Here is a 56,010-nt window from a genome sequence, read left to right on the forward strand (position 1 = left end):
AGCGCGATCGTCGTCGTCGAGGTCGAGCCCGTACACGTCCTCGACGAGCGCGCGCTTCTGCGGGACGACGTACTCCAGCTTCTCGCGGAGCACGTCGGGGTCGAGCAGGTCGGCGATCCGGACCCCGCGCCGGCCCGCCTTGTCCTCGTAGGTCGGGCCGATGCCGCGGCCGGTCGTACCGACCGCGTCGCCGGCGTCGTCGTCGGCCTTGACCTCCTCCTCGATGCCGTCAAGCACGCGGTGGTACGGCATGATGACGTGCGCGCGGCGGGCGACGCGGACGTCCGGGTCGAGCCCCCGCTCGCGCAGGTCGTCGATCTCCGTGAACAGCGTCTCGGGGTTGACGACGCAGCCGTTTCCTAAGATTCCGACGGTCCCGCGGACCGCGCCGCTCGGAACCAGAGAGAGCTTGTACTCCGCGCCGCCTTCGACGACGGTGTGGCCGGCGTTGTCGCCGCCCTGATAACGGACTACGACGTCCGCGTCCCCTCCCCATCGGTCGACGAGCGCGCCCTTGCCCTCGTCGCCGAGCTGGGAGCCGACGATGGTGAGTGTCATACGACCTGCCGGTTCCCGGCCGGGGGTAAAACCGATTACGGTCTGCGGTCGCGAGACCACCACGAACATGGATCACAAAATAATCACACGGATCCGAATACGCTCGTTCGTGTATTCTCACGCCGCAGCGCCCCGCCGGCGTCTCCGCCGTCTCCCGCGCCGGATCGGGATCGCATCGCCGTCCCGCGATCGAACACGTTAACTACTCCCACGTCGAAGGCCGAGATCGACGCGTCCGCTTAGGGCGGACGCGCGCATTCCCCGCCGCCGACAGCAACTTTTAAACGGGGGCATGACGAGTTAACATGTGCCATGATAGACCGATTAGAGAAAGAGGTAGACATGCTGGAGCGGCACCTCCAGGTCCTGCGGATGGTCATCGAGAACGAGCCGATCGGCATCGTGAAGATGTCGAACGAGACGGGTTACCCGCACCACAAGGTCCGGTACTCGCTGCGCGTCCTCGAGGAAGAAAACCTCATCGAGCCGTCCAGTCAGGGAGCGATCACCACGGAGCGGACCCACGAGTTCGTCGACGAACTCGACGAGAAGCTCGACGAGACCGTCGAGAAGCTCGGTTCCATGCGGATCGACGACGCAGCGGAACTCGAGAACTGACCGGAATTCCGATTTCGCCCGCCGACGTACGAGCCGCGTTTCCTCGGAGCCGCAATCGGTCGATTCGAAGCGCCTAACGACGCCTACAGGTCGGGGACCGTCATGTGGAACCCGCCGTCGCGCGCCTCGACGAGACACAGGTGGAACCCCTGCTTGCGGGAGAGCTTCACGAAGCTCGCCCGCTTCGACCGGCTGAACAGGCCGCCGCCGACCGCGTCGCTCGCGGTCTCCAAGGCCCCCGGCTCGAAGAAGCTCTCCGTCACGGCGAACGCCCCGGCGAACGTCTCGTTCGACTCCGCGATGTCGCGCCCGTTCCCGACGAGCGACTCTAACGTTCCCTCGGGCGTCGGGTCCCGGCTGTCGTTCAGGTCGGCGACGAACAGCGGGTGGCCCATCCGGTCGCGCAACACGAGGTCGAACGTCCGCTGCTCTCTGGTCTCCTCGCCGCCCTCGCGGAGCTCGATCGACACCGTGCCGCCGATCTCGGCGCGGTCGACCTCGGGGAGCGCGTCGTAGAGGTCGCGGAGCGTTCCCTCGTTGCCGGTCCCGCGGACCTCGAACGGGAGGTCCTCGACGAGCCAGCGGGTGAAGCCGTACTCGATGGTGTCCGCGAGGAACTCCTCGAACGGCCGCCCGTCCACGGCGAGCCCGTCGGTCTCGAAGCTCGTGTGGTGTTCGACCCGGAGGTTCTCGCGGAGCGTCTCGCGGTCGACGCTCCCGTCGTGGGCGTCGGCCAGCGTCGCGCCCTCCTTCGAGTCGTACCTGATGAACAGGTTCGTGCCGTTGCGCGCCTCGCCCGGCGTGAGCGTGCGCTCGGCGTCCGGGAGCCGATCCTTCACGTCCGAGAGCTCGCGGCGGAGGCGGTCGCGCTCCTCCCTGAGCTCCTCGGTCTCCGTTTCCAGCCGATCGACCTCGGCGGCGAGCTCGTCGCGCTCCGTCTCGATCTCGTCGCGTTCGGCCGCCAGCCGGTCGCGCTCCTCGGCGAGCGACTGCCGCTCCGTCTCCGTCTCCTCTAAGGCCGCCTCCAGCTTCCGAACCCGCTCGGAGTCCGCGCCGCCCGTCGCGCCGCGGCTGTCGCGCTTCGAGACCGCAGACGGGGTCGACGCCGACCCCCGTGTAGAGCGCGGCGACGGGGACCCGCCGTCGGGGTCCGACTCGCCCCGCTCCGCCCGGCCGCGTTCGTCGACCGACCGGGAGCGCTGCGACGACGCGGCGCGGCGCTCGTCCGGCGCTCGGGGCTTGCCGCCGGCCTCGGAGGGGTCGAGCGCGGGGATCGACTTCTGCTCGCGCCACTCGGCCTCCTCCGAGAAAACGTCCTCGGAGTCGGGCGCGTCGCCCGCCTCGGCTCCGTTGCCTCCGGTGGGCGACGCCCGTCCCCGGTCTCCGTCTCCGGGGCCGTCGCCCTCCGCGGCGTCGGCGGCATCGGGTGCGTCGGCGTCTCCGATCCGGACCGCGTCGGGGCTCCGCTCCCCGTCGTCCGCGGCGGGACCCGTCTCGGAGCCCGTCGCGTCGGCGGACGTGCCGTCGTCGCCCTCGACGGGTGTCCCGGGCGCGTCGTCGACCGACGGATTGCGGTCGTCTCCGACAGCCTCCGGCTCGTCGGCCGGCTCCCCGTCGGCGTCGCCCGCGGTGTCCGGATCCGTCGAGGTGGTCGGGTCGATCGCGGCGTCGGAGCCGGCCGAGGCGGTCGGATCGGCCGAGTCGGCGGGCTCGGCGGCGGCGACTTCGCCGCCCTCGTCGGTGGTCTCGCCCGGGCCGGCGATGCCCGAGTCGCCCGCCGAACCTTCCGCGCCGTCTGGGAGCGGGCGCACGTCCAAGTCGACCTCGTACACGGTGTAGATGCCGACCTCGTCGGCGGCGAGGTCGAACGCCTCCTCGCCGGTCTCCAGCCGCCTCGCGTTGCCGACGTACGCCGCCGCCATCGACTCGCCGCCGGTGTAGGCGACGTAGTAGTCGCCGGAGAGGACGTTCTCCGACAGTTCGACGTAGCCGGTGAATCCCCCCTGCGAGAGCTTGCGGTCGGCCTCGGTCAGCGGCGTGTCGTTGGTGTAGTACTTCGCCCGCGGCTCGCCGCCCAGTTCCTGCATCGCGAAGAGCACGGGGAGCGCCTCGTCCGGGGCCCGGTAGACGGTCCCCGAGGCGTCGGCGAAGGCGTCGAGCGTGCCGTCGACGACGCCGACGACCTTCCCGTCGGCGAAGAACAGCCAACCGGTCCCGTCGGTCGCTGCGCCGGAGAACCCGTCGCTGACGATCCGCCCGAGCCCCGCGAACCCGTCGGAAAACGAGCGGTCGTCCCACTCGCCGATCGCTTCCCGTCGCTGTGCGTCCATCGTTGTGAGTACGTCGCCAGCACCGACCCAAATACCTTCCGGAGCGTGAGACGGCCGTCTGACGCGGGATTTTCGGATCGGACCGCACTGCGGCGGTCGGCGGCGGTCGCCTGATCGCCCCGGCTTCCCGGCCCGGATCGCTCAGTCGTCGCCGACGGCGGCGATCGCCTCTCGGCCGAGGTCGACGACGTCGTCGGGGAGGTCGCTCGCCGCGAGTTCCGCCGGGGCGTACCACCGCCAGCGCTCCGGGTCGACCTCGTCGTCGCCCTCGGGGGCGATCTCTCGGGAGTCGACGCGGGCGTAGTAGAGGTGGTCGACGTGCTGGTGGCCCACGGAGCCGTCCTCGTGAACGTTGATGTCGTGGAGCATGAGGTGGGCCGGCTCCGGGAGCCCGCGGGTGTTCGGGCCCGTGATATCCGACTCCGTCGCGACCAGTTCGGGCTCTAGCCCCGTCTCCTCGCGGACCTCGCGGCGCGCGGCCTCGTGCGGCAGCTCGTCGCGGTCGACGTGGCCGCCGGGCGGCAGCTTGATTCCGAGCCGCTCGTGGTCGTGTAGGGCGGTCGCCCCGTCGTTGACGATGTAGGTCGTCGCCGTGAAGTGGCGAGTCGTCTCCATGGTTTCGGGTGGCGACCCGCCGCCTTCGCGGTTACGGCTCGGGCGAAGCGCCGGGGCCTTCGAACGCGTCAAGAGAACGAGACGGCGGAGCGCTCAGTTCAGCGCGACCGAGTCCTCGGCCTCGAGGAGCTCGTGGTACCGGTTCCGGATGGTGACCTCGCTGATGTTCGCGACCTCGCTGACCTCGCTCTGGGTCACCTTCTCGTTGACGAGCAGCGAGGCGGCGTACACCGCGGCGGCGGCGAGTCCGACCGGCGACTTGCCCGAGTGGATGCCCTGTTCCTTCGCGGTGTCGAGCAGGCTGCGGGCGCGGCGCTCGGCCTCGTCCGAGAGGCCGAGGTCCGAGGCGAACCGCGGGACGTAGCTCTCGGGGTCGGCGGGCTGGATCTCCAGCTTCAGCTCGCGGACGACGTAGCGGTACGTCCGGGCGATCTCGTCCTTCTCCACCCGGGAGACGGCCGCGATCTCGTCGAGGCTGCGCGGCGTCCCCGCCTGCCGGGCGGCGGCGTACAGCGACGACGTGGAGACGCCCTCGATGGAGCGGCCGGGGAGCAGGTCCTCGTCGAGCGCCCGGCGGTAGATGACGCTCGCGGTCTCGCGGACGTTGTCCGGGAGGCCGAGGGCGCTGGCCATGCGGTCGATCTCGCCGAGCGCCTGTTTCAGGTTGCGCTCTTTCGAGTCGCGGGTGCGGAAGCGCTCGTTCCACGTCCGCAGCCGCTGCATCTTCTCGCGCTGGCGGCTGGACAGCGACTTACCGTAGGCGTCTTTGTCCTGCCAGCCGATGTTCGTCGACAGCCCCTTGTCGTGCATCATGTTCGTCGTCGGGGCCCCGACGCGCGACTNCCGTAGGCGTCTTTGTCCTGCCAGCCGATGTTCGTCGACAGCCCCTTGTCGTGCATCATGTTCGTCGTCGGGGCCCCGACGCGCGACTTGTTGTCCTTCTCCTTGGAGTCGAACGCGCGCCACTCCGGCCCGCGGTCGATCTCGTCCTCCTCGACGACGAGCCCGCAGTCGACGCAGACGGTCTCGCCGTGCTCGGTGTCGGTCGCTAACTGTCCGCCGCACTCGGGACACCGAAGCTCCTCCTCTTCGGTCTCCGACTCGGTCTCGCTCTCGTCGACGTGCTCTGTCGTGTACGTTCGAAGGTTCTCGCTCATTGGTTTGGTACGTGGAGGGAACAACGGAACCGAGGGACGATTCTCGGTGTTTTCCTCACCCTCAGGTAAGTGACCCAAATACTTAAAAGTTCGCGTGTCTGGTGTCTCGGGAACACGCCCGAAAACGGCGTGTAAAACCCTTTAGGATTCGGATTTAGCGACCGAGCGGACGGAAGAAAACGCGACGGAGGTCGGACGCCTCGCGAGCGGGGGTGTAGTATATAGGCGTTTCGCGAGCGTCGCCGCGGTGCCCCGCCGGTCCGCCGCGGTCTCCTCCCGCCCCTGAAGTTCCGCGAGGACAACCGCTTTGAGCGTCGCCCGAGCAGTGTGGCGCATGAACCGAACGCGGCTCGACGAGACGCTCGCCGACTTGGACGCCGACGGCTACCTGCTCGACGCCTCGCAGGAGGACGCCAACCAGCTGTACCTCTCCGGGTTCACCGGTCCCGACCCCTTCCTCACGCTGTACGCCGACGGCGAGGTCCACGTCCTCGTCAGCGGGCTGGAGTACGGCCGCGCGAAGTCGGAGGCGACAGCCGACACCGTCGAGCGCCACGCCGACTACGACTACGAGTACGGCGGCCGCGAGGCCCGCGACGACATGTACGCCGCGTTCGTCCGCGACAAGGGCGTCGAGTCCGTCTCGATGCCGCCCCGCGGGCCGGTCGGCACCGCGGACGCCCTCCGGGAGCGCGGCGTCGAGGTCTCGGTCGACACCGACGACCGCCTCCAGGCGGTCCGCGCGGTCAAGACCGACGAGGAGGTCGACGCGATCCGCGAGGCCCAGGCGGCGAACGAGGCGGCGATGCGGGCCGCCGAGGACCTGATCGCCGGGGCCGACGTGGCGGGCGAGGGCGACGACGCGGAGGCGGGCGTCCTGCTCCGCGACGGCGACCCCCTCACCAGCGAGCGCGTGACCGAGGAAATCGAGGTGACCCTCCTCCGCCACGGCTGCGCGCTCGACGAGACGATCGTCGCCGGCGGCGAACAGGCCGCGGACCCGCACGACCGCGGCTCTGGTCCGCTCCGGGCGAACGAGGCGATCATCGTCGACATCTTCCCGCGCTCGAAGGCGACGAAGTACAACGCCGACATGACGCGGACGTTCTCCGTCGGCGAACCGGACGAGACGCTCCGCGAGTGGTACGACCTCACCGAGCGCGCGCTGGAGGCCGCGCTCGACGCGGTCGAGCCCGGCGCGACCGGCGCGGACGTCCACGCCGCCGCCTGCGAGGTGTACGAGGAGGCCGGCGAGCCGACGTTCCGCACCGACCCCGAGACGGAGACCGGGTTCATCCACTCGACCGGACACGGCATCGGCCTCGACGTCCACGAGTCGCCGCGGCTCGCGAGCGGCGGGGAGGAGCTGGAACCGGGCCACGTGATCACGGTCGAGCCCGGCCTCTACGACCCCGCGGTCGGCGGCGTCCGGATCGAGGACCTCGTCGTCGTCACCGAGGGCGGGTACGAGAACCTCACCGACTACCCGCGGAAGCTGGTCGTCGACTGATTTCGAGGCTCAGATCGTCCGTGTACCGGCGTCGACCGTGTCGCGTGCGTCGGACGCGGGGTCCCGGCCGCGCTCGTCGCGGAGGCGGAGGAACGCCTCGGCGAGAACGCCGAGGATCGCGATACTGAACGGCATCGAGACGGCGATGACGGCGAGCGTCGGCACGGCGGACCCGGGGCCGAACGCGATCGCGAGCCCCGTCGACAGGACACCTATGGCGGCGGTGAACGGGACGACGACGACGAGGAGCAGCCCGAACAGGCGGAGCCAGTTGCCGCGGGTGAGCCGCCAGCTGTCGCGCATCGCGGCGACGAAGTTCTCGTCCTCGACGGCGACGAAGACGGTCATAAAGAGGAGGGAGACGTAGACGACGATCCCCGGGATCACGAGCAGGAGCGTGCCGAGCGTGAGCAACACGCTGAAGACGAGACCGCCGACGGCGAGGTTCGCGACCACCCAGACTATCCGCCGGGTGAAGAACTCGCGCGGGATCCGGTCGCTCTCGCCCGCGACGAAGGTCCGGACCGCGGCGATCGAGAGGACCGGCAGGAGCAGGAACGTCGCGACCGTGAGGGCGACGAGGACCGGGAACGGCGCGTCGAGCGCGGGAGCGAGTTCGCCGGCGACCTCGGGCGGGAGCGCCGCGGCGGCGGCGCTGTTGAACGCGACCTGCCACGCCGCCCCCAAGCCGACGGAGGCGAGGATCAAGAGCAGGCCGTTCCGATTCGCGACGCGGCGGAGGCCGTTCGCTATCGTCGCACCGATCTGGAGGGACATACAGGTCGGCGTTCTCGCGCCCGTCAAGTAAACCTACTGAAACAACTGACGACGGTCCGAGAGCGGTACCGGAGCCGGGGCACCGACCGAGATCGGAACTCGCTTTCCGGGCCGCCGGCAACGTCGACCGTGAACTGGCGGTACGAACACACGGCGCTCGCGCTCTGTACGCTCGCGTTCACCGGGACGATGGTGGCGCGGCTGGTCGTCAGCCCGCTCGTCCCGCAGATCACGGCGCAGTTCGGCGTGACCAACGGCACCGTCGGGCTGGCGCTCAGCGGGATGTGGCTCACGTACGCGCTGGCGCAGTTCCCCTCCGGCGTCCTCGGCGACCGCTACGGCGAGCGCCGCGTGATCCTCACCGCTGTCGGTGCCACCGCGGTCGCGTCGGTGCTCCTCGCGGCGTCGCCGTCGATGCTCGCGTTCGCGCTGTTCGCGGCCATGCTCGGCGTGGGGGCGGGGCTCCACTACTCGGTCGCGACGACGTTCCTGACGCGGCAGTTCGCCGACACCGGCCGCGCCGTCGGCGTCCACGTCGCCGGGGGGCCGCTCGCGGGCTTGGCGGCACCGCCGGCCGCCGCGCTCGTCGGAGCGCGCTACGGCTGGCGCGCCGGCGTCCTCCTCGGGGCGGCCGTCGCGGTCCCCGTGTTCGCGCTGTTCGCGTGGCGGGTCCGCCCGACGGAACCGCTCCGCCCGGACCAGCCGATGGGCGAGCGGTTCGCGCTCGGCCCGCTCGTCGAACTGCTCTCGCGGCCGGGGATTCTCTACACGACGGCACTGGCGACGATGGGCGCGTTCGCGTGGCAGGCGACCGCCTCCTTTCTCCCCACCTTCCTGGAGGTGGGGACCGGGCTGTCGACCGCGCTGTCTGCGCTTTTGTTCTCGGTGTACTTCCTCGTCCACGGCGGCACCCAGCCGGTGACCGGATCCGTCTCCGACCGGATCGGCCGCGACGCCACGGCGATGGTGACGATGGCCGCGGGCGTCGTCGGCTACGGGACCCTCGTCGCGGCCGCGACGCTCGATTTAGGGCTGCCCGTCACCGTCGCCGGCGTCGGCTTCGTCGGCCTCGCGATGTCGTGGGGCGCGCCGGTCCAGTCGCGGTTCATGGACCTGCTCTCCGACGAGGAGCGCGGGGCCGGGTTCGGGCTCGTCCGGACCGCCTACATGGTCACGGGCGCGTCCGGCAGCGTCGTCGTCGGGAGCGTCTCCGACGCGGCCGGGTGGCCGGTCGCGTTCGCGCTGCTCGCCGCCGTGATGGCGCTCGGGCTGGCGACGCTGTCGGCGAACCGGCTGCTCGGACTGGGGTACTGAGTCGGACGGTCGGGAGAACGAGGTCGGCGCGCGAGCCTCAGAGCCGGTCGTCTTCGAGGCTACCGGGGTCTTCGGCGGTGTCGAACATGTTGTTCTCGGCACCGTCGAGCATCTCGTCGCGGCGCTCGTCGTCCACGACGCTCACGTTGTACGCCTCGATGCCGGACGCGATGAGGTCTTCGGCGGCCTGCTCCTCCGAGACGAACTCCTGTTCCGCCAGCTGCTGGAACTCGGCGTACACGTCGTCCGAGAGGTTCAGTTCGAACGTTGGCATACCTCCCGTTCCGACCGGACGCTTTTAAATTGTTCCCTCGTCGCGGCCGCGCTCGATCTGATACCGGATCAGGTGGACGCCGACGTCGCGGTCGGCGGCGATACGGAGTTCCTCGCCCGGCTCCGCCCCGTCGAGCGCGCCGCGGATTCGGTCTCGGTGCTCGTCGTCCGGCCGGTCCCGGAGGTCGATTTCGGTGGTCATCTCTCGGATCGAGGACGCTCTCTCACGAGGATGGTTTCTCGCTCGAACGTGTCCGCCTCGTCGACCGCCGTCCCGCGGACCGACCGCCTACAGGTCGCGCCAGGCACCGAGGAACCGCTGGACCGCGGTGAGGTGCCCGACGACCGCGAACAGCGCGAGCAGGAGGCCGACGACGTTGAGCCCGGCGACGATCGGCTCCGAGTACGCGGCGGCGACGACGCCGCCGACCCCGATGAGCGCGAGTCGGTCCGCGCGGCCGAGGAGGCCGCCGTACTCGCGGCCGATGCCGACCGCCTGGATCTGCGTCCCGAGGTACGAGGTGAGGAGGACGCCCGTGACGGCGGCGAAGCCGAGCGCGTACGCCCCGATCCCGGCCGTGAGGCCTCCGATGACCGCCACGTCGGCGTAGCGGTCGAGGACGTGGTCGAGGAAGTCGCCGCCGTCCGAGGCGATCCCCTGATGACGCGCGAGCGCCCCGTCGACGAGGTCCAGCCAGCCGTTGAGGAGGACGCACAGCGCGCCGGCCGCGTAGAAGGCGGCCGACCCGACGGCGAACGCGGCGGCGGCCGCGACCGCGACGAGGAAGGCGATCACGCTCACCTGATCCGGCGAGAGGTCGAGCCTGTCGGCCGCCGACACCCACGGCCCGAGCAGGCGGTCCGCCACGGAGCGGTACTGGTCGAGGGTCATCTACCGTCTCGACGCTCGCGGCCGGCTCATATATAATCGATGAAGTCCACGGTGCCGGCGCTCGGCTCGCGCTCGCCCTCGACCGCCGCGCGGATCGCGTCGGCGACCGCCTCGGGGTCGCGGTCGGTCGCGTCGACCTCGTAGACGTGCTCCGCGCCGTGTTCGGCGACCGCCTCCGAGAGGATCACGTCGAGCGCCTCGCTCTCCGCGTTCTCCGCGGCGGTCTCCGGCGATTCGCCGCGGGCTTCGAGCCGGGACTCGATCGCCTCGGGGCGACAGCGCAACACGACGACGCGGTCGACGTCGAACCGGTGCGCGAGGTGCGAGTCGAGGACGCCGGCCCAGTCGCCGAGCGCCTCGCGGACCGCGTCGAGGTCGGCGACGAGCGTGTCGCGGTCGGCGTCGCGCTCGGTCCACAGGTCGTCGTCTCCCTTGATCCGCTCGTTGAGGTGGATCACGTCGTACTCGCCTTCGAGCAGCGCCGTCGCCGTGGTCTTCCCCGTTCCCGGCGTCCCCGTGACGGCGACGCGGTCGGCGCGGTCGCCACCGCCGTCGGCCGCGGCCTCGGCGTCGTCCGCGCCGTCTGCCCCGCCGCTCACGCCCGGACACCGAGTTCGAGGTCCGCGAGCGTCTCGTTGAGCAGCGCGACCGCCTCGCGCGTCTCCTCGCGGGTGCCGGTCGAGATCCGGACGTGTTCCGGGAGCCCGAACGAGGTGCAGTCCCGGATGATCACGCCGCGCTCCTGTGCCGCCTCGGCGACGCGCTCGCCGTCGCCGACCGCGGCGAGGACGAAGTTCCCGGCGGAGTCGACCGTCGGCGCGTCGAGTTCGTCGGCGATGTACCCGCGGGCCCAGCGGGAGGTCTCGACCGTCTTCTCGACGTGTCCGTCGTCGTCGAGCGCGGCGAGCGCCGCCCGGCAGGCGAGCTCGTTCGCCGCGAACGGGGTGTTGACGCGGGCGTACGCCTCGCCCCACGACTCGGGGACGACGCTGTACCCGATCCGGAGCCCGGCGAGCCCGTACGCCTTCGAGAAGGTGCGGAGGACCGCCACGTCGTCGCGCTCGTCGACGAGCGGGATCGCGCTGTCGACGTCGGCGAACTCGCCGTACGCCTCGTCGACGACGACGAGGGTCTCCGGCGCGGTCGCGTCCGCGACCGCCTCGACCTCGTCGAGCGGCATCGTCGAGCCGGAGGGGTTGTGCGGCGAGGTGACGTAGACGATCCGCTCGCCGCCGTAGGCGGACAGCACCGTCTCCGCGTCCTGCGCGAACCCGTCGGCCGGGGAGAGGTCGTACTCCGTCACCCCGCCGTGGTGGTACCGTGAGGACATCGCGTAGTAGGCGAAGCCGGGGCTCGGCACCAGCACCTCGTCGCCCGGTTCGAGGGCCGCGCGCGAGAGGTAGTCGATCGAGCCGTCGGCCCCCGGCGACACCCACACCTGCTCGTCGTCGACGTCCCATAGCTCCGCGATCTTCGCGGTGAGGTCCGTGTGCGAGGACTTCGGGTACTGGTTCACCCGGTCGGCGTGCTCGCGGATCGCCTCGACGGCCGCCGGACTCGGGCCGTGCGGGTTCTCGTTCGAGGAGAGTTTGATGAGGTCGTCGGGGTCGATCCCGCGCTCGCGGGCGACCTCCTCGACGCCCCGCCCGGGCACGTACGGCGAGTGATCGGAGAGATCACGTGGTTCCATGTACGGAACTCGGGGAGCGTCGGGCTTAAGCGTGGTCTTGCCGACCGCGGTTCACCCGTCCGGACCGCCTCTCGTCAACCGCCGCTCCGCCTCGTCGACGACCGCGGGCCGTCCCGCGAGTTCGACGGTGACGGCGTCGCCCTCGTAGTCGACGCCCTCGACGACGCCCCGGTCGTACGCCCACGAGAGCGCGGCCTGCGCGTCGCCGCCGTTCGGGGCCGCGACGGTCGCCGTCGCGGTCGGGAGCGCGTCCGCGACCGCCGCCGCGAGCTCGTCGAGGCCGACGTCGTCGCGGGCGCTGACCGGGACCGGCGGGCGGAGCGACGCGACCACCGGCGACTCGTCGGGGTCGAGGTCCGCGACGGCGGCCTCGTACGCCTCGGTCGCCGCCGCGAGGCCGTCCGCCTCGGTACCGGCTTCCCCCGCTTCGTCCGCCTTCGACAGCACGGGGACCAGCGGACCGTCGGTCGCCTCGATCGCCGACAGCGACGCCCGGAGCTTCCGGCGGAGGTCGGCCGGGTCGTCGCTCGCGTCGACGACGAGCAGCGCGCAGTCGGCGCGCCGGATCGCCTCGATGGTCGTCCGGAAGGAGCGCACGGCCCCGTGGGGCAGGCCGTCGAGGAACCCCACCGTGTCGGTAAGCAGCGTGCGCCGACCGCCGAGCGTCGCCCGGCGCGTCGCCGTCGAGAGCGTCTCGAACGGGCTGCCGTCCACGGAGAGCGTGACTGCGAGGTCGGCCGGCCCGCCGCCCGGCTCCGAGTCCGTCACCTCGTCCGCGAGCCGGCGCGCGAGCGTCGACTTCCCGGCGTTGGCGTAGCCCGCGAGCGCGACGAGGTCGAACCCGGCGTCCCGGCGCTCGGCCCGCCGCGCCGCCCGGTCGTCGGCGATCTCGTCGAGGGCGCGCTCGGCCGACTCGATCCGCTTTTCGACGTCGCGGACGCGGCTGTCCCCCTCCGGCCGGAGGCGCACGTCCTCCCCGCTGTCGCGGGCGATCGCCTCCCGGAGCCGGGGGAGCTCGTAGCGGAGCCGCGCCAGCTCCAGCTGTCGGTCGGCGGCGCGCGAGTCGGCGGCGTCGGCGAACAGCTCCAACACGAGCCGCGGGCGGTCGATCACCGCGGTCCCGGTCGGCAGCAGGTCGCCGAGCGAGAACGTCTGTCCCGGCGACAGCGACCCGTCGTAGATCACGGCCTCGGCGTCCGCGTTGGCGACCAGCCGCATCAGGTCCTCGGCCTTCCCGCGGCCGAGGTCGTAGGTCGGGTCCTCGCGCCGTTGCTGGGTGACCTCGCCGATCGCCGCGTAGCCGGCCGCGGCGGCCAGTTCGCGGATCTCGGTCGTGTCGGGCGGGCCGTCGGCGGTCCGCGCGGCGACGACGGCGGGCGTCGCGTCGGCGGACGGCGCGCCGAAATCGGTCGGTGTGCCGGGGTCAGTCGACCCGTCGGAGTCGGTCGGTGCGTCGCGTTCGTTCGTCGTGTCGTCGTCTCGTGACATGTGGTCGGGCGCTCGCGTCGGCCCGGGGAGGGGAGCGTCTCGCTCCGTGTGCGGTCGGGGGCGATACTCGCGGACGGGCGACGAACGAACCGGTCTCCACACCGCCGAGTCCGACGGCCGCCACATAAGCGTTCACCGGAAACGAGGTGTGGTAGCGAGCGACGAGGCGGAGGGCGGTCGGATGGGACGGACGAGCGATCGGCCGAAACCGACCGTTTCAGGGCACCCGAACGTCGTGTTCGAGGGTGCCGACGCCCTCGATCTCCACCTCGACGGTGTCGCCGTCGGCGAGGGCACCGACGCCCTCGGGGGTGCCCGTCGCGATGACGTCGCCGGGTTCGAGCGTGAGGTACGTCGTGATCTCCTCGATCAGCGTCGGCACGTCGAAGATCATGTGTTCGCGGTCGCTGGACTGCTTCGTCTCCCCGTTGACGCGGAGTTCGACGCTCGCGTCGGCGGGCACCTCGTCCGGCGTCGCGAGGACGGGACCCAGCGGGGCCGCGCCGTCGAACGCCTTCCCGCGGACCCAGTTCTGTTCCTTGTTCTGGTCCTCGCGGTTCGACACGTCGTTCATACAGGTGAAGCCGGCGACCACGTCCATCGCGTCCGCGGCGTCGACCGACTTACACTGCTCGCCGATCACGACCGCGAACTCCGCCTCCCAGTCGATCCGGTCTTTTCCGGCCGGAACGGTCACGGTGTCGCCGTGGCTCGCCACCGCGTTCGGCGGCTTCAGGAAGAGCAGCGGGCGGTCGGGCACGTCGTTGCCCAGCTCCTCGGCGTGGTCGGCGTAGTTGCGTCCGATACAGACGATCTTCGAGGGGTCGGTCGGCGCGAGCACGTCGATGTCGGGGTCCGAGAGCGCGTACTCGTCGCCGCCGAAGGCGACCGTGTCGGTCGCCGGGTCGTACTCGCCGTCGCGGATCGATCCGGCCGGGTCGCGGAACCGTGCGCGGTACATACGGGAGCGATCGGCCGGCCGCCCGAAAAGCGTTCCCGGAGGGGCAAGGGACGGGCGCGACCCGCCGGCCCCGCCGGCTCACTCGGTCGAGTCGGTCGCCTCGCGGACCGACGCGTCCGCCGTCTCCTCCGTCGACCCCCCGGGCGGGGTGTCGCCGTCGATCGTCTCGTCGCCGGTCGCGTCGGTTTCGAGCCCCCCGTCGTCCGCGAGGTCGTCGAGCGACAGGTCGCCGAGGCCGTCGCCGCCGAACACCTCCGACCGCGCGCAGTCGGCGCAGTAGTGGTTGCGGCGGACCGAGTGGGTGCGGACCGGAACGCCGGCGACGACCGTCTCGTCGCGCCGCCGCCGCACGAGGCCGCGCTCGAACGCCTCGCCGCAGACGACGCAGGTGTCGTCGGGGGTCTCGGGCGGGCGGAGGATCCGGTGGTCCACCGTCCTCTGCCGGCCGAAATTCGTGACCCCGTGACGGCGGTCCAGCCGGCGGCGGACGGGCGGGGCGACGCCCAGCCCGAGTCCGGCGAACGCGAGCGCGATCAGCGCGACGGTCGGCGAGCCGGTCGCCGTTCCGAAGAACGCGATGAAGCCGCCGATCAGCAGGAGCAACATCGTCATGAGGTACGCGGTGACCGTCTCCACCCGCTCCGCCGACTCGTCGTTGGAGGGGACGCGGACGGGCGTCTCGTCGCCGCGAACGAGTCGACGGCGCTCGGCGAGCTTGGAGTAGTGCCACCAGCCGTACAGGAGGTTTCCGATGCCGCTGGTGAAGGCGAAGAGGAGGAGGTGGAGACCGACCGAGCCGATCCCCCTGTCGACGAGGACGACGCGGTCGCCGTCGTCCCGCTCGATCTCCCACCCGGCGTCGAGGTGGTTTTGAACCCGACGGCGGAACGCCTGTGAGCTCTCTCCAGGGACCGACGCCGAGGCGGCCGGCCGGGAGGGATCGGTCCCGCTCGACCGGGCGGAACCGGTTCCGCTCGACCGCTCGGAGCCGGTGTGCGACCGACCGGACCCGACGGCCGTCGCGCCGCCGCCCGGCCGCGACGCGCCGCAGTTCGAGCAGAACCGGTCGCCGTCGTCGAACGCCTCGCCGCACTCCGGGCAGTAGGCGGGGTCGCCCGGGTCGCCGAGGTCGGCACCGCAGTCGGGACAGAAGCTCGCCCCGGCGGGCACCGGGTCCCCGCAGGCCGGGCACGCGGCGGCCGGACCGTTCGGGTCGCTGGTCTCGGAGGGCATTCGCCACGTAGTTCGCGCTCGCCGGGGTTAATTGCTTTCGCCGACCGGGGACGCGGATCCGCGGTGTCGAGTTTTATTAGCGCTCGCCGAGACGTACCGAACGTACCATGGAACTCACCTGGCACGGCCACTCCACGTGGCACGTCGTCGTCGGGGACACGGAGCTGCTCATCGACCCGTTCTTCGACAACCCGAAGACCGACGTCGCCCCCGAGGAGCTCGACCCCGACTACCTGCTCTTGACCCACGGCCACTCCGACCACATCGCCGACGCCGGGGCGTTCCCGGACGCGACCGTGGTCGCCACGCCGGAACTGACCGGCTACGTTCAGGAGAACTTCGGCCACGAGCACACGCTCCCGGCCGGCGGGATGAACATCGGCGGCACCGCCGAGTGCGGCGACGCGTGGGTGACGATGGTCCGCGCGGACCACACGAACGGGATCGAAAACGACCCCGACTACTCCGCCGGGATGCCGGCCGGGTTCGTGGTCGGGGACAAGAAGCCGACTCAGGAGTCGGACGCCGACTGCACCACGTTCTACCACGCCGGCGACACGGGCCTGATGTCCGAGATGGTCGACGTGATCGCGCCGTACCTCGAACCGGACGCCGCCGCCCTGCCCGCCGGAGACCACTTCACGATGGGGCCCGCGGGGGCCGGCATCGCCGCCGACTGGGTGGGAGCCGACGTGGTCTTCCCGATGCACTACGACTCGTTCGGCCCGATCGAGATCGAGACCCGCGAGTTCGTCAACGAGGTCAAGGCCGCGGGAGCCGCCGCCGAACCCGTCGTCCTCGACGGCGACGAGACGTACGCGCTGGAGTAGCGCGACCCGCGACCGGAACCGAGGCGACGGCCAGCCGGATCCGCACCGGCGCTGACTTTTTCCACGAAACTCGGTCGACGAGCGGCCGGTCCGCGGGTCCGATCCGGTTCGACGTCCAGCGCCGAGGAGCCCGGCCCGGTGTGTCAGAATACTATTCGACTCCGAATAAATATTATATCGAGTCGAGTAGTTTTTGTACGTCTGATGTAGCAGGAATATATTGTATAGATTTAAATTAATAATAAATCAGAAGGCTTCTAAATGAAAGATGGTTAGCGCCGAATTGGCACACCATGTCAACCGCTGATATGCGGGCTGTGATCCGCGGAGAGGGCGGACGGTTCGTGTACGTCGTCTCCGCGCTCGCGGCGCTTAACGGCCTCCTGTTCGGGTTCGACACGGGGATCATCTCCGGAGCCATCCTCTTCATCGACACCACCTTCGAGCTGAGTCCCTTGGTGGAGGGGATCGTCGTCAGCGGCGCGATGGTCGGGGCGGCCGCCGGCGCGGCCGTCGGCGGGCAGGTGTCCGACCGGATCGGCCGCAAGCGGTTCATCCTGCTCTCGGCCGGGGTGTTCTTCCTCGGCTCGTTCCTCATGGCGGTCGCGCCGACCGTCGAGGTGCTCGTCGCGGGGCGGATGATAGACGGGATCGCCATCGGGTTCGCCTCGATCGTCGGCCCGCTGTACATCTCCGAGATCGCGCCGCCCTCGGTCCGCGGGGGCCTCACGTCGCTGAACCAGCTGATGGTCACCGTGGGGATCCTCTCGTCGTACTTCGTCAACTACGCCTTCTCCGGGTCCGGCTCGTGGCGGCTCATGCTCGGGGCGGGGATGGTCCCCGCCGTCGTGCTCGCCGTCGGGATGGTCCGGATGCCCGAGAGCCCGCGGTGGCTCTACGAGCAGGGCCGGACCGACGAGGCGCGGGCCGTCCTCCGTCGCACTCGCGACGGCGACATCGAGTCCGAGCTGTCGGAGATCGAATCGACCGTCGAGGCGCAGTCCGGGAACGGGGTCCGCGACCTGCTCAGCCCGTGGATGCGCCCGGCGCTGATCGTCGGGCTCGGGCTCGCCGTCTTCCAGCAGATCACCGGGATCAACGCCGTGATGTACTACGCGCCGACGATCCTGGAGTCGACCGCGTTCGGCAGTTCGCAGTCGATCCTCGCGTCGGTCGCCATCGGGACCGTCAACGTCGCCATGACGGTCGTCGCGATCCTCCTCGTCGACCGCGTGGGCCGTCGTCCGCTCCTGCTCGTCGGGACCGGCGGGATGATCGGGTCGCTGACCGTCGCGGGCCTCGTCTTCCAGTTCGCCGACCCGACCGGGGGGATGGGCTGGCTGGCGACGCTCACGCTCGTCTCGTTCGTCGCGTTCTTCGCCATCGGGCTGGGACCGGTGTTCTGGCTCCTCATCTCCGAGATCTACCCGCTCGCCGTCCGCGGGAGCGCGATGGGGGTGGTGACGGTCGCCAACTGGCTCGCGAACCTCGCCGTGGCGCTGTCGTTCCCCGTGCTGCTCGACGGGATCGGCACGCCGCTGACGTTCTGGCTGTTCGGGGCCTGTAGCGTCGTCGCGCTGGTTTTCACCTACCGCACCGTGCCCGAGACGAACGGGCGGACGCTGGAGGCGATCGAAGCCGACCTCCGGGAGGGAACCGGGGCGGTCGGCGGCGTCCGCGGCGACGACTGACGCGCCGCCGACTCGGACTTGCCGGGACCGCTCCGGAATCGGCCCGCGTCGCACCGCGTTCCGGCGCGGTCCCGTGCCGATGCCGATAACCTTTATCGTCGGGCGACCGAATCGACAGTCGACTATGGCAGACATCGAGACGTCCACGGTTTCCGAGGAAGGGTACGCTAGCACCAGCCAGGTCGGCGAGTTCGACCTCCAGATCGACGCGACCGACGAGACGGGCCCGAACCCGAACGCGACGCTCGTCGCGACGTACGCCTCCTGTTACCTCCCGGCGTTCCGCGTCGGCGGGAGCCAGCGCGGCGAGGAGGAGCTGGGCAAGATCCAGATCGACGCGAGCGCCGAACTGGACGACGACGACGACCTCGAGTCGATCGCCTTCGACGTCCACGTCGAGGCCGACCTCGACGACGAGACCGCCGCCGACGTCGCCGAGCGCGCCGAGGGCATCTGTCACGTCCACAGCGCGCTCCGCGAGGGGCTCCACGCCGACGTCAGCGTCTACCCCGGCGCGTTCTGAGCCGGGTCACCGCTCCCGCGAACCGCTCTCTTCGTTTTCGATCGTTTCGACCGCCGGAACCCACGACGGAGCCGTCGGACCGGCGGGCTTCGACGGCGGTCCCCCCGGCTCTCGGGGGCGATGCCGGATCCGCGTTCTCACGTCGTTGAAACGCCGATATCGATCGCCGAACGCGTTCGTGCGCTTCCTGCCGCACAGGGAGCCGCTCGACGAGAGATATCGCGGATCCCGCGGTTCCTCTTCCCGCAGCTCGACGACCGCGGGTTCGCGTACGCCCCGGTCGAGACGGACGCGACCGACGCGGTCGTCACGGCGATCTGGCCCGCGGACGGTGAGGGCGGTGTTGCAGACGAGCGGGCCGGTAAGGGCGGCCCCGGCGCGAGCGATCCGTCTGCGGGGAGTGCGTCGAACCCCTAATAAAGAGGGTGGAAGAAAACGTCTCTCACGGTGGGTGTTTGTCGACGGGATAGTGTTCCTCCTTATAAATCAGTGATCGCCACGGACACCGCCGAAGCCCCAGCCGCGAGGCTGTACGATGATGTTTACATTTATAAGGAATCGATCGACACGACCACCGCCGAAGCCCCAGCCGGGAGGCGGACGCACGCTCGCCGCGCTCCTCGGTCGTTCGCTTCGCTCACTCCCTGCGGTGCTCGCGTCGCCTGCGTCCGCCTCCCGGCTGCCCCTTCGAGTCCCGCCCCGCACCGCACAGCGACCGCACCTCATGCCTCCCCAGCCTCGTCGCTGGCGGTCTTCGCTTCGCTCGACCGCCAGCGACTCCCTCGCGCGGCGCTGCTTCGCGGTCGCCGGTGGCGACCGCTCGCAGGCGCGCGCCACCGCACCGTCTTTTATAAGTTATTGTCCTCGTTGCTCACGAGTATTTAAATACCTCATCGCACCTGTCAGTCTGACTCACCTCGTCCGTTATCGCTTACCGCTACGTCTGGGGAACACGTTCGGGAACGCCCCCAAACGGATCGGGATCGTAGCCGGGGGTGAGCGATGTTCGACGACCTCAATACGGACCGGCGGCCGTTGGTCCTCGTCTGGGAGGTCACGCGGGCCTGCGGGCTGGCGTGCCGGCACTGCCGCGCCGACGCGCGGCCGCGCCGACACCCCGACGAGCTGACGACCGCGGAGGGGAAGCGACTGCTGGCGGACGCGGCCGAGTTCGGCGACGGCCAGCTGGTCGTCCTCTCCGGCGGCGACCCGCTCGCCCGCGACGACCTCACGGAGCTGGTCGCGCACGGCGACGACCTCGGGTTGCGGATGACGATCACGCCGAGCGGGACCCGCTCGCTTACGCCCGAGCGCGTCCGCGACCTCGGCGACGCGGGGATCGCGCGGATGGCGCTCAGCCTCGACGGCCCGACGCGCGAGCGCCACGACGCGTTCCGCGGCGAGGAGAGCTACGCGGACACCGTCGAGGCCGCCCGCGCCGCGCGCGACGCCGGGATTCCGCTCCAGGTCAACACCACGGTCTGCGCCGACACGGTCGACGACCTCCCGGCGATCCGCGACCGCGTCCGCGAGCTGGGCGCGGTCCTCTGGAGCGTCTTCTTCCTCGTCCCCGTCGGTCGCGGCCGCGTCCTCGACCCGGTCTCGCCGGACCGCGCCGAGGGCGTGATGGCGTGGCTCCACGAGGTCTCGAACGAGGAGCGCTTCGGCGTCAAGACCACCGAGGCCCCCTTCTACCGCCGCGTCGGGATCGAACGCGCCGGCGAGGGCGAGACGGACGGGGCCGCGCAGCGCCGCGGCGGGATCACGGCCGGGCGCGGGTTCGCGTTCGTCAGCCACACCGGCGAGGTGTACCCCTCCGGGTTCCTCCCCGAGTCGGCCGGCGACGTCCGCGACCGGTCGGTCGTCGACGTCTACCGGAACGCGGAGCTGTTCGAGTCGCTGCGCGACCCCGACGGGTTCTCGGGGAAGTGCGGGGCCTGCGAGTTCCGTCACGTCTGCGGCGGGAGCCGGTCCCGGGCGTACGCCGCCACCGGCGACCCGACCGGCAGCGATCCCCTCTGCCCGTACGTTCCCGAGGGGTACGACGGCCCGCTCCCGGAGCGACAGCGCGGCGAGACCACAGACGGCGACCGCCCGGAGCCGGCAGACTGAAACCCCGCAAACGAGCGATTCAGGCGTACGCCTCGAACTCCTCGCCGAACGCGAGGAAGTAGCCGGTGCCGACGACGCCGACGACGGCCGCGACGGTGAACGCCACTTCCGGGCTGACGAAGTCCCACAGGTAGCCGCCGACGGCGGCGCTCGGGATCACGACCGTGTTCCGGATCAGGTAGTACGTCCCGGTGACGCGCCCGCCGGAGCCGCTCTCCGCCGGCCCGACGATCAGGGCCTTGTGCGACGGGAGGCCGGCGAACCGCAGCCCGGAGAACGCGAAGACGGCGACCATCACCGCCCACAGCGGCAGCACCGACCCCGCCAGCGCCGGCGCGTAGATCAGGACNNNCCGGCTTCAGTCCGACCCGCTCCGCGAGCTTCGAGGCGGGGACCATGATCAGCAGCGCGACGAGCATCTCGACGCCGAGCAGGTAGCCGAAGAAGGCCTGCGGCGAGAGGTCCACGCCGTACGAGAACCCGCCGAGCGCGACCGTGGTCTCCAGTCCGACCTCGAAGAACTGGGTGACGACCAACACGAAGAAGACGTACACCATCCCGTTGGCGAACCGCACGAGCGTGTCGCCGACGAGCAGCGGGCGGAGGGGTTCGGGCATCTCGCGGAGGTCCGACCGGATCTGGTCGAGCCCCGAGAACGAGTCGCCGATGGAGTCGTCGCTCGCGTCGTAGAGGACGTGTTGGACGAGCGTGCCGAGCGCGCCGAAGGCGACCGCGACCGCGAGGACGAACTGGAAGCTCACGGTGAACTCGGACCGCAGACCGATGAGGACGGCCGCCAGCACCGGGCCGACGAGGAACGCCGTCCGCCGGAACGTCTCCGTGCTGGCGAACCCGGCGGCCAGCCGCGAGGGAGCCGTCGCCTGTTTGACCACCGCGAACGTCGCGCCCAGCCCGAACGACTTCCACGCCTGCGCCAGAACAAGCCCGACGAAGATCCACACCCACGGTTCGACGGTGACGCCGGCGACGGTGACCGCGCCGATGCCCGGCGCGACGAGCCAGACGAGGAAGCCGACCGTCGACAGCAGGCCGAAGAGGGTCAGCGCGTATCGGGAGCCGAGGCGGTCCGAGACCGCGCCGCCGGGGTACGGGTACAGCGCCGAGATGACGTTCCCGAACGTGCCGAACAGGCCGACGACGAACCCGGACGCCCCCAAGGCGACCATGTACTCCGGGAGGAACCGGTTCGTCATCTGGAACCCCAGGCTGAACGCGAACATCGCGACCGATAAGACGAGCACGTCGCGCTCCAGCGCGAAGAACTGCCGGAACCCGTCCAGCGCGTCCGGGGGTGCCGCGTCGTCGGGGCCGCCGTCCGTCGCGTCCGAGCCCTCGCCGCCGTCGCTCACCGAACCTCCTCCGCGGTCATCGAACGCTCGGAGCCGTCGACCCCGAGTCTGCCGGTGGATGCGTGTCCGAGAGCCATACGCGCCGTCCGGTTCGCGCCGGCAAAAAATTACCTCGTCGGACCGGCGGCGGTCGCGTCTCGTTTTAGCTGACCCGGTTCAATTCTGCTCCCCCTCGGCGGCTCGAACGAGTTCCCGAAGCTCTCCCATCCCGAGCGGCTCGATCGGTTCGCGGGTCCCGTCGGCCGTGTAAAACAGGCTCGCCGAGACCGTCTTATCGGGGAACCACTCGTCGAGGACGTGGTAGTACACGCTGAGCTGTTTCCGGTACTCGGACTGCGCCCGCGGGGTCGCGTCCGTCTTGTAGTCGACGATTTCGACCAGATCGGCCGTCTCGTGGACGAGATCGGCGATCCCCGAGACGGTCACCCGGCGGCCGTCGACGTCGATCGGGAGCGTCACCGGCTCCTCGACGTGTTTCTCGCCCGGCAGGTCGTCGAGGAGGGCGACGACCCGGCGTTCGTGGTCGTTCGACGGCGTCACGTCGTCGCCGAGCGCGTACGCCTCGGCGAAGTCGTGGACGCGCGAGCCGAAGTCCATCCCGCGCGTCTCCGGCTCCGCGTCGGGACCGGCCTCCGGTCGTTCGTCGAACTCCTCGAACACCGTCTCGTCCATCAGCGAGTGGGGAGTGTGACCGACCGGGCCCTCCGGGGTCGTCACCGCGAACGGCAGTTCCGCGTCGGCCGGCTCGCCGCGGTCGAACGGTTCGACGGCGGGGTCCGTCTCCTCGACGGGGACGGGAAGCTCCTCGAGGAACGCGTTCGGCTCCTCGCCGGCCGCGAGGACGACGTGGCTCTCCGCCCGCGACACCGCGACGTACAGCAGGCGGCGCTCCTCGTCGTACTCTCTGGGGAGACAGCGCCGGATGACGTCGTACCGCCAGTTGTCGTAGACGTGCGGGTGGGTCCCGACCTCGGAGTACCGCTTCCGCGGCCGGAGTCCGACCGGGTCCTGATACTCGACGACGCTCGACCCGCCGCTCCGCGGCGGGAACCGCCCCTCGTTCATGTTCGCCAGCACGACGACGGGGTACTCCAGCCCCTTCGCCGCGTGGATCGTCTGGACGGTCACCGCGTCGTCGCCCGCGTTCGCGCTGAGATCGACCGTGGTTCCGGTCTCGATACCGCGCTCGACGAGCCGGATCAGCTCGCCGCGGGTGACGGTCGTCGCGTCGTACGTCGACTGGACCGTGTGGAGGAGGAGGTCCGCGGTGTCGCCGGTGAAGCCGTAGCGGTCGAGGACGCGGCGCGCGACCGCGCCGACCGACTCCAGTTCGCGGAGCGAATCGCGGAACGCGACCGCGTCGGACGGGTACGACGCCGTCCCTAACGCGTGGTCGATCTCGTCGAACGCGTAGCCGGCCCGTTCGAGGACGACCGCCCAGCCGCGGTCGGCGTCCGATTCGAGGATCCGGAGCCACGCGAGCAGCAGCTTCGCCGGGTCGGTCCGGAACAGCTCGATCCCGCCGTCGTACGCGACCGGGAAGTCGTACTCGTCGGCGACGTCGAGGAGCTCCCGGCCGTAGTCCCGCGTCCGCGTGAACACCGCGACGTCGCCGTACTCCGGCGGGCGCGGCTCGCCGTCCTCGCCCTCGACCGCGTAGTCGTCGTTGCCGACGACGTCCTGAATCTTCGAGAGGACGGCCTCGTGTTCGTCCTCGTGGCGGATCCCCTCGACCACGGTGTTGTCGAAGGCCGCGTTCGAGGAGAGCTCGACCACGTCGTCGAGGGGGGCGTCGACCGCCTCGCCGCTCGTGGCCGGCGTCTCGATCGCCCGCTCGGAGAGGTCGATGACCGACGCCGTCGACCGGTAGTTCTCCCGGAGCTCGATCCGGGTGGGGTCGGGCGCGTCGAACGGGACCCGGTCGGCGTCGTCGTTGAGGTCCGCGGCGAACCGCGCCAGCCGCTCCTCGAAGTCGAGGATGTTCCGCACGTCCGCGTACTGGAACGAGTAGATGCTCTGTTTCCAGTCGCCGACGGCACAGAAGTTCTCCGTCCCGGAGAAGAGGAGGGCCAGCTTGAACTGGATCTCGCTGGTATCTTGGAACTCGTCGACCATCACGTACTCGAACTGCGCCGCCTCCCGGACGCGCGGGTCCTCGCGAAGGAGCACGAACGCGAACAGCTGGAGGAAGCCGAAGGTGAGGTAGTTCCGACGCAGGGCGAACCGGATATACTCGACGTAGACGTCGTGGACGAACGACTTGAGCCCCTCGCGGTCCTCGTCGAACACGCGCCTCGCCACCTCGTCGTCGAGCCGTTTCGTCCCGCGGCCGCCCCGCAGCTCCGACTTCGAGGGCGCGTCGGGGAGGTACGCCTTGTTCCGCCCGAAGCGGCTCAGGTCCTCCCGCAGCGCCGACTGTTTCCGCCCGTCGTTGCGGGGTTGGTTCGCGGCGTCGAACCGCTCTCTGAACGCGTCGAAGTCGCCGTCGAGGTGCGACTCGCCGTCGCCGTACCAGCCGTCGGTCGTGGGGAACACGCCCTTCGCGGCGAGCTCCCGGATCAGGTCGAGCAGCTCGCTCGGCTCGGAGAGCACCCGGTAGAAGTCGGCGTGCTCCGGGTGGTCGTCGCGGAAGCCGCCGAAGAACTCGCGGAACCGCTCGGCCTCGACCAGCTCGTCGTCGATCACCCGCGTCGACCCCGTGATCCGCTCGTCGAGTCCGAGGTGCGTCGGGGCGGCGTGGCCGTGCTCCCGGAGAACCTCGTGACAGTGCGAGTGGAACGTCCGGATCGGGGCGTCGGCGAGCTCCCGCAGCCCGTACGCGCTGCGGCCGACGATCCGCTCTTTCATCTCGGTCGCGGCGCTCCGCGTGAACGTCGCGAGCAGGACGTCGTCGGGTTCGATACCGGCGCGGTCGACGACGTTCCCGTAGCGGCGGGCGACGGCGAACGTCTTCCCGGTCCCCGGCCCGGCGTCGACGAGGTACACGCCCTCCGTGTTCTCGATGAGCCGCCGCTGCGCGTCGTTCGGCGTCGGGTCGCTCATCGGTCCCCCTCCAAGAGCAGGTCGCGGTTGTCCACGCGCCGGTAGTTCGGCTCGCCGCCGAGCCCGTCGACCGGGAAGCGCTCTTCGCCGGCCCGTCGCCGGTTCAACTCCGTCAAGCGCTCGCCGACGAACGACTCGAACGCGTCGAGGTCGCCGCGGAAGAACGCGCGCTTGCGGACGCCGTTGAGCGCCCGGATCGCCTGGTCCGCCCCCTTCTCGGCGTCGACGTCGCCGGACGTGCCGGCGTCGACGGCGGCGGTGAACCGCTCGGCGAACGCGGAGTCGCGAAGCTCGCTTTTGTCCGTCGTCTCGGGGAACGTCAGGTCCGCGACGGCGTCGGCGTAGGCCGCGTAGCCGAGGTCGTCGAACGTCTCCCGGCAGTCGGTGTAGCCGTCGAGCAGTTCCTCGTAGGCGTCGGGGGAGCCGACGTACTCGTCGAACGCGACCGGGTGGTACGAGACCGTCGTGAGCGCGTCGTCGAGGTCGGCGTCGCCGGCGACCACGTCGTCCATCGGTTCGAGGAAGTGGAAGAACGTGAACTCCAGCGGCTCGTCGGGCCGGAGTCGCCGGTAGTGGGTCAGGTACAGCGCCGCCTGGAAGTTCGGGGCGTCGGCCGGCGGGTCGATCGCCGCGCCTTTGACGACCTGCGAGGCTCGCTTCTTCGACCCGCTCTTGTAGTCGAGCAGGTGCGTCGGCGCTCGCACGAGGTCGATCTTCCCCTTGACGCCGAGCGCGTCGTCCTCGAACCAGCGCTCGGTGAGGGGGGAGTCGACCGGGCGGTCGAAGTGGTCCGCGAAGAAGTTGCCGCCCCACCCCGACGCGGCCGTGAGAAAGTCGTCCGACTCCGGCGCGTTCTCGTCGAGGTACTCCGAGAGTAGCTCCAGTCCGATCCGGTACGTCCGCCGGCGGAGGGGCTCGTCCGCGGCCGAGAAGAACGCCTCGGTCTCGCCGAGCATGGCGTCGACGAGCTCGTCGCGGTCGGCCGCCCCGACAACCTCGGGGTGGTTCACGTAGAACTCCGCGAAGTCGTGGAAGAGGTTCCCCTCGACGAACCGCTCCTGATCGGGCGAATCGAGGAGCCGCCCGAAGCAGTAGTCGCGCGGGCTGTTGACGTAGCCGTTGAGGGCGGACTGGCTGACCGTCTCGACCGTCTCGGCGTCGACCCCGAGCGGCCGGCGGTCGAAGCCGTCCCCGGTCCGTCGGGGTCGCCGCCGGTGTTCGACCGAGTCGAGGTCGCTGAACCGCTCGAACTCCGCGTCGAGCAGGTCGCCGAAGTACAGACATGGCGTGACCGGCTCGCCGCCCGCGGCGTCCCGGACCAGGTAGTACCCCCGGTCGCCGCTCTGGAGCAGCCGCTGGAAGTCGCCGACGTAGCGCTCGAACTGCGTCTCGGTGTCCACCCACGGGCGCTGCGGGGCGGAGTGTGTCCACTCCTCGCCCATCCCGAGGTGGAAGACCACGGGCCGGTCCACGTAGGCGGAGGACTTCGCGTCGGCGAGGAGGACGCCCTCGTTCTCCCGGTCGACGGGGACCTCGTAGGTCTGGAGGTAGTAGGCGAGGCGGTCGACCGCGGCCTCGGTCACGGGGTCGTCCGCGAGACCGAGCTTCCGCAGCTCCTCGTCGAACCGCGCCAGTTCGACGCCGGCCCGGTCAGCGTACGCGTCGAGCGCCGCCGCGAACGTCCGGTCCTCGACGGTGTCGCGAAACGCCCGAATCCACTCCACGTCCGGACCGTCGACGGTCGCGAGTCGGCGGTCGCGGTCGCGCACCGGAGCCTCCGCTCCCAACTGGGCCAGCAGGGGAGCGACGTCGCCGACGGTCGCGTCCGGGCCCCGGAAGCCGAGCCGGAGCAACTGGACGAACGCCCTGTGGTGCGGGTCGTCCGCGAATCCCGGTCCGCCGTAGAAGGGGACGCCGGCCGCTTCGAGGGCGGACTCGACGAGCGAGGAGTACTGCCCGCCGCCGTCGAGGACGACCGCGACGCGGTCGGCGTTGCCCGCCGAGACCGCGTCGAGGAGCGCCGCGACGATGTCGGTCGCCGACTCGAAGACGTGGAACGGCGGGCGGTCGAACGCGTCGCCGGTGAAGAGGTCGACGCGGTCGAACGACTCCGGGAGGACGCTACGCTCTAAGGCGGTCAGCCGGTCGTGGCCGACGACGGCGACCGACCGGTCGTCGTCGATCGCGTACTCCGTGAGCCGCTTCGACGTGGTCCGGCGGCTCCGCATCGCCTCGACGACCTCGCGGGTCGCGTCGTCGACGTAGGCGTCGTACTCGAAGATCGCGTCGAGGCGGCCCCGGTGTTCCCAACACTGGAGGACGTTCCCGACGGCGTACGCGATCGCCGTCCAGTCGCGGTCCGTCTCCGAGGCGAGTTCGAGGAACGCGCGGCGGTCCTCCGCCTGTTCCCGGCGACCGGCCGCGAGGCGGCGCGGCGTGGTCGCGAACGTCCCGAAGTGCGGGCGGTCGAGGCGACGGTTGATCGCGCTCGCGAGCGGGGCGTCGGGAGCGACGACGAGGTCGTACTCCGCGAGTTCCGCGTGGAGTGCGTCGGCCGACTTCGCTTCGCGGATAGGCACGCCTACCCGAGATACGGACGAGTCACAAAAAGATAGCGGGGCGACGCGATCGGACGGATCGACGGACTCACCCCGGCGTCTCCGACGCGACCGCCGCTCACTCTCGCCGCGCCGTCACCAGTCGTACTCGTCGCGGGGGTCGACCGCGTCGCGCTCGCGGTCGAAGACGTGCTCGCCGTCGACGAAGACGTGTCGCGTCCGGCTGTCGTTCTCGTAGAAGACCCCGTCCCAGACCGCCACGTCGGCGTCCGTGCCGGCCTCCAGCGTGCCGACGCGGTCGTCGATCCCGAGGATCTCGGCGGGGTACCGCGTGACCGCCTCCAGCGCCTCCTCGGCGGGGAACCCCTCGCGGACCGCGAGCCCGACGCAGACGTCGAGGTGCTGTTGGGGGAGGACCGGCGCGTCCGTCTGGATCGCGACCTTCACCCCGGCCTCGCGGAGGATCGCGGGCGTCTCGAAGGTGATGTTGCGGAGCTCGTACTTCGCGCCCGAGTACAGCGAGGGGCCGACGATGGCCGGCACGTCCCGCTCCGCGAACTCGTCGGCGATCAGGTGGCCCTCGGTCGCGTGCTCGATCGAGAGCGACTCGATCCCGAACTCCTCGGCGATCCGGAAGACCGTCATGATGTCGTCGGTGCGGTGCGCGTGGACGCGGAGCGGGAGGCCCTCCGTGAGCACCCGCGCGAGGTTCTCCATGCCGAGGTCGCGCTCGAACGGCTCGCCCTCGTTGCGGGCGTGCTCGCGCCGGTCGACGTAGTCTTCGGCCTCCATCAGCGCCTCCCGGAGCGTGGCCGCGACGCCGGGGCGCGTCGAGGGCTGCCGGCCCTGCTCCTCGCCGTGGAAGCGCTTCGGGTTCTCGCCCATCGCCGCCTTCATCCCGTCCTCGCGGATCAGCATCTCGTCGGCGGTCAGCCCGTGGGTCTTCATCGAGCAGATGATCCCGCCGATGACGTTGCCGGACCCCATCCGCGCCGAGACCGCGGTGACGCCGTTCTGGAACGCGTGTTTCAGCTCCTCGTCGCGGGGGTGGAAGCCGTCGAGCGCGTTGACGTGCGGGGTGACCGCCGACGTGCCCTCGTTGACGTCGCCGTCCTCGGGTTCGCCCCACTCGGCCATGCCGGCGTGGCTGTGGGCGTCGACCAGCCCCGGCGTGACGTGGTGGCCCGAGACGTCGATCACGGTGGCTTCCTCCGGCGGGTCCCCGTCCCCGACGGAGGCGATCTCGCCGTCGTCGATGACGACGGTCGCGTCGATCGTTCCCCGCTCCGTTGCCGTGTGGACGGTCCCGCCGACGAGCGCGTACATGAAACGGGATTCAGCGGGGCGGTACTAAACGGTTCAGGCCGCGGATCGTCCCGTCGGAATCGATCCCCGATCCGAGACCATCGCGCTCGCCTCAGCGCGGACGACTAACTCCGTTCGGCTCTCAGGATTAGTTCCGCCTTCTCCGTCAGGCTGTAAACCGTCCTTCGACCGTCTTCTTCGCCCTCGATGTAGTCCGCTGCTTCGAGTTCGGACAGGTGCTGGTAGATCGTACTTCCCTGTACGTTGAGTTCCTTCGCCAGAACGTAGCCGTGCCTCGGCTCGTCTTCCAACAGAGAGAGGATGCGACGCTTCGAGTCCGTCAGCGTGAGTCCCATCAGCCGGCCGTTGGCGTAGCCCGGTGAAAAACAATGTAAATATAAACGCCTATGCGTAGGTAAATTTCTATGTAATATCCGGATGGTGGAGAACTCAAGTAGCCAGCCCGCCCAAGATACTGGTAATCAAATGTATCTAGTCGATCTGCGGGAACAAATTCGGAGTTCGGACTCCCTTGACGCGGCTCTCCGATCTACAGACGGCGTCTGGGAGGACATCTACGAGGCGATGGAGCCGACGGAGACGCTCTGGGTTATCGCCCCCAACGACTACCGTGACGGTCGGATGTGGCCGTGTGCGTTGGCATTTGCGGATTACATTCGAGACGAAGCCGCCTTTGATCTCAAGAACACGATCAGCGTACATTCACGCGAAGGCACCACCGACGAGCCCGACCTCCGGCCGAGTTACTGCGACATCCTCTTTCTCGTGCGCGACAAGCGAGACTATCAGTTCCATAAGGACCGGATACGGGTCTCACACGTCTACGAGGGGAACGAGTGGGGTGATGACCGAGAGACCGGCCAAAGCGCTTATCACGACACGGAAGTCAGACGGTACAACCCGGAGGGCAAAGACCCCGGTAACGTTTGGCTGCGCGAAGACCGCACTCGGACGAGCGATCAGTCCGTGGACCAAACCGACACCCTGTCTCTTTCCGAAGCCGTCCGACGATGCGTGTTAGCGGGTTCGGGCGACGAGGAGACGGTCAACGCGCTGTGGGCCGACGACTTCGCGGACGCGGTCACCGCCGAGAACCGAACGATGAACGATATCGAAGCGGGGACGTTGTGATGCCGGAACTCGACGACTTCTCCGACCTCGACGTTTACTGGAGTTCCAGCGAGGAGATGGCCGAAGTCGAGGACGGGTCCGTACAGTCCGTCATCACGTCGCCGCCCTACTGGGATCTGAAAGACTACGGGCACGAAGAACAGATCGGTACCGCCGACGAGTCCTACGAGCGCTACCACGACCGTCTAGACCGAGTCTGGAGCGAGTGCTACGATGTCCTCCGCGAGGACGGAACCATGTGGATCGTCGTGGACACGGTTATGGAGAGAGGCGATCTCAAGCTGTTACCGTATCACATTGCGGAGCGTGCGGAAGATGTCGGGTTCTTGCTACAAGACATGGTGGTCTGGCACAAGCCGACCGCCATCGCGGGGATGACCGACAGAAACGTCGTCAACAAAAAGGAGTACGTGGTATATCTCTCGAAGAGCAAAGACCACAAATTCGACGACGAGGATCGAGAGCACGGCCTCGAAGACCCCGCGGTGTCCGAGGGCGAGCGACTCGGCAACCTCTGGAGACACCCCGTCAAGCGCGGATCCGTCGGTACCAACGTGCTTCATAAAGCCCCCTATCCCGCGTCCCTCACCGACAGGATCGTGAAGGTCTCGACCGACGAGGGCGACACCGTTCTCGACCCCTTCCTCGGTAGTGGCACGACCGCGAAGTCCGCCCTTCGGCTCCAGAGAGAGTGTATCGGCTACGAACTCAACGAGGACTTTGATGACGTCATTGCTGACCGCCTCTCGGGTCTTACGCAGCAGTCGCTCACCGACTTCTGAGTCCGCGACCGCTTGGATTCACCGTCGCGTAGATACATAGAGAACCACCTATGTAACGGCGATTACGGATTTATACTATATCCGATGATAGGGAGCGAATACCGATGTGTCTGACAGCGACCCTTGGACGGACGTTCTCGGATATACCGATCTGGGAACCGAACGTCGCGAAGTCATCAAAGAAGAAATAAAAGAACTCGTTCAGAACCTTCCACAGGACCATCCGGGGATCTTCGAAGCCCACGACGTCTCCGCCCGGGACTACTCCCGGAACCTCGACACGGCGATCCACTCGTTGGACGGCACAATCAAGGCCAAGAGAGGCAAAGACAACGAGGACGTCGTTCGGGAGGTCTTCCTCGGACCCGGTCAGGAAGCCGGGCTACTCGAGTTCACTGACCAGCGGGGGAGCGAACGGATCGACTTCAAGGGCACGCTCGCCACGGGAGACACGTTCGCGATGGACGTGAAGGGTGGCGAAGGACAGTCGATCGGACACCTGCTCGTTCCGTCCAACACCGACGTCCTCTCTCTGTGGAGCGAGCGCAACTCCCGGAACACGAAGTCCCCCGCGTCTCGACTGAACGAAGTCATCAACCGAGCGGTTCGCTGGAGCCTGAACCAGAGCGAAGACCTCTCCGTGATGGTCGTGCGCGACGAGCCCGCGGGGGCGCGGACGGACGAAGGCGAAGTCATTCCCGACGTTGTCGTGTTCCCCGAGGAGTTCCCGACGCCCGAGAACCCGAATCCCTCGATGCCCGACATCGATGACCTCGAATACGCCAGAATCGTCTTCGAGATACTCACCGGAAACGGAGACCTCAGCGCCGAGGAGACGCGGAAACACATCTGGTGGCACGAACTCGAGTACCGGCACGACGAGGGGAAGATCGACAAACGGATCTACAACGACTACGACGACAGCATCACTCTCACTACTCAGTCCATCGAGTTCGAACGCATCTCGGACGTTTCGTGACGAACGCCAACTGCGTCGAAGTGACGAGCGACGCCGCGTATCGACCCGACCGCTTCGGACGGATCGGCGCTGGTCCCGACGGCGGCTCGGGCGAGGTACGTGGATAACTTATTTATCCGACGCCCGTGACGCCAGTAACAAGTCCGTTTGTAGTAGGACAACAAAAATTGTACACATGCCACGGGAAACACTACTCCTCGTCGGGCGGAACGAGGTGCGATCGGTCGCGGAGCGGCACGCCGATCGGTTACGGAGCGCCGGTATCGCCGACGCGGTCACTACCGCGACGTACGCGGTGGAGCCGGAATCGGAACTCAGAGGGGCGCTATCGGACGTCCGCGGAGACCGCGTCTACGCGGTCCCGATGTGCTTCGCGCACACCCACGAGACGCTGAAAGACGTTCCGAGGGCGTTGAACCGGCTCTCCGGCGAGGTGCGGTACTGCGACCCGATCGGGGAGCGCCGGGCCGTGACCGAGGCGATCCGGAACCGGGCCGAGGCCGCGAGCGACGCCGACGCGCTCGTGCTCGTCGCCCTCGGGAACAGCCGCGACGACCACGCGCGAACGGCCGCGGCGTCCCACGCGGCCCGCCTCCGGGCCGAGTTCGACGAGGTCCGCACCGCGTACCTCCTCCAGAGCCCGGCCGTCGAGTGCGCGCGGTACACGCTCGACGCCGACCGCGCGGTCGCGTGTCCGCTGTTCGTCGGCGACTGCGAGGCGACCCGAGACCGGATCCCGGAACAACTCGAGTTACATCGCGGCGGGATCGACTACGCCGACCCGTTCGGCGCGGACGACGTCGTCACCGACGCGATCGCCGCCGCGGTCGAGCGCGCCCGCGAGACTCCGCCGGCCGCCGCGCCGGGCCCCGACCTCGTCGCCGACGCGGACCCCGTGGCCACGGACGGCAGCGGGCGGGACTGACTCGCTTCGTCTCGTCTTCTCTCCCGAACCCAATCGAAGCCGGGCGCGAGTCGGCCCGATTCCGCCGGTCGTTTTCCGCCAGTCAGGGTCAACCGATCCGGTTCCATGGGTCCGGTCCCCTACCGTCGAACGACCAGCACGGACAGGTCGGAGAACGGCGAGTCGCTCGGCTCGTCGCCGCCCGCGTGTCCGGCGAGGTCGCGGAGCGTCGTCCGGGTGATGCGTTCGTCGTCGTGGGTGAGTCGCTCGCAGACGAGCGCCTCCGCGTCCGGGTCGCCGCCGTGGTCGAGCAGGTCGGCGGCGACGTCGCCGGGCATCCGGTCGAACGGGCGGGGCAACACGAGCAGGTGACGGCTCCCGACGTCGCGGCGGAGCCGGTCGATCTCCTCCGTGAGGTCGCCGCTCTTGTGGAGCGTGACGAACGTCGAATCTTCCACGGGCGTGCGCGCTCGACTGGCCGCGACCTGGAGCGAAGAGATCCCCGGGACGACGCGCACCTCGGCCGACCCGCCGGTCGCGTCGTCGACCGCGCGCTCGACCTTCCCGACGAACTGGTAGCCGGAGTGGTTCGGATCCCCCATCAGGACCGCCGCGCCCCGCTCCCCGCGGGCCACGCGGTCGGCGAACGCGTCGAGCGCGTCCGCCTCGTCGCGGTACCCGCAGGTCAGGCAGTCGGCGTCGGTGCGATCGCGGACGAACTCGACGACCGTCTCGAACCCGACGACGACGTCCGCCTCTCGGATCGCACGCTCCACTCTCGGCACGAGGTACTCCGGGTTTCCGGGTCCGATACCGACGGCGTGGACGGTCGCCGTCGACTCGCCCTCCGAGTCGGGCTCCGGACTGTCCGCGGCGTACGCCGCCGGGTCCGGCCCCTCGTCGAGGTCGTACCCGTCCGTCACGGGCCGTCACCCCGGAGCGCTTCGAGCGTCGTCTCGCCGTTCCGCACGTCGCTGGCGGCGTGGACGAGTTCGTTGGTGAGGCCGGCGGCCACGCCCGACCCGCCGCGTCGGCCGACGTTCGTGACCGCGGCGACGCCGTGCGCCTCGGCGACCTCGCGTATCCGCTCGCGGCTCTCGGCGGCCTTCACGAACCCGACCGGCGTCGCGACGACGACCGCCGGCCGCGTCCCCTGCTCGATACAGTCGGCGAGCGCGAGCGCGGCGGTCGGCGCGTTCCCGACGACGGCTATCGCGCCCTCGTAGACGCCGCGCTCGTCGAGTTCGAGCACGCTCGCCGCGGTGCGGGTCATCCCGGTCTCCGCGGCGAGTTCCGTGCCGTTCCCGATCGCCTTCCTGACCTCGCAGTCGTGGCCCCGCCCCGTGACCCCCGACTTGACCATCGTGATGTCCGTCACGATCGGTCGCTCGTCGAGGACGGCCTCCGCCCCGGCCGCGACCGGGTCGTTCGCGAACCGCAGCAGGTGTGCGAACTCGGGGTCGCCGGTGGCGTGGACGGCCTTCGCGCGCAGGCGGTCGGTCGGCGTCTCCTGCGGGACGAGCTCGTGGACGCGGTCCATGCTCGTCTCGGCGATGGCCATCGCGTCCTCGGTCGTCGCGCCGAGGTCGGCGTACGCCGCGGTCTCCCCGGAGTCGGCCGTCTCACCGTCGTCGGTCGCCTCGCCCCCGTCGGTCGCCTCGCCCCCGTCGGTCGCCTCGCTCCCGTCAGTCGTCATCGGCGGTCACCTCCGTCGGGTCGCGCGAGGCGCGCTCCTCGATGTCGCCGTCGACGCTGAGGTTGCGGTCCCGCAGCTCGCGGACCGTCTCCCCGTCAGCGTCCCAGAGCCCGCGCTCGACGGCTTCGAGGAGGGTGTCCGTGATCGACTCCAGCGCCCACGGGTTGACGTCGCGCATCCAGTCGGCCCGGTCGTCGTCGAGCGCGTACTTCTCGGCCACGTCGCGCCAGAGCCGGTCGGAGACGACGCCGGTCGTTGCGTCCCACCCGAGCGCCACGTCGACCGTCTTCGAGAGGTCGCCGGCCCCCTTGTAGCCGTGCTCCTCCATCGAGTCGAGCCAGTCGGGGTTGAGGACCCGCGCCCGCATCGCCTTCCGGACCTTCTCCTCGTTCGTGTAGACGTCGACGTTGTCGGGATCGGAGGAGTCGCCCACGTACGACGCCGGCTCCTCGCCGGCGACCTCGGTGACGGCGGTGATGAACCCGCCGTGGAACGCGTACCAGTCGGAGGAGTCGAACTCGTCCTGTTCCATCGTGTCCTCGATCTTCACCGTCGCCTCGACGTTGCCGAGCCGACGCTCGAACGCGTCGTGCGCCGCCGAGGCGGTGCCGCGGGAGCCGAGGGCGTAGCCGCCCCACTGGACGTACACGTCCGCCAGGTCCGCGGCGTCGTCCCAGTTCCCCTCGTCGACGGCCTTGTTCGTCCCCGCGCCGTAGCCGCCGGGGCGCGTCGTGAACACGCGGTGTCTCGCGGCCGCCTCGGGGTCGTCGTGTCCCTCGGCCGCCAGTTCCTCCGTCTCCTCCTCGACGTGCTTTTTGACGTAGTTCAGCTCGTGCGGCTCGTCGCGGTCGACCACGGCGTCGACCGCGTCGTGGATCACGCTCGCGGCCTGCGGGAACGCGTCCCTGAACAGCCCGGACACGCGGGTCGTGGCGTCGACGCGGGGCCGGCCGAGCTCGTCGAGCGGGATCGGCTCCACGTCGTCGATCCGCCCCGCGTCGGTCCAGACGGGCTCGACGCCCATCGTGGCGAGGACCTGCGCGATCGTCTCGCCGCGGGTCCGGACGGTCGGCGTCCCCCACGCGACGACGCCGATCTCCTCGGGGTACTCGCCCTGCTCGTCGCGGTGGCGGGCGAGCGTGTCGGCGGCGATCTCGCTGCCGACCTCCCACGCGGCCTTGGCGGGCACCTTCCGCGGGTCGAGGGTGTAGAAGTTCCGGCCGGTCGGGAGCAGGTCGACGCCGCCGCGGGTGGGTGCGCCGGAGCCGCCCGGCGGGACGTACTCGCCGGCCAGCGCGTCGGCCGTGCGCGGGATCTCCGCCTCGGCACCCCGGACCCGCGGCGCGGCCTCCTCGGCGATGAACCGCAGCGCGTCCCGGAGGTCGTCGTGGGCACCGCCGCGGACGCGGGCGTCGCCGAGCGGATCGACGCCGACGATCAGCAGGTTGATCGTCGTCTCGTCGCCCGCTCCGGCGGCCGATTCCGACTCGGGCACGTCGAAGCCGTGGGCGGCCAGCGCCCGGACGAGCTCTTTGCTCGTCTCGTACACCTCGTCCGCGGCCTCCCCGTAGGTCATGCCCAGCGTCTCGTCGTACTCGCCCGGCGCGTCGAGCATCCGGTCGTAGTCGACGCCGAGCACGCCGGCGACCGACTCGCGGAGGCTCGGGCCGCCCGGATTCTCCAGCCGGGTGAGCGCGACCAAGTACTCCACGAGCCGGTCGTCGACCGGGGGCTCGCCCATCGTGTGGAGCCCCAGCCGGATCTGGGTGTTCTTCACGTCGGTCAGGTACGCGTGGATCCGCTCGACGAGCTCCGCGACGGGGACCTCGTCGCCCTCGACGCCCCCCTCCGCGAGCGTCGATCCGGCCGCGTCCGGCCCGCGGACGTCGGCTCGCTCGTCGACCTCGCCCGCGACCCCGAGCTCCACGGCGAGGTCGAGGTCGTCGACCGTCTCGCGGATGAGATCGCCGAGCCGGGCCCCCTCGTCGGTGCGGACCTCGGTGCCGCCGGCCTCGCGGTAGCGGCGGGCGAGGTCCTCCAGCTCCGCCAGCTCGTCGTAGCTGCCGGCGCGCCGCATCACCGGCGTCAGGTAGTCCACGACGGCGGCGTACGAGCGGCGCTTCGCCTGCGTCCCCTCGCCCGGGTTGTTGACGATGTACGGGTAGACGTTCGGGAGGTCGTCGATCAGGCCGTCCGGGGCCGACCCGGAGCCCAGCCCGACCGTCTTGCCCGGCAGCCACTCCAGCGAGCCGTGCGTGCCGAGGTGGACGACGGCGTCGGCGTCGAACTCGTTGCGGAGCCACCCGTAGAAGGCGACGTAGTCGTGCGGCGGCCACAGGTCGGAGTCGTGGTACACCTTCTCCGGATCCATCCCGAAGCCGCGCGGGGGTTGGACCGTGACGAGGACGTTCCCGAACTCGACGCCGGGGATCGCGAACGGCCGGTCGGGCGGGTCGCCCCACTCTTCGAGGACGCCGTCGCGGAACCGGTCGCTCCGCGCGTCGAACCACTCGGCGTACCGCGCCGGCGACACGGTGTCGACGCTGCGGTCGCGCACGTCCCCCGGCGCGACCCACCGGTCGTCGAGCGTGAGTTGGCTGGTCAAGGCGTCGATGAGCTCTTCCCCGTCGGCGACGGGGGCGGAGTCCATCTCGTCGCCGTCGACGCCCGGATCGGGGCCCGTCGCGTCGCCGCCCCGCGAACCGAGGTCGTACCCGCGACCGTCGAGTTCCGCCAACAGGTTGACGGTCGACTCGGGCGAGTCGAGGCCGAACGCGGTCCCGATCCCGTCGTCGCTCGGCGGGTAGTTGTGTAACACGACCGCGACGTTCTTCTCGTCGTTCGGCGTGTGCCTGAGCGTCGCCCAGTTGACCGCGAGCCGCGCGGCGTGGTCGACGCGGTCCTCGATCGGGAAGTGCTGCTTGGGCGCGGAGCCGATGCCCGCGGCGTCGTCGGTCCGCTCTTTCCCCGAGATCGGGTGCGTGATCACGTTGCCGTCGAACTCGGGGAGCGCGACGGAGAGCGCGAGTTCGAACCCCATCACGCCGGTGTCGCTCGACTCGTACCGGGAGCGCGAGCGCATCGTCGTCACCGTCTGTATCACGGGGACGCCGAGGTCGTCGAGGAACACGCCCTCCGCGTTCGCCCCCTCGTCCGCGGCGTCGCGCCCGCGCTCGCTCATCGACAGCGAGAACATGAACGACGAGAGGACGGCGTCGACGACCGGGTCGCCGCGGTCGTCGGTGAAGTAGTGCTCGGCCGTCCACTTCGCGTCCTCTTGCCCCGCCTCGTCGCTGACTGGGTTACAGAACACGGGGAGCGCGTTCGCCCCGAGCGCCTCCAGCCGGCGGACCTGCGCGTCGACGTACCGGACGTTCTCGTGGGTCCAATGCGACTCGTAGAACCAGACGCCGACCGTCGGCGCGTCCGGGTCGAACGTCGCGGTCAGTTCCTCGTGGTCCGCGCCGGGGTGATCGGGGTGGTAGACGCCCTCGGTCGGGAGCTCGATCGGGTCGTCGATCTCGCCCGCGGCCCCGTCTGCGTCGCCCGCGACATCGCCGTCGCCGTACTCCCGAGCGAGGAACCGGGTCCCGTTCGCGATGTTGACCGCCCCGCCGTGGTCGAGGTACTCGCAGACCGTCGCCCGGTCGGTCGGCGCGACGGTGGTGTCCTCCGGCGCGAAGGCGTCGCCCGTCGCCTTCACGACGAGCGGCACGCCGGCGTCTCGGAGCTCGTCGACCGCGAACTCGTACGCCGGCATGCTGTCCTTTCCGCCGTGGAGCCAGAGGACGACCGCGGCCGCGTTCCGGATCTCGTCGACGAACTCCGCCACGTCGCGCTGCTCGTCGAGGTCGCCGTCGGACCGAACGACGAGGTCGATCCCCGTCAGCCGTTCCGCGGCCGTCTGGACCGCCCCCAGCTCGTTCTCCGTCGCCGTGTAGAGGCCGATTTTTGTCACAAGCTATTAAACCTCCTCTGTAGTAACACAAGTATGGTTGATTTGGGAACAAAGAAAAAAGTTTCCACCCCCTTGCCGGCCGTCGTCGGGCAGGCGGATCTCAAACGGGTGCTCCTGGCGCTGGCGGTCGAACCGAGCCTCAGCGGGGCCCTTCTCAGGGGAGAGAAGGGGACCGCCAAGTCGACGTCCGTCAGAGCGCTCGCGGACCTGTTGCCCGAACGGGCGGTCGTCGCCGACTGCCCGTACGGCTGTCCGCCGCCGGACGCGACCGAGGCCGGCGACGGTCACGCCCCGGGCGACCGGTGCGCGTCCTGCCGCGAACGCGAGGACCCGCCGGTGGAGACGAGACCGGCTCCGCTCGTGACGCTCCCGCTCGGCGCGACCCGAGACCGGGTGGTCGGGACGCTCTCCGTCGCCGACGCGCTCGACGGCGACGCCGAGTTCGACCCCGGCCTGCTCGCCCGCGCCAACCGCGGCGTCCTCTACGTCGACGAGGTCAACCTGCTTCCGGACCACCTGATCGACGTGCTGCTGGACGCGGCCGCGACGGGGACGAACCGAGTGGAGCGCGACGGCGTCAGCGTCACCCACCCCGCCGACTTCACGCTGATCGGGACGATGAACCCGGAGGAGGGGGAGCTTCGACCCCAACTGCGCGACCGCTTCGACCTCTGCGTCGACGTCGCGGGGAGCGACGAGATCGGCGAGCGCGTCGAGATCCTGAACCGCGTCGTCGACGACGGCGACGGACGTGACCTCCGCGAGGAGTACGCGGCGGAGACCGCGGCCCTCCGCGAGCGCGTTCGCGAGGCCCGGAACCGCCGGCCCGCGATTCCCGAGGGGTTCAAACGCGATATCGTCGAGCTCTGCCGCGACGCGGGCGTCGACGGCCACCGAGCAGACTTCGCCGTCGCCCGGGCCGCGCGGGCGTTCGCCGCCCTCGACGGACGACCGAAGGTCATCGAGTCGGACGTGACGGACGCCGCCGAGTACGCGCTGAACCACCGGTTACGGAGCCGCCCGTTCGACGAGGCGGCCGATCCGGAGGAGGTGGTGGACGATCACTTCGACGACGACGCCGAGGGCGACCGCGATCCGGCGGACGACGTCGACCCGCGGGGAGACGGTGACCGGACGGATAGCGAGGATTCCGGCGAGGACGGGAGCGAACCGGACAGGGAATCGGGAGCCGACGGCGGGTCGGACGGCGGGGAGCGTCGTCCCGGCGCGGGCGACGAGGGAGGCTCCGACGAGCCCGCTACCGACGGGCCCGACCGCGATCGGCCCGGCGGTCGTGACGGCTCCGATTCGCGGACCACCGGCGACGCGGAGCGTCCGGTGAGCGACGCGGCGACCGCCGACCGCACCGAGGGGGAACAGGGCGACGGTGACGACACCGACGGCGAGGACGAGGCCGCACCGATCCCCCCGGGCGGCGCTCGCGCGGGAGTCGGCGACGCGACGGCTCCGGAAGTTCCGTCGCCCGAGGATCCCGATGCCGCGACGGGGGGCGGTGGCGGCCGACACGCGGCGGCACCGTCTCCCGAGGGTCACGGGCCGAGGGTACGGGCGGAGCGCTCGCCGGAGTCGGGATCCGTGGACCCGGCGGCGACCGTCAGAGCCGCGGTGCGGGACGGCCGGTCGCGACCGGCCGAGACCGACCTCCGACGGGCGGTCCGAGCGGCCGACGCCGAGACGCTCACGGTGTTCGTCGCGGACGCCAGCGCCTCGATGGCACCCGCCATGCGCGCCGCCAAGGGCGTGGCGCTGGAGCTGCTTCGCGACGCGTACACCGAGCGGGACGAGGTGGCGCTGGTCTCGTTCGGCGGCGACGGGGCCGAGGTGCTCCTCCCGCCGACGACGAGCGTCTCGCTGGCCGCGCGCCAGCTGAAGGAGCTCCCGACGGCGGACCGGACGCCCCTCCCGGACGGGCTCCGCAAGGCCGCGGCGCTCGTCGAGCGCGAAGCCCCGGCCGCGGCGACGGTCGTGCTCGTCTCCGACGGCCGCGCCAACGTCGCGAACGGCAGTCCGACGACCGCGACCCGGCGAGCGGCCGAACGGGTCGCGGAGACGGACGCGTCCGTCCTCGTCGTCGACGCGGGCGAGTCGAGGGCCGGCGTCCTCGACGTCGTCTGCGAGGCCACGGACGCGAGCCGGACCCCGCTCGCCGCGCTCTCGGCGGAATCGGTGCTCGAAGACCACTCCGGTTTCGGCGGAGCGTAAGTTTTACAATCTGAGTTTACTTTGTCCAAATCGGATTTATGTCGACGAACTCCGACACAGTCGCCGACCGGTTCGCCGCCGCCGGGGCACGGATCGACCCGCTGACCGCGCTCACCGCGCTGGCGCTCGTCGCGGCGCTGGGCTTCGCGCTCCTGTTCCTCCAGGATCCGCTGGCCCACGACGCGTTACACGACTTCAGACACGGGGCCGGCATCGTCTGCCACTGATGATCGATCGACTCCGATCCGGCGTCGCCGCCGGAGCCATCGCCGGGCTCGCGTACGGGCTGTTCACGTGGCTGGTCGCCTCGCCGCTCATCCACCACTTGGAGCACCTCGCGTCCCATGGCGGCGACCACGGACACGACGCGGCACCCGCCGTGGGCGAGACCGCGACGGCGGTCGTCAGCGCCGGCGGCGGCGTCCTGTGGGGCGTCCTGTTGGGGGCCGCGTTCGGCGTCGCGTACCACCTGTTCGAGCCGGCGCTCCCCGGCGGAGCGCTGAAGCCGTACGTCCTCGCGGGGACCGGATTCCTGACGGTCTCGGTCGCCCCGTGGACCGTTCTCCCGCCGGCCACGCCGGGCATGGAACCGCTGTACGGGACGTCGCTCCGCGTTCCGCTCTACCTCGGGCTGATTGTTCTCGGCGGTCTCGTCGCGGCGACGAGCGTCCTCGGGCACGTCCGCGCGAGTCGGACCCGCGGTCGGGGTGCCGGAATTCTCGTCGCGTCGCTTCCGTTGGCGGCGCTCGGGCTGCTCTCGGTCGTCGCTCCGCCGACGCTGGCCGGCGGGGGCGCTCCCCCCGAGCTGTCGGCCGCGTTCCGGTGGCTCGTCGGGTTCTCGCAGGCCGGGCTCTGGACGCTGATCGCCGTCGCCTTCTCGCGTTTCGACCGACCCGTCGGTCGGCGCGGCGCGGGCTCGCCGACCGCGACCGCGAGGGGAGCGGACTGATGGAGCGACGAACGGAACGGATACACGAGCGCGGAGTGAGCGCGACCGTCCTCGTCTGTACCAACGAGCGGACCGAGCACGCCGCCTGCGCCGCCGTCGACGGCGGTGCGGTCGCCGACGCCGTCCGCGACTGGCTCCGCGAGCGCGACCGCTACTGGTCGGAGGTCGCCGTCGCGGAGACGTCCTGTCTCGGGATGTGTAGCGAGGACGGCGTCGCGGTCGTCGTCCAGCCGGACGACGAGTGGTTCGCGGAAGTGACGGTGGAGGACGTGCCGGCGCTCATGGGAGAGACGGTCGGTGCCGCCGCCGACGCCGCCGCGACGGAGCCGGCGACGACCGGCTGAACGGCCGGGGCTTAGAACGCGTCCGAGTCGAGCACCCGGTGCGGCACGTTGCTGTCACGGAGCTTGGAGGTGTGTCGCGGAATCTCGTCGGTCACCGCGACCAGGAGCACGTCGAGGCCGAGCATCCCCGCCTCGGCGACGCCCTCCGCGGTCCCGAACCTGACGTCCGGGTCGACGCCGCTCCGAGAGACGAGCGCGTACGCCTCCGTCCCGGCGACCGCGACGAGGCCCTCGTCCGGGACGTGCGCCGAGATCACGTCCGGATCCGGGCGGTCGTCGTCGGTGACGGTCGGGACTGGCAGCACGGAGACGGTCCCGGTGTCGTAGTCGACGACCCCCTCGAAGTCGGCGATGCCGACGGCCTCGCCCTGCTCCGCGCTCGTGACGGTGACCGCGGTCGCGGTCCCGCCCGCGGGGTTGGCGTGGAGGACGCCGTTCCGCATCACGAGTCCGACCTCTCTCCCCTCCGCCACGTCGTCCAGCGCGATCGCGGCGTCGACCTCGACGCTCCCGAGGACGTCGGAGTTCACCCGTTCGAGGTAGGTCTCGAGGTCGTCGGTCCGGGAGATGAGCCAGTCGACCCCCTCCTTGGTCACCTCGTACCGGCCGCGACCGCCCTTCTCCACGTAGCCGGCCTCGACTAGGTCCCGGACGTAATCGCTGACCGCCTGCGAGGTCACCCCGATCGTCTCCGCGATCTCGCCCTGACTCACCGCCGGCTGGCGGGCCGCGATCTCCACGAGCACCTGATAGCGCGTCGCGCTCCGCTTGTTTTCGAGGACGTCCGGCGATCCGCCCTCCGCTGCGTCACCCATTGTCGGTCCTTCAGATGCCACAAATAAAGCCCTGTTGTCTATTTCACGGTCTACTTGCGCTGAGAGCGGTTTTCAGCCCGTCTGGTGTAAAGCAGACTTTTTTTAATACAACCAAAATTGTTTTGTGGCGCGGCACGGTTGTACATCTCGAATGCAGGCGACGAAACTCCCGAACGACGCGAAAGCGGGCCCGACCAAGCCGGAGGTCCGCGCGGTGTTGGCGCGGAAGCTTGCGCTCGGACCCGACGACCACTTCGTCGAGGTCGGTTCCTGTACCGGCGCGGTGACGGTCGAGGCCGCTCGCCGCGCGGGGCGGGTGACGGCGCTCGAACGGAAGGCGGACCGGCTCGAAACCACCCGGTCGAACCTCGCCGCGAACGAGTACGACGCCGACGTTCGGCTCGTCAACGCCGAGGCACCGGAGCGGCTCCCGGACGACGGTGACGTCGTCTTCCTCGGCGGGTCGCGGAACTACGAGCGGGTCCTCGACGCGGCCCTCGCGGCCGGCTACGACCGGATCGTCATGAACGTGTCCCGCCTCGAGGTCGCGGGGGAAGCGGCCCGCGCCTTCCGCGACCGCGACCTCCTCGACGAGGCGCTGTGCCTCCAGATGGCGACCGGCTACGACCTCGCGGGCGCGACGAGCTTCGACGCCGACAATCCGGTGTACATGCTCGTCGGCGAGCCGGAGTCGGGCGGGGAACCGGGTGACGGCGAATGACGCGGAACGCCCGGACCGGAGGCGGCAGATGACCCTGTACGGCGTGGGGCTCGGCCCCGGAGACCCCGACCTGATCTCCGTCCGCGGCCGGGAGGTCCTCGACGCGGTCGACGTGGTGTACTCTCCGGGTCGGCTCTCGCGGGCGGTGGCGACCGAACACGTCCCGGAGGACCGGATCGGGGACCTCGACTTCCCGATGACGAGCGACGAGGAGCGGCTGCGCGAGGCGTGGAGGGAGGCCGCCGCCGAGATCGCCCCCGAAGCGCGCGCCGGCGACGCCGCGTTCGTCACGCTCGGCGACCCGAACGTCTACTCCACGTTCGGCCACCTGCTGCGGACGCTCGACGCGTTCCATCCCGAGGTCGACGTGGAGATCGTGCCCGGGATCAGCGCGATGACGGCGTTCGCGACCGCGCTCGACGTCGAGGTCGAGGCCGGAGCGGGGCTCGCGCTCCGCGAGGCCGCCGGCGGACGCGCCCCCACCGGGCCCGACAGGATGGTCCTGTTCAAGGTGACCGACGCCCCCGAGACGGCTCGCAAGCTCAACGAGGCCGACTACGACGTGCGGTTCGGGCGTCGGCTGTTCATGGAGGCGGGCGAGACGGTCGTCACCGAGGACGCCGAGGCGGTCGCGGACCGCGACTACTACACGCTCGCGTACGCCGAGCGCCGCGGTCTGGAGACGTCGCGCGCGACCGACGAGTTCGCGGCCGAGGCGGACGCGAGCGGCGGCGTCTCCGGGACCCCCGACGCGGAGGTCAGCGATGACTGACGGAGCGACCGGGCCGGGGCCGGACGGCTCGGCCGACTCGCGGGCGGCCGTCGACGCCGTCGGCGACCGGACGGGAGGCGAACTCGACCCGCGGGTCCGCGAGCACACCGCCGGCGAGGACCAGGCCGGCATTCCGTTCATCGGGGCCGGCCCGGGCGATCCCGGGCTCCTCACCGTGCGCGGCAAGGAACTGGTCGACGAGGCGGACCTCGTCGTCCACGCCGGGTCGCTTGTCTCCAGCGCGCTCTTGGAGGAGCACTGCGCGGACGCGGAGCTGGTGAACTCCGTGGGCAAGGACCTCGAGGAGCTGATTCCGCTGATGCGGGACGCCCACGAGAGCGGGCGCACCGTCGTCAGGCTCCACAGCGGCGACCCCGCGGTGTACGGGGCCGCCCTCGAACAGATCGACGCGCTCGAACGCGAGGGCGTCCCGGCGTACATCGTCCCCGGCGTCACGTCGTCGTTCGCGGCGGCGGCGACGCTGCGCACCCAGCTCACGCTGAACGGCGTCGCGAACCACGTCGCGTTCACGCGTCCGCGGGGGAAGACGCTCGACGCCGAGGACGACCACGTCGCCGAGTTCGTCGAGATGGGCGACGTGACGACCTGCATCTACCTCGGCACGCACGCGGTGAGCGACGCGATGGACCGCCTGCTCGACCGGGACGGCGTCGACCCCGACACGCCGGTCGCGGTCGTCTACCACGCCTCGTGGGACGACGAGGACGTGATCACCGGATCGATCGCCGACATCGGCGAGAAGGTGGAGGCCGCGGGCTACCGCGCCTCGGCGATGGTCCTCATCGGCGAGGCCGCGACGGGCGCGGGATACGACCGCTCGTACCTCTACGGCGACTGGGCGAACGGCGGCGCGGCGGACGCGGCGAGCGGCGGAACGGCGGACGCGGCGAGCGGCGGAACGGCAGACGCGGCGAGCGGCGGATCGGACGACGCGAGGGACGCGGAGTCGACCGAAACGGAGGCAGACGACTGATGAGCACCGACAGCGACGACGGGACGAACGCGAGTGGCACAGACGGGACCGACGACTCCGGCGGCGGGCACTGTTCGACGGCGGACTCCGACGGCGAAGTGGCGGAGGAGATCGCGGTCGTCAGCTTCGAGCGGAAGCTCGACACCGCGAGGGAGATCGTCGAGGGGATCGGCGACCGCTACGAGTCGATCGACGTGATCGAGTACCACGGCGACGTGTTCGCCGAGCACTGGGGCGAGTACGACTGCTTCGTCGGGCTGATGGCCTCCGGGATCGCGATGCGGAAGACCGCGCCCCTGCTCGACGACAAGTGGGACGACCCCGCGATCGTCGTGGTCGACGAGGAACTCACGTGGGCGATCCCGATCACCGGGGGCCACCACGGCGCGAACCAGGTGGCGGACGACCTCGCGAGCCTGGGCGCGGTCCCGGCGGTGACCACCGCCTCGGAGGCGGCGGACAAGCAGGGCGTCGAGAAGCGGGCGAAGGCGCTGTCCGCCCACGTCGTCAACGGCGACTCCACGGTCGCGACGAACTTGGCCGTCCTCGACGACGAGCTCGGCCCCGTCGAACGGCTCGACGGGCCGCGAGCGGTGCTGGTCGACGACGACGTGACGGTCCTCGAACGCAACCTCGACGACGGCGTCGTGCTCGGCACGGGCTCCGTCTCCGGCGCGGACGAGGACCGGTTCCTCGAGGCGTGGGACCGGGCGCTCGCCGAAGTCGATCGCGAGTGGGCGGACGTCGAGTTCGTCGCCACCGCGACGCGGAAGGCCGACGAGGAGGGGCTCCTCGCCGCGGCCGCGACGCGCGACGTCGGGGTCGTCGCGTTCGACAGGGAGACCCTGCTGGAGTTCGAGGGGCCGACGCCCTCGAAGGCGAAGGAGCTCATCGGCTGGCCGGGCGTCGCCGAGGCGAGCGCCATCGCCGGCGGGGCCGACCACGACCTCGTCGCGGAGAAGACCAGCCACGAGAACGAAGTGACCGTAGCGGTGGGGCGATGACGGGGAACGGCTCGGCCCCCGGCGGCGCGGACGGCGCGCCGGACGCCGTGGGAACCCTGTACGTCGTCGGCATCGGTCCGGGCCTCCCGCACGCGATGACCCAGCGGGCCCGCGACGTGATACGCCACGCCGACTGCGTCATCGCGTCGAACCTCTACCAGGAGTTCCTCCGGCGGGACGGCACGATCCCGCCGGAGTCGCGGACCGAGGACGCCGCGGCCGCCGACGGCGGTGCCGCGCCGGACGGCGGTGCCGCGGTCGACCCGGCAGCCGAGGGCGTCGACGCCGCCGACTGGACCGCCGGGAACGTGGGCACGCACCCCGACGGCGAGACCGTCGAGATCGTCCGGTCCTCGATGGGGCAGCAGATCGAACTCGCCCGCGAGGCGTTCGAGCGCGTCCGGGCCGGACAGGACGTGGCGCACGTCTCCGGGGGCGATCCCAACGTGTACGGGAAGTCCGACCTCGTCTACCTGATGGCCGACGAGGACGACGCCGACGACGTGCCGATCGAGATCGTGCCCGGCGTGACGGCCGCGCTCGGGGGTGCCGCGATGGTCGGCGCGCCGCTCTCGAACGACTTCTGTACGATATCGCTGTCGGACAAGTGGCGCGGCTGGGAGGAGATCGCGGAGAAGCTCCGCGCCGCGGCGGTCGCGGACTTCTCGATCGTCCTCTACAACTGCTGGCGGGACTACGAGCGCGCGATCGAGGTGCTCCGCGAACACCGGACCGACGACGCCCCGGTCGCGATCGTCAACGACGCCGGCCGCGGCGAGGCCGGCCGCAACCTCGACGACGAGACGTACACGCTGACGACGCTCGGCGAGGCGACAGAACACGGCGACGAGGTCGGCGGGATGGGCACGTCCCTGATCGTCGGCACGCACGAGACGGAGGTCTGGGAGAACGACTACGACCGGTTCCTCGTCACCCCGCGTGGCGGGCGAGACGTCGACGACTTCTGACAATGAGTGACACGACCTGCGGAGCGACGGACGAATCGAACTCGAACAGTGACGATACAGAAACGAAGACGGCCACCGACGGCGGCGCGGCGACGGAGGCGTCGAGCGGCTCGTCGTCCGCGTGCGGCGCGAGCGGCTCCGGGAACGCCGGCGACTCCGGCGGCTCCTCGTCGTGCGGGGCCTCGAAGTCCGCGGCGACGGACGAGAAGGTCGGATCGACCGCCGACGACTTCGACGCCGAGCCGGGGCGGCTGGTCGCCGTCGGACTCGGTCCCGGGCAGCCGGAGGGGATGACCGCGCGGGCCCGGGCGACGCTGCTGGAGGCGGACCACATCGTCGGGTACACGACGTACATCGACCTGATCCCGGACGAGGTCACCGAGGCCGCCGACGAGCTGTACGACACGCCGATGTGCGGCGAGGTCTCGCGGACCGAGGAGGCGGTCGACCGGGCGCTCGCCGGCAACGACGTCGCCATCGTCGGCTCCGGCGATCCGAACGTGTACGCGCTCGGCGGGCTCGCCTTGGAGATCGTCGAGTCGAAGGGGGCGACGGCGTCGGCGCTCGACTTCGAGGTCGTCCCGGGCGTCCCGGCCGCGCAGTCGTGCGCGGCCCGCGTCGGCGCGCCGCTCGTCAACGACTCGGTGTCGATCTCGCTCTCGGACCACCTCACGCCGATGGCGGAGATCGAGTCGCGGCTCCGCGCGGTCGCGGCGGAGGGGTTCACGGTCGCGATATACAACCCGTGGAGCCGGAAGCGACGCGAGAACTTCGAGACGGCCTGCGAGATCCTCCTCGAACACCGGCCGGCCGACACGCCCGTCGGGGTCGTCCACGGGGCCGGCCGCGACGACGAGACCGTCGAGATCGTCGAGCTCGGCGAGCTGAAGTCGCTCGGCGAGACCGACCTCGTCGACATGACGACCACGCTGCTCGTCGGCAACGAGGAGACGTACGTCTGGGACGGCCGGATGATCACTCCGCGCGGCTACGAGAGCAAGTATGACTACTGAGAGCGCCGACGCGACGACCGCGGCCGACAACGGTGCGGAGTCGACCACGTATCGCGTCTCCGTCGATTTGGACGCCTGCGACGGCGTGTTCGCCTGCCTCGTCCGCGACGATCGGTTCGTCGAGGCCGACGACGGCCTCGTCGGCTTCGACCCCGCGGACGCCGCCGCCCCGATCGAGCGCGACGCCGACGGGGTCGCCGCGACGTTCCGCGACGGGCGCATCGACGAGGCGCGGGCGGGCGCGGCGGCCTGTCCGCTCGACGCGATCACCGTCGAGGAACGCGAGGGGGAGCCATGAGCACGGTCGAGACGACGCCGGACGACATGCTCGCTCGGCACCCGGAGACGGCCTACTTCTGGGGCCACGTCGCCGGCGGCGGTCGAGTGACCGAGCAGGGGGTCGAGATCGTAGTCTCCGACGGGGACGCCGCGCGGCGGCTGTCCGCGATCGCCGGCGGCGGGACCGTCGACCACCGGATCGCGGAGCGCGAGTTCGCCCACGACACGGCGGTCACCCGCCAGTCCGACGAGTACACCGTCCAGGTCATCGACCCGACGCTGGCCGCGAACGCCGCCGCGGCGCTCGGACTGCCGGTGGGATCGGACCCCGGCGGGTACCGGTTCGACGCCCTCCGCGACCACCGTCGGGAGCTCCTCCGCGGGCTGTTGGAGGGCTGCGGCGTCGTCTGCTTCCGCGAGTCGAGCGCCGCGGTCGGCGTCTCGTTCGTCCACGACGACGCCCGGCTGTTGGAGCGGATCCGGACGGCCCTCGACGCCGAGGGGTTCGACGCCGAGGAGCCGCAGCCGGCCTCGTCGGGCGGGCACTGGTTCGGCGTCGCCGACGGCGACACGGCCGCGTTCGCCGAGTGGGTGTACGAGGGGGCCGGCGACAGCGGGCTGTTCGCGACGGACCGCCGGCGAAAGACGCTTCGCAGCGTCGAGCGGGCCGCGGGCCTCGACGTCGGGAGCCTCATCGGACCGACCGACGCGGACGGGGGCGACCCGTGAGCCGAGCGGCGGACGCGGTCGGGATCGGCAGCGAGGAGACCGCGCTGCTCGTCGGCCACGGCTCCCGCCGGGACAAGTCGAACGAGGCGGTGCGCGAACTCGCGGCCGGTCTGGAGGACCGCCTCGGGGTCTCGACCGACGCCGCGTTCCTCGAGCTCGCGGAGCCGTCGATCCCCGACGCGATCGGGGCGCTCGCGCACAGTTCGTCGCGGATAACGATGGTGCCGCTGTCGCTGTTCGCGGCCGGGCACGTCAAGAACGACCTCCCGCTCGCCGTGAAGCGGGCGCGGAGCGAACACCCGGGCGTCACCTTCCACGCGGGCGCGCACCTCGGCATCCACCCGGCGATACTCGACCTGCTCGACGACCGGGCTCGGGACGTGGAGGCCGAGTTGGGGGTCGACCGCGAGGACGACGACGTCGCCGTCGTGGTCTGCGCCCGCGGCTCCTCGGACCCGGACTCGAACGCCGACGTACACAAACTCGCCAGGCTCCTGTACGAGGGTCGCTCGTTCGACCGAGTCGAGGCGGGGTTCATCGGCGTCACGGAACCGCTCTTGGACGAGGTGCTCCACGACGTCGCCAAGACGCGACCGGACGCGATCGTCGTGCTGCCGTACATGCTCGGCGACGGCGTCCTGACCGGCCGGATCCGCGACGGTACCGCGGAGTTCGACGCCGAGTACCCGTACGTGGACGCCGCGGCCGGGGACCCGCTCGGAACGGACAGCCGCCTGCTGGACGTGCTCTCTGACCGGTGGCAGGAGGCGCGGACCGACTCCGTCGACATGTCGTGTGACACCTGTAAGTACAAGGTCGAACTCGACGGGTACGAGGAGGACGAGGGCGGCGCGCGCGCCATGCTCCGCGCGTTGACCCACCAGCAGGCGCACGAGGACCGCGACGAGGTCGCCGACGAACCGCACGCCCACGACGCGCCCGGGACCCACCTCGCCGTCTGTACGAACCAGACGTGCGCGGCGGGCGGTTCGCCAGCCGTCTTGGAGTCTCTACGTCAGGCCGCCCGAGACGCGGACGCCGACGTTCACGTCACGCGGTCGTCGTGTTTCGATCAGTGCGGCGACGGCCCGATCGTCGCGCAGTATCCAGACGGCGTCTGGTACGGGGCCTGTGACGACGAAGACGCAGCCCGGATCGTCTCCGCCGTCGAGCGGGACCGAATCGTCAGCGACCTCGTTCACCAAACGCTGTGAGAAATTCCAACTACGATACACAATGAGCTGTGACGAAATCGAAGCCCTACGACTCGGCCTGATGAACGCGCTCGGAACCACCGACGACGCCGTGCGACGCCACGCGGAGCAGGAGCTCGGCGACGCGCTGGACGGCGACACGCCGGTCGCCGCCCTCGCTGCGGCGGAGTCCCTGACCGAACTCCGACGCCACTTGGACGCCGCGCTCGTCGACTTGGAGGAGGAAGTCGCCGCCCTCGACGCGGACGACCCGGAGTACGGGTACGCCCGCGGGCGTCTCGTGGCGGTCCGCGACGCCGAGCGATCGCTGGCTCGGCTCGCCGACGCCGGCGAGTCGCTGCTCGACGACCTCGGCGACGCGCACCACACGCTACACGAGGTGTTTCCCGTCGAGGAGTGATCGGAGGCCGTACCGTCGTCGCGACGACGACGCTGTGTCCGTCAGTGCGGGACAAGAACGGGGCGGCTCTCGCGCAGCGCGGGCTCATCCCGCTGCGCGTTAGACGGACGCAGGGTCCGTCGCACGCGCGGTGAAGTCGCTACACGCTGCGTGCGACTACCGAGTTTACCGGAGTACAAGGAGAAAGCCTCGCGCTTCAGCGCGGGGGGATGTCAAGCGGTGCGAGCCGACTTCGCGCGCTCCACCGTCACTCCGCGTACGCCTCGATGAGGGAGCGAAGCTCGTCTTCGCTCTGCAGGCCGACGACCTCCTCGACCTGTTCGCCGCCGGCGAACAGGACGAGCGTCGGGACGCCCCGGACGCCGTAGGCGGTAGCGAGCTGCTGATTAGCGTCGACGTCAACCTTGGCGACGGCCGCCTCGGTATCCGCGGCCAGGTTCTCGACGACCGGTTCGAGCATCTGGCAGGGGCCACACCAGTCGGCGTAGAAGTCGGCGAGGACGACGTCGTTCTCGGCGACGATGTCATCGAGTTCGGCTTCGTCGCCGACGTAGCGCGGCTCGTCCGCGGAAACGTTGCCAGCGTCGGATACAGTATCGGTTGCCATCACCTGCCCATACGCTCCAGCGACGAATAAGGTTTTGGTTAATACACACAATACTATACAATACGACGGTGAACGCAGTTCCCGAGCACGTTACCGCGCGAGTAGTAAGGAAATCGCTGCTGCGCCGACTCGTCCGAATAAAAAGGGCGAAGTTAGCTTTCTGCGGCGGGAGCCGGCGTATCGGACTGCTCGTACTTGGTTTCGAACTCCTGGATGAGCTGGCCCATCTTCGCGTACCAGTCGTTGAGCATCCGCTGCATGTCGTCGGTGATCTTCGACGGGTCCGTCGGCGAGTAGACGTGGTAGTAGCCGCCCTGGTCGTAGTTGATCTGCTCTTTCTCGATGAAGCCCGTCTGGAGCAGGCGCTGGACGGCCCGATACGCGGTCGAGCGCTCTCGATCCACGCGCTCCGCGAGTTCATCGACGGTCAGCGGTTCCTCCGCCCCGACGAGCGCCCGGAAGCACTCCCTGTCGAGCTCCTTGAGCCCGTGGAAGCACTCCAGTAACCCCTCACACTCCATGTCTTGACGGAGCTGTTCGGCCATCGAATCTGGCATTGTAATCGATCCGAGGTAGGTCCGCAACCGTTAAAAGACTTTTGTACGGATTGTACAATTTTGTGGTGGGCCGAGTGCGTGCGGAAGAACGGTACGAGGGCGGGTGTCCGGCCCGACAAACGGTCTCGTAGCGTAAATCGGCGCGGCTCGGGCGTCGGGCCGGCGGATCAGTCGACGGCCGCGGTCGCCTGACGACGAGTCTGACGGAGCGACGCGACGGTCGTGTAGAGGATCGCGAAGGCGACGACGACCGCGGCCCCGATGACGAGCACCAGCCCGAGCAGTTCGAGCGTCGAGTTCCCGAGGAAGGAACCGATCTCGCCGATACCCACCGCGACGGAACCGATCAACAGCATTCCCCCGAAGTAGATCTTGATTCCGTCGGCGTCGACGACGGCGGTCGCGGCGGAACCGACGCGAGCGCCGAGCGCGCTCCCGAACAGCAGCGGAGCGACGATACCGAGGTTCACGCCGCCGCCCTGTCCGTAGAGGTAGCTCCCGAGGCCGCCGGAGAAGACGATCTCGAAGAGGTCGGTCCCGACGGCGACGGGCACCGGGACGCCGATCGCGTAGATCATCGCCGGCATCCGGATGAACCCGCCACCGACGCCCAGGAAGCCGGACAGCAGGCCGGTCGCGAAGGCGACGGTCGTGATGACCCACGCGGAGACGCGGACGTCGCCGCGGAGCGTCACCATCGGCGGAATCCGGACCGTCCGCTGGATCGTCTTCGCGATTTCGGGAATCTCGTACTCGCTGAGGTCTTTGTCCGCCGCCTCGTGGTCGACGCCGCCACCGCCGTCGCCCTTCAGGGCGTCGCGGGTGACCATCGCGCCGACGCCGCCGAGTAGAACGACGTAGGCGACGCTGATGACGCCGCCGGCGAGCCCCAGAGACTCGAGGTAGTAGACGCTGGCGCGCCCGACCTCGATACCGATTGTCGTCCCGGTTATCATGATGACGCCGAGCTTGTAGTCGACCTGGCCGAGGTCGTGGTGTTTCAGGGTCGCGATGACGGCCGTCCCGAAGACGAACGCCATCCCGCTGCCGACCGCGACGGGAGCCGGGTAATCCAACATCAGCAGGGCGGGGGTAACGAGGAACGACCCGCCCATACCGAAGAATCCGAACAGGACCCCGACGACGAGGCCGAACCCGACGAACAGTGCCAGCATCTCGGGGCTGGTCCCCGCGATCCCGAGCCCGTCGAGTAGACTACTGAACACTCGCTTCACCTCCGATCAGGAGCCTCATAAGATAGGGACCGAAGAGCCGTTCGAGACCTCCGTACCCCACGTACAGCACGATCGCTTCCAGTAGGATCGCGCCGATGAGCAGGGCCGTCTCCGGGTCCCACGCAGGGATCTCTAGTCCTGCCATCGGTTCTCTCTCCCGCTGTCGAACTCGGTAATTCGCTGTTGGCACATTTCTGCTCACTCTCCAGTACCTCCCTCGTGCCTATAACGGTTTTGGGATTATTGTACAATACTATATTCCAGTAACCTCGGGCGGAGTACCGATAACTTAAGAGTAACATATGACGCTCCGCCACCGCCGGAACCGACCGGAGTTCGATCGCGGACGGCACCGCCGCGTCCCCCCAACCGTGTTATCCGTGCTCAGCGAAGGTGTCGACATGAGAGCGCTCTGCGCGACCGACCTTTCGGCCGCCAGTGAGGCCGCGATCGGGAACGAGACCTGTCTCCGGTGTCTGGGCCGCGTCGGCGTCGACACGATTCATCTCGTGACAGTCGTTCCGGCGAACGTCCACTCCGGGATGCCCGGCGTGAACTTCGAGGAGCGACGTCGACGGGGACTAGACCGGTATCGAGCGGTGATCGAGAACGCCGGGTTCGACGTCGAGGCCCACGTCGTCCGCGGGACCCCGTATCGACGTATCAACGGCATCGCTGAGACCGTCCACGCCGATCTGTCCGTCGTTAGCTCGCGGGGACAGAGCCCGTTAGAGAACCGGATCGTCGGCTCGACCGCCCGCAACCTCGCCCGGACGACCGTCGTTCCGCTGTTGGTCAACCGGGTCGAGCGGGCGACGGCCGACCCCGAGGTCCTCCGGGAACGCCTCTTCCGGCGCGTTCTCTTCGCGACGGACTTCTCGGAGAACGCGGACCGGGCGTTCGACGCGTTCTCGTACCTCCGTCACGCGACCGAGGAGGCGACGCTCGTTCACGTTCGGTCGCCGAAAGACGATGACGTCGACGCCGGTGTCAGTCCGCGGGAGCGGTTGGCCGAGCACGCGAGCACGCTGGAGAACTGGGGCATCGAGACGCAGCTCGAGGTCCGGCACGGCGACCCCGCCGACGAGGTCCTCGCCGTCGAAGCGGAGGTGACGCCGTCGACGGTCCTCGTCGGGTCGAAGGGGCGAAGCCGCGTTCGACGGCTCCTGTCGGGCAGCGTCTCCGAGGAAATCGTCGCACGGGCGACGGGAAACGTCCTCTTGGTTCCGCCGCCCCGGGCGGTCTGAGAACGGTCGACGGGTGTTCGACGCGCTCCCGGAGACGAGCGTTGTCGTCATCCGAAAGCCACCGCACGAGCCGGCTGGGGGGCCACGAAACGAACCCGCCCCGGGCCGGTCAATCGTCCGTGGGTACTGTTCCGGGATCGGACGCCGCGGGCGAAGGCGGTTCGTTGGTACCGAAATCGGGGATCCCTCCCGCATCTGACCGGACTCTCCCGTACCTGACGCGAACATCGGGCCGGCGGTCACGTAGAACGCGGCCGCACCGTGGTTGTCGCTCGTGTCCGGAGGTGTCGTGTTCGGTACCGGACTACAACAGGACGGCACTGGCGGCGTATGCGAGCGCGAACGAGAGGACGAACGACCCGGTCCACGCGCCGAGTGTCACGCCGATCTTCCGCGCGTCGACGGCGTTTCGACCACCGATCGCCGCCCCGCTCCCGATGATCGCGCTCACGACGATCTCGTTGAACGAGACGGGGACGCCGAGCAGGACGGCAAGCTGTGCGATGAGGAACGACGGGACGAGCGCCGAGATGGCGCGCCGCGGCCCCAGCGACGAGTAGTCCTGCGCGAGCGACTTGATCATCCTGGGAGCCCCCATCCAGGAACCCGCGAGCATCCCGAGGCCGCCGCCGACCAGCACCGCGACTGTCGACACCGTCTCGATCTCCTCAAGAAGCGGGATCAGCGGTCCGACCGCGAGGCCGACCTGGCTGCCGCCCGCGGAGAACGCGACGAGCGAACCGAGCGCCAGCAGCACGCGCTGGAGGCCCCCGCGTCGATCGCGGCCGACGTCCCACCGGACCACGGCGGCGACTGCGGCGGCCGCACCGACGGTAACGAACACGGCCGACGCGGTCCCGTCGGCGGCCAGGACTTGCTGCCCGGTTTCTCGGACGGTCCCGGCCGAGCCCCTCCCCCCGAGGAAACTGAACTCGATGTTCACGAGGACGGCCGTGACGAGGCCGACGAGAACGGGTATACTGTACCGTTCGGGAACGTCCGGCCGCGGGAGGACGCTCGCGCTGGCGTACGCGATTCCCCCGCCGACGAACGGCGTCAGCACCCAGACGGCCGCGATCTGCTGGTACTTCGACCAGACCGGCGTCCCGCCGAGCGCGAGGCCGACGCCGATGACGGCACCGGTCACCGTGAACGCGGTCGCGATCGGATACCCCGTCACGATGCCGACCGCCATCAGCCCCGCACCTAACACCAGCACGAGGATGACGCCGGCGACGGGCATGCTCATTCCGCCGACGAGCCCGCTTCCGACGGCCTCCGAGACGTTTCCGCCCTGTGTAACGGCACCGGCGAACCCGAAGACACCGACCAAGAGGGCGGCTCGCATCGTCCCGATGGCGTTAGCGCCGACGGCGGGCGCGAACGGAGTCGCACCGCTCGACCCGGCACCGATGACCCACGCCATGAACAGGCTGGCAAGCGCTGCCCCGATGAAGAGGGCGATGAGAGCGGGATCCATTGAAATGGGAAAGAGGGGAGAAGTTAGTCTGCGCCCGCCGCGGCGGCGTCGCGGGCTTCGCTGCGGCTCCGCCAGTACCCCTGCGCGTACGCGCCGAGGAACATCCCGGCGAGCGCCCAGAGGATAGTGATGTTGCCGACG

The 56,010-nt window shown here is 70.1% G+C and carries 53 protein-coding genes and 2 pseudogenes (1 of these 55 only partly in view); 27 read left to right on the forward strand and 28 right to left on the reverse strand.

Annotated features, from left to right (window positions below; translation table 11 throughout):
- Positions 1-558: adenylosuccinate synthetase (locus tag C472_RS02830; protein ID WP_006628278.1), on the reverse strand; the 558-nt coding region annotated here is incomplete at its 3' end.
- A 312-nt stretch (positions 559-870) separates the two neighbouring features.
- Here C472_RS02830 and C472_RS02835 point away from each other — a divergent pair.
- Entirely contained in the window at positions 871-1,176 is a 306-nt protein-coding gene (locus C472_RS02835; protein ID WP_004595838.1) for a hypothetical protein, read from the forward strand.
- Positions 1,177-1,259: 83 nt separating this feature from the next.
- Here the strand turns inward: C472_RS02835 and C472_RS02840 are convergent, their stop codons facing one another.
- The 3 genes and pseudogenes from C472_RS02840 to C472_RS02850 form a co-directional block, all read right to left on the reverse strand.
- A complete protein-coding gene (locus C472_RS02840; RefSeq protein ID WP_006628279.1) occupies positions 1,260-3,506 on the reverse strand; it encodes a DUF7527 domain-containing protein in 2,247 nt (748 codons plus the stop codon).
- A gap of 141 nt (positions 3,507-3,647) precedes the next feature.
- Entirely contained in the window at positions 3,648-4,121 is a 474-nt protein-coding gene (locus C472_RS02845) for an NUDIX hydrolase (protein ID WP_006628280.1), read from the reverse strand.
- Positions 4,122-4,214: 93 nt separating this feature from the next.
- Positions 4,215-5,278: pseudogene (locus C472_RS02850) on the reverse strand (transcription initiation factor IIB).
- Between the two features lie 334 nt (positions 5,279-5,612).
- Between C472_RS02850 and C472_RS02855 the strand changes: the two are divergent.
- Complete coding sequence (locus C472_RS02855) at positions 5,613-6,788, forward strand: M24 family metallopeptidase (RefSeq protein WP_006628283.1); 1,176 nt, start codon at positions 5,613-5,615, stop codon at positions 6,786-6,788.
- A gap of 9 nt (positions 6,789-6,797) precedes the next feature.
- On the opposite strand, the gene C472_RS02860 is transcribed toward C472_RS02855, so the two are convergent.
- Positions 6,798-7,565: a hypothetical protein gene (locus tag C472_RS02860; RefSeq protein WP_006628284.1), complete on the reverse strand. Its 768-nt coding sequence runs from the start codon at positions 7,563-7,565 to the stop codon at positions 6,798-6,800.
- Positions 7,566-7,694: 129 nt separating this feature from the next.
- Between C472_RS02860 and C472_RS02865 the strand changes: the two genes are divergently transcribed.
- Positions 7,695-8,879 carry an MFS transporter gene (locus tag C472_RS02865; protein ID WP_006628285.1) on the forward strand — a complete coding sequence of 395 codons (1,185 nt, stop codon included), beginning with the start codon at positions 7,695-7,697 and terminating at the stop codon, positions 8,877-8,879.
- Positions 8,880-8,916: 37 nt separating this feature from the next.
- Here C472_RS02865 and C472_RS02870 read toward each other — a convergent pair whose 3' ends face one another.
- The 8 genes from C472_RS02870 to C472_RS02900 form a co-directional block, all read right to left on the reverse strand.
- A complete protein-coding gene (locus C472_RS02870) occupies positions 8,917-9,153 on the reverse strand; it encodes a hypothetical protein (protein ID WP_006628286.1) in 237 nt (78 codons plus the stop codon).
- 24 nt (positions 9,154-9,177) lie between these two features.
- Positions 9,178-9,354 carry a DUF2249 domain-containing protein gene (locus tag C472_RS16850; protein ID WP_006628287.1) on the reverse strand — a complete coding sequence of 59 codons (177 nt, stop codon included), beginning with the start codon at positions 9,352-9,354 and terminating at the stop codon, positions 9,178-9,180.
- An 87-nt stretch (positions 9,355-9,441) separates the two neighbouring features.
- Positions 9,442-10,044, reverse strand: a complete 603-nt coding sequence (locus tag C472_RS02875; protein WP_006628288.1) for a CDP-alcohol phosphatidyltransferase family protein — start codon at positions 10,042-10,044, stop codon at positions 9,442-9,444.
- Positions 10,045-10,070: 26 nt separating this feature from the next.
- Positions 10,071-10,643, reverse strand: coding sequence for an adenylate kinase family protein (locus C472_RS02880; RefSeq protein ID WP_006628289.1), 573 nt, complete (start codon positions 10,641-10,643; stop codon positions 10,071-10,073).
- A complete protein-coding gene (gene hisC / locus C472_RS02885) occupies positions 10,640-11,734 on the reverse strand; it encodes a histidinol-phosphate transaminase (RefSeq protein ID WP_049906235.1) in 1,095 nt (364 codons plus the stop codon). Before hisC ends, C472_RS02880 begins: the two co-directional genes overlap by 4 nt.
- A 51-nt stretch (positions 11,735-11,785) precedes the next feature.
- Positions 11,786-13,222 (reverse strand): HflX-like GTP-binding protein, encoded by a 1,437-nt coding sequence (locus C472_RS02890; protein ID WP_006628291.1) that lies wholly within the window; start codon positions 13,220-13,222, stop codon positions 11,786-11,788.
- A gap of 217 nt (positions 13,223-13,439) precedes the next feature.
- Positions 13,440-14,183, reverse strand: a complete 744-nt coding sequence (locus C472_RS02895; RefSeq protein ID WP_006628292.1) for a fumarylacetoacetate hydrolase family protein — start codon at positions 14,181-14,183, stop codon at positions 13,440-13,442.
- 78 nt (positions 14,184-14,261) lie between these two features.
- A complete protein-coding gene (locus tag C472_RS02900) occupies positions 14,262-15,416 on the reverse strand; it encodes a zinc-ribbon domain-containing protein (RefSeq protein ID WP_006628293.1) in 1,155 nt (384 codons plus the stop codon).
- A 107-nt stretch (positions 15,417-15,523) separates the two neighbouring features.
- On the opposite strand from C472_RS02900, the gene C472_RS02905 reads away from it, so the two are divergent.
- The 5 genes from C472_RS02905 (at position 15,524) to C472_RS02925 (ending at position 20,572) form a co-directional block, all read left to right on the forward strand.
- Positions 15,524-16,246, forward strand: coding sequence for a metal-dependent hydrolase (locus C472_RS02905; protein ID WP_006628294.1), 723 nt, complete (start codon positions 15,524-15,526; stop codon positions 16,244-16,246).
- Positions 16,247-16,539: 293 nt separating this feature from the next.
- Entirely contained in the window at positions 16,540-17,937 is a 1,398-nt protein-coding gene (locus C472_RS02910) for a sugar porter family MFS transporter (RefSeq protein ID WP_049906237.1), read from the forward strand.
- 124 nt (positions 17,938-18,061) lie between these two features.
- Positions 18,062-18,460, forward strand: a complete 399-nt coding sequence (locus C472_RS02915) for an OsmC family protein (protein ID WP_006628296.1) — start codon at positions 18,062-18,064, stop codon at positions 18,458-18,460.
- A gap of 120 nt (positions 18,461-18,580) precedes the next feature.
- Positions 18,581-18,877 (forward strand): hypothetical protein, encoded by a 297-nt coding sequence (locus C472_RS02920; RefSeq protein WP_006628297.1) that lies wholly within the window; start codon positions 18,581-18,583, stop codon positions 18,875-18,877.
- A gap of 585 nt (positions 18,878-19,462) precedes the next feature.
- Positions 19,463-20,572 carry a radical SAM protein gene (locus tag C472_RS02925; protein WP_006628298.1) on the forward strand — a complete coding sequence of 370 codons (1,110 nt, stop codon included), beginning with the start codon at positions 19,463-19,465 and terminating at the stop codon, positions 20,570-20,572.
- A 19-nt stretch (positions 20,573-20,591) separates the two neighbouring features.
- Here C472_RS02925 and C472_RS02930 read toward each other — a convergent pair.
- From C472_RS02930 to C472_RS02950, 5 genes and pseudogenes are all read right to left on the reverse strand, one after another.
- Positions 20,592-21,873, reverse strand: a pseudogene (locus tag C472_RS02930) (MFS transporter).
- Between the two features lie 225 nt (positions 21,874-22,098).
- Positions 22,099-24,984 carry a UvrD-helicase domain-containing protein gene (locus tag C472_RS02935; protein ID WP_006628300.1) on the reverse strand — a complete coding sequence of 962 codons (2,886 nt, stop codon included), beginning with the start codon at positions 24,982-24,984 and terminating at the stop codon, positions 22,099-22,101.
- On the reverse strand, positions 24,981-27,563 hold the full coding sequence (locus C472_RS02940; protein ID WP_006628301.1) for a PD-(D/E)XK nuclease family protein: 2,583 nt from the start codon (positions 27,561-27,563) through the stop codon (positions 24,981-24,983). The genes C472_RS02935 and C472_RS02940 overlap by 4 nt, the downstream gene beginning before the upstream one ends.
- 114 nt (positions 27,564-27,677) lie before the next feature.
- A complete protein-coding gene (locus C472_RS02945; RefSeq protein ID WP_006628302.1) occupies positions 27,678-28,868 on the reverse strand; it encodes an amidohydrolase family protein in 1,191 nt (396 codons plus the stop codon).
- 104 nt (positions 28,869-28,972) lie between these two features.
- The gene (locus tag C472_RS02950; RefSeq protein WP_006628303.1) at positions 28,973-29,203 is read right to left on the reverse strand and encodes a winged helix-turn-helix domain-containing protein; all 231 of its coding nucleotides are present in this window, start codon (positions 29,201-29,203) and stop codon (positions 28,973-28,975) included.
- A 130-nt stretch (positions 29,204-29,333) separates the two neighbouring features.
- On the opposite strand from C472_RS02950, the gene C472_RS02955 reads away from it, so the two are divergent.
- The 4 genes from C472_RS02955 (at position 29,334) to C472_RS02970 (ending at position 32,685) form a co-directional block, all read left to right on the forward strand.
- Positions 29,334-29,999 (forward strand): DNA methyltransferase, encoded by a 666-nt coding sequence (locus C472_RS02955; RefSeq protein WP_006628304.1) that lies wholly within the window; start codon positions 29,334-29,336, stop codon positions 29,997-29,999.
- On the forward strand, positions 29,999-30,781 hold the full coding sequence (locus C472_RS02960) for a DNA-methyltransferase (RefSeq protein ID WP_006628305.1): 783 nt from the start codon (positions 29,999-30,001) through the stop codon (positions 30,779-30,781). Before C472_RS02955 ends, C472_RS02960 begins: the two co-directional genes overlap by 1 nt.
- Positions 30,782-30,887: 106 nt before the next feature.
- On the forward strand, positions 30,888-31,760 hold the full coding sequence (locus C472_RS02965) for a hypothetical protein (protein ID WP_006628306.1): 873 nt from the start codon (positions 30,888-30,890) through the stop codon (positions 31,758-31,760).
- Between the two features lie 175 nt (positions 31,761-31,935).
- Positions 31,936-32,685 carry a CbiX/SirB N-terminal domain-containing protein gene (locus C472_RS02970; RefSeq protein ID WP_006628307.1) on the forward strand — a complete coding sequence of 250 codons (750 nt, stop codon included), beginning with the start codon at positions 31,936-31,938 and terminating at the stop codon, positions 32,683-32,685.
- Between the two features lie 119 nt (positions 32,686-32,804).
- Here the strand turns inward: C472_RS02970 and C472_RS02975 are convergent, their stop codons facing one another.
- Genes C472_RS02975 through cobN form a run of 3 tightly spaced genes read right to left on the reverse strand, consistent with a single transcriptional unit; the run spans position 32,805 to position 38,318 of the window.
- The gene (locus tag C472_RS02975) at positions 32,805-33,587 is read right to left on the reverse strand and encodes a cobalt-precorrin-7 (C(5))-methyltransferase (RefSeq protein ID WP_006628308.1); all 783 of its coding nucleotides are present in this window, start codon (positions 33,585-33,587) and stop codon (positions 32,805-32,807) included.
- Positions 33,584-34,360: a precorrin-8X methylmutase gene (locus tag C472_RS02980; RefSeq protein WP_006628309.1), complete on the reverse strand. Its 777-nt coding sequence runs from the start codon at positions 34,358-34,360 to the stop codon at positions 33,584-33,586. The genes C472_RS02975 and C472_RS02980 overlap by 4 nt, the downstream gene beginning before the upstream one ends.
- Positions 34,350-38,318 (reverse strand): cobaltochelatase subunit CobN, encoded by a 3,969-nt coding sequence (gene cobN / locus C472_RS02985; RefSeq protein ID WP_006628310.1) that lies wholly within the window; start codon positions 38,316-38,318, stop codon positions 34,350-34,352. Before cobN ends, C472_RS02980 begins: the two co-directional genes overlap by 11 nt.
- Before the next feature lie 33 nt (positions 38,319-38,351).
- Between cobN and C472_RS02990 the strand changes: the two genes are divergently transcribed.
- Genes C472_RS02990 through C472_RS03005 form a run of 4 tightly spaced genes read left to right on the forward strand, consistent with a single transcriptional unit; the run spans position 38,352 to position 41,834 of the window.
- On the forward strand, positions 38,352-40,541 hold the full coding sequence (locus tag C472_RS02990) for a VWA domain-containing protein (RefSeq protein WP_049906238.1): 2,190 nt from the start codon (positions 38,352-38,354) through the stop codon (positions 40,539-40,541).
- A 38-nt stretch (positions 40,542-40,579) separates the two neighbouring features.
- Positions 40,580-40,768 (forward strand): CbtB domain-containing protein, encoded by a 189-nt coding sequence (locus C472_RS02995; protein ID WP_006628312.1) that lies wholly within the window; start codon positions 40,580-40,582, stop codon positions 40,766-40,768.
- On the forward strand, positions 40,768-41,490 hold the full coding sequence (locus C472_RS03000; RefSeq protein WP_006628313.1) for a CbtA family protein: 723 nt from the start codon (positions 40,768-40,770) through the stop codon (positions 41,488-41,490). The genes C472_RS02995 and C472_RS03000 overlap by 1 nt, the downstream gene beginning before the upstream one ends.
- Positions 41,490-41,834 (forward strand): (2Fe-2S) ferredoxin domain-containing protein, encoded by a 345-nt coding sequence (locus C472_RS03005; RefSeq protein WP_006628314.1) that lies wholly within the window; start codon positions 41,490-41,492, stop codon positions 41,832-41,834. Before C472_RS03000 ends, C472_RS03005 begins: the two co-directional genes overlap by 1 nt.
- Before the next feature lie 11 nt (positions 41,835-41,845).
- Here C472_RS03005 and C472_RS03010 read toward each other — a convergent pair whose 3' ends face one another.
- Positions 41,846-42,649 (reverse strand): DUF7839 domain-containing protein, encoded by an 804-nt coding sequence (locus C472_RS03010; RefSeq protein WP_006628315.1) that lies wholly within the window; start codon positions 42,647-42,649, stop codon positions 41,846-41,848.
- 151 nt (positions 42,650-42,800) lie between these two features.
- Between C472_RS03010 and cbiT the strand changes: the two genes are divergently transcribed.
- Genes cbiT through C472_RS03060 form a run of 10 tightly spaced genes read left to right on the forward strand, consistent with a single transcriptional unit; the run spans position 42,801 to position 50,743 of the window.
- Positions 42,801-43,370 carry a precorrin-6Y C5,15-methyltransferase (decarboxylating) subunit CbiT gene (gene cbiT / locus C472_RS03015; protein ID WP_006628316.1) on the forward strand — a complete coding sequence of 190 codons (570 nt, stop codon included), beginning with the start codon at positions 42,801-42,803 and terminating at the stop codon, positions 43,368-43,370.
- Positions 43,371-43,398: 28 nt separating this feature from the next.
- Entirely contained in the window at positions 43,399-44,142 is a 744-nt protein-coding gene (locus tag C472_RS03020) for a cobalt-factor II C(20)-methyltransferase (RefSeq protein WP_006628317.1), read from the forward strand.
- Positions 44,135-45,136: a cobalt-precorrin-4/precorrin-4 C(11)-methyltransferase gene (locus C472_RS03025; protein ID WP_006628318.1), complete on the forward strand. Its 1,002-nt coding sequence runs from the start codon at positions 44,135-44,137 to the stop codon at positions 45,134-45,136. Before C472_RS03020 ends, C472_RS03025 begins: the two co-directional genes overlap by 8 nt.
- The gene (gene cbiG / locus C472_RS03030; protein WP_006628319.1) at positions 45,136-46,140 is read left to right on the forward strand and encodes a cobalt-precorrin 5A hydrolase; all 1,005 of its coding nucleotides are present in this window, start codon (positions 45,136-45,138) and stop codon (positions 46,138-46,140) included. Before C472_RS03025 ends, cbiG begins: the two co-directional genes overlap by 1 nt.
- Positions 46,137-47,108, forward strand: a complete 972-nt coding sequence (locus C472_RS03035) for a precorrin-3B C(17)-methyltransferase (protein ID WP_006628320.1) — start codon at positions 46,137-46,139, stop codon at positions 47,106-47,108. The genes cbiG and C472_RS03035 overlap by 4 nt, the downstream gene beginning before the upstream one ends.
- A 2-nt stretch (positions 47,109-47,110) precedes the next feature.
- On the forward strand, positions 47,111-48,121 hold the full coding sequence (gene cobJ, locus C472_RS03040) for a precorrin-3B C(17)-methyltransferase (RefSeq protein WP_006628321.1): 1,011 nt from the start codon (positions 47,111-47,113) through the stop codon (positions 48,119-48,121).
- Positions 48,111-48,419 (forward strand): ferredoxin, encoded by a 309-nt coding sequence (locus tag C472_RS03045; RefSeq protein ID WP_006628322.1) that lies wholly within the window; start codon positions 48,111-48,113, stop codon positions 48,417-48,419. The genes cobJ and C472_RS03045 overlap by 11 nt, the downstream gene beginning before the upstream one ends.
- Positions 48,416-49,129: a hypothetical protein gene (locus C472_RS03050; RefSeq protein WP_006628323.1), complete on the forward strand. Its 714-nt coding sequence runs from the start codon at positions 48,416-48,418 to the stop codon at positions 49,127-49,129. The genes C472_RS03045 and C472_RS03050 overlap by 4 nt, the downstream gene beginning before the upstream one ends.
- Complete coding sequence (locus tag C472_RS03055) at positions 49,126-50,343, forward strand: CbiX/SirB N-terminal domain-containing protein (protein ID WP_006628324.1); 1,218 nt, start codon at positions 49,126-49,128, stop codon at positions 50,341-50,343. The genes C472_RS03050 and C472_RS03055 overlap by 4 nt, the downstream gene beginning before the upstream one ends.
- Before the next feature lie 22 nt (positions 50,344-50,365).
- On the forward strand, positions 50,366-50,743 hold the full coding sequence (locus C472_RS03060) for a DUF3209 family protein (RefSeq protein ID WP_006628325.1): 378 nt from the start codon (positions 50,366-50,368) through the stop codon (positions 50,741-50,743).
- Positions 50,744-50,990: 247 nt separating this feature from the next.
- On the opposite strand, the gene trxA is transcribed toward C472_RS03060, so the two are convergent.
- The 4 genes from trxA to C472_RS17435 form a co-directional block, all read right to left on the reverse strand.
- Positions 50,991-51,350: a thioredoxin gene (gene trxA / locus C472_RS03065; RefSeq protein ID WP_006628326.1), complete on the reverse strand. Its 360-nt coding sequence runs from the start codon at positions 51,348-51,350 to the stop codon at positions 50,991-50,993.
- A gap of 152 nt (positions 51,351-51,502) precedes the next feature.
- A complete protein-coding gene (locus C472_RS03070; RefSeq protein ID WP_006628327.1) occupies positions 51,503-51,907 on the reverse strand; it encodes a helix-turn-helix domain-containing protein in 405 nt (134 codons plus the stop codon).
- 167 nt (positions 51,908-52,074) lie between these two features.
- Positions 52,075-53,133, reverse strand: a complete 1,059-nt coding sequence (locus C472_RS03075; protein ID WP_006628328.1) for a sulfite exporter TauE/SafE family protein — start codon at positions 53,131-53,133, stop codon at positions 52,075-52,077.
- Positions 53,123-53,287 carry a DUF7512 family protein gene (locus C472_RS17435; RefSeq protein WP_006628329.1) on the reverse strand — a complete coding sequence of 55 codons (165 nt, stop codon included), beginning with the start codon at positions 53,285-53,287 and terminating at the stop codon, positions 53,123-53,125. Before C472_RS17435 ends, C472_RS03075 begins: the two co-directional genes overlap by 11 nt.
- Before the next feature lie 256 nt (positions 53,288-53,543).
- Here C472_RS17435 and C472_RS03080 point away from each other — a divergent pair, with 256 nt between their 5' ends.
- Positions 53,544-54,389, forward strand: coding sequence for a universal stress protein (locus C472_RS03080; protein WP_006628330.1), 846 nt, complete (start codon positions 53,544-53,546; stop codon positions 54,387-54,389).
- A gap of 304 nt (positions 54,390-54,693) precedes the next feature.
- Here C472_RS03080 and C472_RS03085 read toward each other — a convergent pair whose 3' ends face one another.
- Together C472_RS03085 and C472_RS03090 are read right to left on the reverse strand one after the other, a co-directional pair.
- Positions 54,694-55,869, reverse strand: a complete 1,176-nt coding sequence (locus tag C472_RS03085) for an inorganic phosphate transporter (RefSeq protein WP_049906241.1) — start codon at positions 55,867-55,869, stop codon at positions 54,694-54,696.
- Between the two features lie 23 nt (positions 55,870-55,892).
- A protein-coding gene (locus C472_RS03090; RefSeq protein ID WP_006628332.1) for a YeeE/YedE family protein crosses the window boundary here: on the reverse strand, positions 55,893-56,010 show its end. The gene runs 341 nt beyond the window's last position; only the last 118 of its 459 coding nucleotides appear in the window; the start codon falls outside the window, past its right edge; its stop codon occupies positions 55,893-55,895.

Source organism: Halorubrum tebenquichense DSM 14210, from assembly GCF_000337415.1.
GTDB lineage: Archaea > Halobacteriota > Halobacteria > Halobacteriales > Haloferacaceae > Halorubrum > Halorubrum tebenquichense.

Coding starts and splice junctions, on each gene's coding strand:
- C472_RS03025 (WP_006628318.1), top strand. CDS start 44,135: ATGACTGACGGAGCGACCGGGCCGGGGCCGGACGGCTCGGCCGACTCG.
- C472_RS02980 (WP_006628309.1), bottom strand. CDS start 34,360: ATGACGACTGACGGGAGCGAGGCGACCGACGGGGGCGAGGCGACCGAC.
- C472_RS02915 (WP_006628296.1), top strand. CDS start 18,062: ATGGCAGACATCGAGACGTCCACGGTTTCCGAGGAAGGGTACGCTAGC.
- C472_RS03005 (WP_006628314.1), top strand. CDS start 41,490: ATGGAGCGACGAACGGAACGGATACACGAGCGCGGAGTGAGCGCGACC.
- C472_RS02955 (WP_006628304.1), top strand. CDS start 29,334: ATGTATCTAGTCGATCTGCGGGAACAAATTCGGAGTTCGGACTCCCTT.
- C472_RS03050 (WP_006628323.1), top strand. CDS start 48,416: ATGAGCACGGTCGAGACGACGCCGGACGACATGCTCGCTCGGCACCCG.
- C472_RS03070 (WP_006628327.1), bottom strand. CDS start 51,907: ATGCCAGATTCGATGGCCGAACAGCTCCGTCAAGACATGGAGTGTGAG.
- C472_RS03010 (WP_006628315.1), bottom strand. CDS start 42,649: ATGGGTGACGCAGCGGAGGGCGGATCGCCGGACGTCCTCGAAAACAAG.
- C472_RS02855 (WP_006628283.1), top strand. CDS start 5,613: ATGAACCGAACGCGGCTCGACGAGACGCTCGCCGACTTGGACGCCGAC.
- C472_RS02875 (WP_006628288.1), bottom strand. CDS start 10,044: ATGACCCTCGACCAGTACCGCTCCGTGGCGGACCGCCTGCTCGGGCCG.
- C472_RS03060 (WP_006628325.1), top strand. CDS start 50,366: ATGAGCTGTGACGAAATCGAAGCCCTACGACTCGGCCTGATGAACGCG.
- C472_RS16850 (WP_006628287.1), bottom strand. CDS start 9,354: ATGACCACCGAAATCGACCTCCGGGACCGGCCGGACGACGAGCACCGA.
- C472_RS03080 (WP_006628330.1), top strand. CDS start 53,544: ATGAGAGCGCTCTGCGCGACCGACCTTTCGGCCGCCAGTGAGGCCGCG.
- C472_RS02840 (WP_006628279.1), bottom strand. CDS start 3,506: ATGGACGCACAGCGACGGGAAGCGATCGGCGAGTGGGACGACCGCTCG.
- C472_RS03045 (WP_006628322.1), top strand. CDS start 48,111: ATGACTACTGAGAGCGCCGACGCGACGACCGCGGCCGACAACGGTGCG.
- C472_RS02935 (WP_006628300.1), bottom strand. CDS start 24,984: ATGAGCGACCCGACGCCGAACGACGCGCAGCGGCGGCTCATCGAGAAC.
- C472_RS02950 (WP_006628303.1), bottom strand. CDS start 29,203: ATGGGACTCACGCTGACGGACTCGAAGCGTCGCATCCTCTCTCTGTTG.
- C472_RS02900 (WP_006628293.1), bottom strand. CDS start 15,416: ATGCCCTCCGAGACCAGCGACCCGAACGGTCCGGCCGCCGCGTGCCCG.
- C472_RS02925 (WP_006628298.1), top strand. CDS start 19,463: ATGTTCGACGACCTCAATACGGACCGGCGGCCGTTGGTCCTCGTCTGG.
- C472_RS02895 (WP_006628292.1), bottom strand. CDS start 14,183: ATGTACCGCGCACGGTTCCGCGACCCGGCCGGATCGATCCGCGACGGC.
- cbiT (WP_006628316.1), top strand. CDS start 42,801: ATGCAGGCGACGAAACTCCCGAACGACGCGAAAGCGGGCCCGACCAAG.
- C472_RS02990 (WP_049906238.1), top strand. CDS start 38,352: ATGGTTGATTTGGGAACAAAGAAAAAAGTTTCCACCCCCTTGCCGGCC.
- C472_RS02890 (WP_006628291.1), bottom strand. CDS start 13,222: ATGTCACGAGACGACGACACGACGAACGAACGCGACGCACCGACCGAC.
- C472_RS02970 (WP_006628307.1), top strand. CDS start 31,936: ATGCCACGGGAAACACTACTCCTCGTCGGGCGGAACGAGGTGCGATCG.
- C472_RS02845 (WP_006628280.1), bottom strand. CDS start 4,121: ATGGAGACGACTCGCCACTTCACGGCGACGACCTACATCGTCAACGAC.
- hisC (WP_049906235.1), bottom strand. CDS start 11,734: ATGGAACCACGTGATCTCTCCGATCACTCGCCGTACGTGCCCGGGCGG.
- C472_RS03085 (WP_049906241.1), bottom strand. CDS start 55,869: ATGGATCCCGCTCTCATCGCCCTCTTCATCGGGGCAGCGCTTGCCAGC.
- C472_RS03020 (WP_006628317.1), top strand. CDS start 43,399: ATGACCCTGTACGGCGTGGGGCTCGGCCCCGGAGACCCCGACCTGATC.
- C472_RS03000 (WP_006628313.1), top strand. CDS start 40,768: ATGATCGATCGACTCCGATCCGGCGTCGCCGCCGGAGCCATCGCCGGG.
- C472_RS02835 (WP_004595838.1), top strand. CDS start 871: ATGATAGACCGATTAGAGAAAGAGGTAGACATGCTGGAGCGGCACCTC.
- cbiG (WP_006628319.1), top strand. CDS start 45,136: ATGAGCACCGACAGCGACGACGGGACGAACGCGAGTGGCACAGACGGG.
- C472_RS02910 (WP_049906237.1), top strand. CDS start 16,540: ATGTCAACCGCTGATATGCGGGCTGTGATCCGCGGAGAGGGCGGACGG.
- trxA (WP_006628326.1), bottom strand. CDS start 51,350: ATGGCAACCGATACTGTATCCGACGCTGGCAACGTTTCCGCGGACGAG.
- C472_RS02860 (WP_006628284.1), bottom strand. CDS start 7,565: ATGTCCCTCCAGATCGGTGCGACGATAGCGAACGGCCTCCGCCGCGTC.
- cobJ (WP_006628321.1), top strand. CDS start 47,111: ATGAGTGACACGACCTGCGGAGCGACGGACGAATCGAACTCGAACAGT.
- C472_RS17435 (WP_006628329.1), bottom strand. CDS start 53,287: ATGGCAGGACTAGAGATCCCTGCGTGGGACCCGGAGACGGCCCTGCTC.
- C472_RS02960 (WP_006628305.1), top strand. CDS start 29,999: ATGCCGGAACTCGACGACTTCTCCGACCTCGACGTTTACTGGAGTTCC.
- C472_RS02995 (WP_006628312.1), top strand. CDS start 40,580: ATGTCGACGAACTCCGACACAGTCGCCGACCGGTTCGCCGCCGCCGGG.
- C472_RS02905 (WP_006628294.1), top strand. CDS start 15,524: ATGGAACTCACCTGGCACGGCCACTCCACGTGGCACGTCGTCGTCGGG.
- C472_RS02920 (WP_006628297.1), top strand. CDS start 18,581: ATGCCGGATCCGCGTTCTCACGTCGTTGAAACGCCGATATCGATCGCC.
- C472_RS02945 (WP_006628302.1), bottom strand. CDS start 28,868: ATGTACGCGCTCGTCGGCGGGACCGTCCACACGGCAACGGAGCGGGGA.
- C472_RS03035 (WP_006628320.1), top strand. CDS start 46,137: ATGACGGGGAACGGCTCGGCCCCCGGCGGCGCGGACGGCGCGCCGGAC.
- C472_RS02870 (WP_006628286.1), bottom strand. CDS start 9,153: ATGCCAACGTTCGAACTGAACCTCTCGGACGACGTGTACGCCGAGTTC.